The sequence below is a fragment of the Alkaliphilus pronyensis genome (genome assembly GCF_009017275.1).
In the GTDB taxonomy this organism is placed as follows: domain Bacteria; phylum Bacillota; class Clostridia; order Peptostreptococcales; family Natronincolaceae; genus Alkaliphilus_C; species Alkaliphilus_C pronyensis.
Map to the genome: position 1 here is coordinate 1 of NZ_WBZC01000029.1, position 54,119 is coordinate 54,119.

The following is a 54,119-nucleotide window of genomic DNA, read 5'->3' on the forward strand; positions in this document are numbered from 1 at the left end:
AAACTACTATTCATTATAACTATTAATAATAATTATATTTAATGGAAATCCTCGCCCTATTTAGACGAGGCTCCAGTTTCTAACTATTTTTCATGGTTCCTGTTTGCAAAAATTTATAATGCCATGATAAAGCTTCATCTAGCCTATGACTGATATGGCATTTGTTCATTTGCTTATTAAAGTATTCTCTTAGCATATCCTTATAGCTTGAATGTACACAATTATCTATTATAGCTTTAGCCTTTTCTTTAGGAGACAAACCTCTTAAATCTGCAACCCCCTGTTCAGTTATTATTATTTGAACATCGTGCTCTGTATGGTCACAATGAGATACTAAGGGAACTATCGAAGAAATACTACCTGCTTTTGCAGTTGATGGGGTGGTGAAAATTGAAATAAAGGCGTTTCTAGTAAAATCTCCTGATCCGCCGATTCCATTCATCATCTTAGTTCCCATTATATTTGTAGAATTAACATTACCATAAATATCTACCTCTATAGCAGTATTCATACTAATAACACCTAATCTTCTAATAACCTCTGGACTATTACTAATCTCTTGAGGCCTCAGAATGATTTTACTCTTATATTCCTTTATATTATTACAGAATCTTTCCATACCTTTTGGGGAAAGGGTTAATGATGAACCAGATGCAATATTTACTTTGCCACTATCAATTAAGTCTAGTACTGAATCCTGTATTACCTCTGAATAAATAGAAAGATTGCAGAATTTAGATTTCACCAATCCACCTAATACTGCATTTGCCACAGAACCAACCCCTGACTGTAGTGGAAGTAGGTTTTCAGGAAGTCTGCCCTTTTTTACTTCATTTTCTAAAAAGCCTATTAGGTTATCTGCCATCTGCTGACTGGTTTCATCTATTGACGGAAAGCTTTTCACACTATCTGGTATATCACTTAAGACTATTGCCTTAACTTTGTCAGGCTTTACTTTAATAAAGGTGTCTCCAATACGATCTTTTGGTGATATTATTGGTATGGGCTTTCTATTTGGAGGCTTTAGGGGTTGATATATATCATGCATTCCTTGTAGCTCTTTAGGATGCCGTGTATTAACCTCAATAATAACAGCCTCTGCATTTTCAACGAAGGCAGGTGTATTTCCAAGGGATGTTGATGGAATGATATATCCCTCTTCTGTTATAGCTATAGCTTCAATAATTGCTATATCCACTTTCCCTAGAAAGCCATATCTAACAAAGTCTGATACATGACTTAGATGCATATCTATATAATCTATTTCACCACAGTTTATTTTGTCTCTACAATCTTTTTGAGTTTGATAGGGTAGTCTTCTTTTAATGGCACCAGCCCTTGCAAGCTCACCATCTAACTCATCTCCAACAGAAGCGCCAGTAAATAGATTTATTTTTAAGCCAGTTCCTTCCCTCTTAATTCTTTCAGCCAATGCTTTAGGTACTTCTTTAGGATATCCTGCAGGTGTAAATCCACTTGTAGCTATTGTCATACCATCCTTTATGAGGCTGGCAGCCTCCATTGCTGTCATGATTTTATTAAGGTATTCCTTCTTTTGTATTCTTTCTGTCATCATTGTTTCACCCCAAAGTCTTTATAAGTATTATTCTTCTATTCCACAAAACTCTAAAGCAGTTAAAAAGTATACCTCTACAGCTTCCTCTAATTCCTTTACAGAGATTTTTTCATTCTTAGTATGTGAATAGCTTATATCTCCAGGCCCATACACTATAGTTGGTATATTTGCAAAATTAGATAGCAAGGATGCATCAGTCCACCCACGTTTTGTTGACAATGTCGCTTCTTTCCCTAAAAGGGTACTTAAAGCATTTTTTACAGCCTTTGCTATGGGTTCATCAAGCTTTGTTTCAAGGGGCAAGTGATCCAAAGTAAGCATATTGTTGGGCATTCTAACGATTTCTGCTTCAAATTCAGGATCCTTCTGTTTAATTATATCAATAACCTCTTGATACTCACTTATCACCGATTCTACAGTTTCTCCCGTAATATATCTTCTATCTATTTGAATAATACAACTATCTGCAACTGTACTTGGCTGTATTCCACCCTTTATATGTCCAAAATTCATAACAGATGGCCCCATTAAAGGATTTCTTCTCTTCTCAAGCTTTGGATATATTGTATCTTTTATTTCCTTAATCAAAACTGCTGCCTTTTCTATTGCATTAACTCCCAGATGTGGTACTCCACCGTGGGCTGCCCTGCCTTTAATCCTAATTTCCAGCCACTCAAGCCCTCTATGTCCAGCAGAATACTCATAGCTTGAGGGTTCACCTACAACTCCTCCATCAGCCTTTATGCCACTTTTTACAATATCTTCAGTTCCTTCACTTTGCTCTTCTTCACCGATAACACCTGTAAATATTATATCCCCTTTAATTTTTAATGGCGAATCTTTTATTGCCTTCATCATTATAATCATAGAGGCAATAGGGCCCTTCATATCTACAGTACCTCTACCTTGTATATATCCATCAACTATATCTGCCTTATATGGGTCAAAATCCATTTCACCTGGCGGTACAGTATCTAAATGTCCGTTTAATAGTAGGCTTTTGCCTCCACCAGTACCCTTCAGAGTAACTATAACATTAACTCTTCCATCAACTATTGGCTTGACCTCTACAGAAAAACCATTCTCCCTACAGTATTGAGCCAGAAACAGTCCTACCTCCCTTTCCCTTCCTGGGTGATTAACATGACTAGGTATTCTAACAAGCTCCTGTGTTAGTTTTATTAAATCCTCTTTACTATAGTAATTTGCTATGTACCCTTTCCATTCCTTTAAGCTTATCATAGACCTCTCTCCCATCATATACTCAAGCTAAATCCTCAGTAAACTGAGGATTTAGCTTGATTTAAATTGTATATATTATTGTAAATTAATTAACTGTGCAATAATTAAGAACACGGCTCCTGAGGCTATCCAAATACCCATTAATGGAAGTATCCATTTAAACCATTTTTCGTAGGGAACTTTACCTATTGCTAAGTAGCTCATTAAAACTGCTGATGTAGGTATAATTGAGTTTGTGAATCCGTCTCCAAACTGATATGCTAAAACTGCTGTTTGTCTTGTTACTCCTACTAAGTCTGCCAGCGGAGCCATTATTGGCATTGTAGTTGCTGCCTGCCCACTGCCTGAAGGTATAAAGAAGTTTAGTATCACCTGTACCACATACATTAGTAGTGCTGCCATTACACTAGGTAATGACGATATCCCTGTTGCTGTTGCATGTATAATTGTGTCTATTATTTGTCCAGATTCCATTACTACTAGGATTGCTCTAGCTATTCCCACTACAAGAGCACCAAATGCAATTCCCTTTGCTCCATCAACAAAATGACCCGCTGTCTTACTTGGAGAAACACCTCCAACTAAGCTTGCAAATATACCCATCATTAGGAATAGTGAGGTCAATTGCTGTATATACCAACCATGCTCTCTAATTCCGTATATCATTACTGCAAAGCCTAAAGCCATAACAGCATAAACACCATAATGTCTTCCTGTTAATTCAGGTATTGCTGACAAGTCTAATGTAGACTTGCTTTCCTTCTCTAGATCATAAATTACACTGAGTTCTGGATTATTCTTAACTTTTTTAGCATACCTCATTACATACCATGCAGATATAATTAATGTTACTAGAAAAATTACTATCCTAAAGCCCATTGCAGAATAAATAGGTACTTCAGCTATTGATTGGGCAACACCAACGGTGAATGGGTTTGCAAATCCACCTGTAAAGCCTGCTGCTGCTCCTAAAGTAATCATAGCTATACCTACAATAGCATCGTAGCCTAGTGCCCGTGCTAAAGCTATTCCTATTGGAACGAAAACTATTGTTTCCTCCGCCATACCTATTGTTGCTCCACCAAAACCGAAGATTAGCATCATAACTGGTATTATTAGAATACCTTTATCCTTTAAAGCCAGTGCTGTTTTTCCTATCCCCGCATCAATTGCTCCTGTTCCTTGTATCATAGCAAATGCTCCACCTACTATCAAGATGAAGAAAATAATACTGTTGGCAGCCTGCATACCCTGATGAACAGAAGTGAAAAGATGGGGCTCTTCAAAGGAGAAGAACTTAACAGGTGTTTGCTCTACCCTATGGTAGGAAGCAGGGTCTACAACTGTTCTTCCACTGTTTGGATCCTCAACACGTTCGTAGGTTCCAGCTGGTATGATGTAGGTTCCTAGAAATGCAATAATTACAATAGCAAAGATAATTACGTAGGTATGAGGTACCTTAAACCTTTTTTTTGTTACTTCTTTTCCTAAACTCACTTTTACAACCTCCTTTTTTTCTGATACCTAACAAACAACTTGTAAGTTACTCTTTACCACCTCCTACTAATATTTTATGGAATTAAGCTACTTATTTTATTAGCTCCATCTATTACTACAGCTTTAATCTCCTTTAGTCTAGCTTGATCAATGCTCGCTTTAATACCTGCTGCTGCAACGCAGGCAATAACATCTCCCTTTGAGTTTTTAACTGGTGCCCCTACCCCTAATGCACCCTTTAAATTTTCGCCATTGCTTATTGAATATCCCTGCATTCTTATTTTTTCGTACTCCTTTAATAGCTTATCAGGATTAGTTATTGTTTTTTCACTCCTCTTTTCTAGCGGAGTAGAATACACAATTCTTCTTAACTCATCTAAGGGCTTATGAAAAGCCATTATAGTTTTCCCATAGGCACCACAGTTGATTGGATAGAAAGAACCAGGCTTATAGCCCATTCGGACAGAAACATAATCCTCTACCTCATATAGGGTCATTATCTTATTCCCCTCCTTAACAGCATATCCCACCGATAGACTAAGCTTTTCAGCAATTCCGTCAATTATGTTATGGATTTCATCAACGTACTTCATGTTATGGAGATAGGAAGCCCCTATGTGGTAGCTTAAGGGGCCAAGCTTATATTTTTTTGTGATAGGATTTTGGAGCACCATCATTTCCTCCATTAAGGTGGCTAGCATTCTATGGACTGTACTTCTGTTTATATTTAACCCTTTGCTTATTTCTATTGCTGTAAAATGATAGGGCTCGTAGGAAAGAAACTTTAGAATAGCTATTGCTTTTTGTAAGGAGGCTAAACTTCCTTTATCTTGCATATTATCACCCTTCTGCTAATTTTGTTCATAATATGAACTTATGTTTGTTTTATGAACATTTTGTTATATAATATATTCTATAGAAAACATTCAAACCCTTTTTTATTTTTAAAATTTTCTTAATTTTTTGTTTTTTTCAATATATTTTTATTTTAAATACATTATGCCTAACTATTTTGTTAGGACTTATATTAGTTAGTTAATTAATTAATTTAACTGTAGTTTAAAGAAAGCTCAGTTACACTTATTTTGAAGCTTTGCGGCGCTAGCCTCCCCCTTAAGGTGTGGGAGTATTAGTAACGCTACTTAAATAAAAAAGGAGGGGTTATATGTATGATTTAAAAATAATTAATGGAACAGTTTTAGATTTTGAAACAAACAAAGGTAAAAACTGTAGTATAGGTATTAAAGATGGTGTTATAACTTGTATAGGTGATTGCCCTCAATCTGCTAAACAGGAGCTTGATGCAGAGGGTAAAACTGTTTCTCCCGGATTTATTGACATCCATATGCACGAGGAGGTGTTTGATACTTCTAAAGCTAACAGTTCCTATGACATATCCAACAGTATGCTACTAATGGGGGTAACTACTTGTGTTGCTGGAAACTGTGGTAACAATAGGCAAAGCCTAGATGATTTTATTGGTTTTATTGAAAAATACGGTGCTCCTGTCAATTACCTGTCCTTTATAGGTCATAATTTTCTAAGGAACTCTGTTGGTAGTACAGATAGGTATAAAAAATCCTCCCCCTCACAGATAGAGAAGATGCAAAAAACTGTAATCGATAGTGTTAATAAGGGGGCTGTTGGTATCTCCTTTGGCTTAGAATACTCACCTGGGGTTGATATGGAAGAGATATTGACACTATGTAATGCTGTAGAAAAGAAGAACCTGCTACTGTCTGCCCATTATAGAAAAGATGCAAAGTATGCAATCGATTCTATAAATGAGTTAATTGATGTTGCTAAGCTGTCTGGATTCCCAATGGAAATCTCTCATTTAGGTAGCTGCTCTGCCTATGGTCAAATGACAGAAGCATTAAATACTATAGAAAAAAATATTAATGCTGGAGTCGATATCTCTGCAGATTGTTACCCCTATGATGCTTTTAGTACCTTCATTGGATCGGCGGTTTTTGATGATGGTTGTTTTCAGCTATGGAACAAAAGCTACGATAGCATATTATTAACAGAGGAGCCCTACAGAGGTGTTAGATGTAATGAAGAATTGTTTTATAGGGTTAGAAAGGAATATCCTAATATGCTGGTGGTAGCCTTTGTAATGAATGAAGAGGAAGTTGTGGAGGCCATTAAATCTCCTTTTGTAATGGTTGCCAGTGATGGTCTTTTTAGAGATGGTCAAGGTCATCCTAGAGCAGCTGGCTCTTTTCCAAGGGTATTAGGTAGATTTGTTAGAGACAATAATTATTTATCTTTAATTGATGCCGTTAAAAAAATGACTATTATGCCAGCCACAAGACTTGGCTTAAGTAACAAGGGGAGTATTAAAGAGGGCTATGATGCAGATATAGTTATATTTGATCCCAAAACCATTAAAGATACTGCCACTTATGAGAATCCTAAGGATAAGCCATTAGGTATTGATTATGTAATTGTAAATGGAAGGATTGCAGTAGAAAATAATAATATAATTAATGGTACTATTGGTAAATACATAAGGTCTAAGCTATAATACCAATAAAGAGATATTTAGATTTTAAATACTTTAGAAGGAGTTGTTTAAATGATTAATGAGGTGAAAAAAATCGCAGAAAACCTCAAGCCACAGATAGTTCAACTTAGTAATTATATTTATGACAATCCTGAGCTTGGCTATGAGGAGTTTAAAGGTTGTAAAGCTCATGTTGATTTATTGAAGAAACATGACTTTACTGTTGAAGAGGAATATATGAATATAAAAACAGCCTTTAAAGCTGTATATGACAGCAAAAAGCCTGGTCCTGTAATAGCCTACCTTTCTGAATATGATGCTTTACCTGGTATTGGACATGGCTGTGGTCATAATCTTTTGGGTGCTACAAATACAGGGGCAGCAATTGCTCTTAGTATGCTGCTTAAGCAAAAGGCTTTGGCTGGAAAGGTGTTGGTTTATGGTACACCTGCAGAAGAAACCAGTGGTGCAAAAGTAGCTATGGCTGATAATGGCGGATTCGAGGAAGTTGATATTGCCTTAGAGGCGCATCCTGGATCAAATCATTCTAAAAGTGGTAAATCTTTAGCAATGGAGGCAATAGAGTTTACCTTCAAAGGCAAAACCTCACATGCAGCAGCAGCACCAGAAAAGGGTATAAATGCTCTTGATGCAGCTATTCAAACCTTTGTAAACATTAATGCTTTAAGGCAGCATATATTGTCTAGCTCCAGAATTCATGGGGTAATAATTGAAGGCGGAAAAGCAGCAAATATTGTACCTGATTTAGCTATTGCACAGTTTTATGTTAGGGCAACAACTAAAACCTACCTTAATGAGTTGGTGAATAAAGTAAAAAAATGTGCTGAAGCTGGTGCTTTGGCAACAGGTGCTAAGCTTGAGGTTCGCAATTATGAAGCCTCCTATGATAACCTAGTTACAAACGAAAAGCTATCTAACACATTTACCAATAGGCTTAGGGATATGGGTGTAACCGATATAAACGAGGCTAGAGAAAGCTTTGGCTCTTTAGATATTGGAAATGTTAGTCAGTTGGTGCCTACAATCCACCCTTACTTCAAAATATGTCATGAGGATATTCCAGCCCATACAGTGGAGTTTAGAGATGCCACAAAAACTCAAGCAGCATATGACTCTATGGTAGATACAATAGGTGCTCTTGTACTTACTGCCTATGATATTATAACTGATACTAGCCTATTGGATGAGATAAAGGCAGAATTTAAAAATACGGAAAAATGAAAATATAATGAAAGTAGAAAATGGAAAATTGAAAATGGAAAATTGAAAACTATAACACATAATTAAAAATTAAAAGTTAAAAATGAAAAATTAAAAGTTAAAAGTTAAGAGTTAAGAGTTAAGAGTTAAGAGTTAAGAGTTAAGAGATAAGAGATAAGAGATAAGAGATAAGAGATAAGAGTTAAAAACATAAAAGCAATGTTGAATGTTGAGTATTATTAAAAGCAGATGATTAACAGCTTTGCTGTAAAATCATCTGCTTTATTATTACATCATAATACATTACTTATCAACTATTAGCTGCGATTACACTACCTAATGCAATTGAATATAGCTTAGTTTCTGAATCATCTGCTCTTGAAACTAAAACCACTGGAGCCTTTGCACCCATTATTATTCCTGCTGACTTTGATTTAGCCATATAGGTAAGGGCTTTACCGATTCCGTTACCTACTTCAATTGTAGGTACTAGAATAATGTCAGTCTCACCAGCTACTGAGCTTTTATATCCTTTTATTTCTGCGGCTTCCTTTGAAACAGCTAAGTCAAAGGCTATTGGACCTTCAACAATAACTCCTTCTCCAAAGTACCCTTCCATTGCAAGCTGCTTTAGCTCAGCTCCATCAACCGTTGCAGGCATTTTTTCATTAACCTTTTCCTTTGCAGCTAGGCAAGCAACCTTAACCTCTTTATTACCTAATGCCTTAGCTGATTGTATTGCATTCATTAAAATTCCCTTTTTGTCCTCAAGTGTAGGGCTTATGTTCATACCTCCATCTGTTAAGAAAAGTAATTTATGATATTTTTCAGCTTCATACACCATAACATGACTTAACAAACTGTCAGTACGCAAACCTATTTCCTTATCAAGTACAGCTTTTAGTAGAATTGATGTATCTAAAATACCCTTCATTACAAAGTCAGCTTCGCCAATAGATACAAGTCTAACAGCTTCTAGGGCAGCTTCCATCAAGTCCTGCTTGTGAATAACTCTAAACTGAGTTAAATCAATATTATTCTCTTCTGCTAATGTCCTTATTTTTTCTTCATCACCAACTAATATTCCATCAATTATATTGGATTGCTTCGCCTCTGAAACTGCCTTTAATACATCTAAATCTTGGGCAGCTGCAACCACAAGCCTCATCTTTTTCTGGGTTTGTGCTGCCTTTAACAAATCTGATAAACTATTAATCATAACATCACCCCATATTATTTAGTAATAAATTTTAATACTTATTAATTTTTTAGCAGGTCTTATGATAATACTTCTCTATACAAAGCTTTTTTCCTTCATTATTTTACAGTATTATATTGTATTATTTTTACTTTTTTTCTTTTCCTGTAGCTTTTTATAGCATAGTTGTGTAATTTCGTCATTGGGCTTTAACTCCATAGATTTTTTTAGGCATTCATCGGCCTCTTCTAACTTCCCAAGCTCTAAGTAAACCATTGCAAGGTTACACAATATCTCGCTGTTATCGCCCCCCACTCTTATGGCTGATATAAAACATTCCTTAGCTTTTTCAAATTCGTTAATTCCGCTGTAGCTAAGGCCTAGCTCAACCAATGTATCTATTTGGTTTTCTTGTAGCTCTAAAACACCTTCAAAATAGTTAATGGCATCTTTATAATTTTTCAACATTCTGTTTCCTAATCCAAGAAAAAACAGTAAATTCCACCACTCCTTATAGTCATCTAACAATTCTTCTAATATTTCAACTCCTATTTGTGGCTTCCCAGCCAATATAGCTTCATATCCTTCTTCATAAATGGCTAAATCTTTTATTTCCCTCAATAAAATAATCATATTATCCTTTAATATATCCCTATCAGATAATTCTAAGTATATCTCGGCAGTTTTTTTAGCCTTAACAAACTGCTTTTCACTTCTATATAAATATGCTAAATGGTAATAGATAAGAGGTTCGTCAGCACCTTCATTTAATAGGTCCTCTAGCTTTTCTTTTGCCTCTCTTTTAAATATTTTAGCTTGTTTAAGCTTGCTTACCAGCTTTTCATCAGCATATTTAGCCACAGCGGCTGCATAATTCAGTGTACCCTTTATGTTGATAGGATTTATTGTTGCCAAAGCCTTAAAATATATAACGCCATCCAATAATTTACCTTCTTCTAGGTATTTTGATCCTTTATATAGGATGTAATCCTCTATTTTAGAATCAAATCCATACAAAAACCCTTTATATTCATTAAGGTACTTAAAGCTAGAATCAATCCCAATAGTATATATCATACCCCTTACAATTGCCGCAACAGTAATAACTTCATCTGGATTATTCTTTTTTATGTTTTCTGCCAGCTCTTTAGTTAAAATGGGTACATGAAGCCCCTCATTAGGTAAATGATAATTGTCTATATTTAAGCTTGCATCTCCCTTAATCTCAATAAATGAAAGCTCCTCGGATTTTTCTTTTAAAAATTTTTCTATTATAAAGTTCATTATCTATCCCTCATTATTTAAAGTAGTTTATGAAATATTATATCGTCAACATATTTTCCTTTTGATTTATTATAATGATGCTGAAACACACAGCCTGAAACAGTAAAGCCACATGCTAATATTGTATTTATTGATGCTTTATTATCGCTGTATATATAAGCTCTAGCCAGCTTTATGCCAGCACCCTTCAATTCACCTAAGCAATACATTGTAAACTCCTTTGCTATGTGGTTACCCCTTTGTGTTGGCTCTACAGCAATTGTCAAGAATCCACTATGGTTTTTCTCAGCTTCCCCTCTTATACATCTAAAAACTGCCACGACTTTATCTTGTAATTTTCCAACATACATATAGTAATATGGATTTTTCAACCACTTATGTAGTTCCTTCTCATCTTTTATTTCAGCAAAGGATACCTCTGCCCCTTCCTGTAGTAGCCTTTTAAACAGCTCATATACCTGTGGTATATCTAATGATGTCATTCTTTCAAAAACTATACTCAATAGCTCCCCCTCTTTCCTTTATTAAGGCTTAAGCATACTTACTATAATTTCCTCATAAATAGCCTTTTTCTTCTATTGCTTGTGCTTAACACATTAAATAGATAACCCCTATATATCATTACAAATGAAAGCCATAGCTGCCCTAATAGATATAAAATAATACTTCCTGTATTTAAAAATATACCTAATAAAGAGAATCTTGATAGCATTAAGTTAAGAAGATTTCCAGTGAAAAAAAACAGGACTGCAAGTAGTATAATGTTAGGTATAATCCATTCTATCCAATTTTCCTTAATAAACTCCATAGTATATTTAATTGTTTCCCAAGGGTTATAGTATTTTTGATAAATAGCTTCTGGTAGTGAATTTAGAAAAATAAATATCAGAAAGGTGGTCATAAGCCTTATTGCAACAGGTGATATAAAGCTTGAAAGTATCGGTACAACTAATAAATCAAAGCCTAAAGATGCCACCCAAAAAACAAATAGTATACCCCAAACCTTTCTCAAATAGGCAGTAAATCCATCCTTAAAGTCTTGAAATGTAAACTTATTTCTTGTTATTATGCAGTTTAAAAGATATAAATAATTTGATATCAATCCACTGGTGGCAATAATAAGTACAATCCCTGCTAAAATCCAAAAGTATTGAAGAACACTATAAAGTATTATGGTTGCAAGGGAGTAGAATAGCCCCATAAAAATAATCAACCAATTCCTACTTAAGCTTACCACCGTATCCTTAACAATGCTTTTATTGGTATACAACAAATCCCTTAATATTTCCATTATAAACTCACCCCTATTTTATATCCTATCGCCATTAGTCATTTAGATAGACTTCATAATACCTTGAATGGTCAATAGATTTATTTTCAATATCATAATCAAATAACACTGTAGTATTTTTTTCTGTTGGTTCCTTAAACAAGTAAGGATTATCTTCTATTTCAATAACATTATGTTTAAATCTTTCAAAATGAACTCTTTTAATAATCTGCTTTGCTGGAGTATCTATATAGCCTGGTAAAAACTTTTGTAGGTTATCCTCCTGCTTTAGAAACTCATGGCATTTGTTTTTGAAGCCATCGTCTGTTTCTCTATGGAAAAAATCAGGTAATGATGAGGTTCTAGTATTCTTCAAATAATCAAATTTAAGAATCTCTTTAAACACTTGGAGATAATCATTAGCTTCTGCTTCATAGTAATCTAATAGTATTTTATATAGCTGGTTTTTGCCATTGGGCTGATGATGATAACCATTTTTCCACCAGTACCTGCTGAAGCCTTGAAAAAAAGAAAAATCATTTGAATAAAAGTTTTGCAAAATAAATTCTATTGATGCCCTAAACATCCTGGAATTCCAGTAGGTTTCAATAATTTCTTCTATGGCCTTTAACACTGTTATTTCTCCATAGGATAGTGCATTGCTTTGTAAAACTTCATATGGAGGCTTACTGGTATAGACATAGCTATATTTGCTAGCGTTCATTTTTAATCCAGAGCCCTTTAAAAGCTTTAAAAAGCCAATTTGTAGCTTTTCTGGTCGTAATGCAAAAACATCATTAAAGGATTTTCTAAATGAAAAAAAATCATCCATTGGTAGTCCAACTATTAAATCTAGGTGTTGATGTACATTCCTGTAGGAGGCTATTTTTTCAACAACCTCACTTAAGAGGGGAAAATCCATTTTGCGGTCTATAGCCTTTAAGGTTTCAGGATTTGTTGATTGAACACCTATCTCAAACTGAAATAGTCCTACTGGTACTGTTTTTAAAAAATCTAGCATTTCTTCGTCAATCAAGTCAGCAGTAACTTCAAAATGAAAATTAGTTATGCCATTGTTGTTTTCTAAAATAAACTTCATTATTTCAAGGGCATAATCCTTCTTTGCATTGAAGGTTCTATCTACAAATTTCACCTGCTTTACCTGAACCTCTAAAAAATGTTTTAGCTCATTCTTCACTCTATCTATGGGCAAGTAGTCTACCCCCCTAAATGAGGATGATAGGCAGTATTGACAGTTAAAGGGACATCCCCTTGAGCTTTCATAGTAAACTATTTTATCCTTATCAATTTGCTCACCTTCGTAGGGGAAGGGTAGACTGTTGATTTTAGGCCTTATCCTTTCACCCTGTGTTTTTAAAATCCTCCCTCTTACCCTATAGTATAAACCAGGTATTTGTGAATAATCCTCGTTATCCTTTAAAGACTTTAGTAGCTTATTTAAGGTTATTTCTCCTTCACCTATAACTACAATATCTATAGAATCGTTTTTCATCATTAAGTCCTCTGTTTCAAATGAAACCTCTGGACCCCCTAAAATAATAGTTATATTTGGTAAAATTCTTTTTATAGTATCACATAAATCTAGTATCATCTCAATATTCCATATATAGCATGAAAAGCATATTACATCTGGAGATACTCTATATAGCTCAGGTAGAATATACTCTATATGATGATTTATTGTAAATTCAATTATTTCTGTGTCAGGACAAACATCCTCTACAGACTTTTTCAAATATCTTATAGCTAAGTTAGTATGTATAAAACGGGCGTTTAGAGCTGTTAAGAGAACCTTCATTCTACTCCTCTTTCCTTTGTAACTTTTTTAAGCCAAACCATAGTATTTCATCCCAAAAAACAAAGTCCATTTCCTTAGCAAGGTTTTTTGAGGCCGTGTTTTCTGAACGAATATGTAGATATGGAATAGTACCGTTTTTTATGGTTTTATGGACTAAATCTGAAGTGACAATTTTTGCAAGACCCTTCTTTCTATGCTCTGATATGGTATACATTACACCCAATGAGTAATCTTCACGCACCAAAGCCCAAGAAATAGGATTTCCGTTGGAGTCTGTCAGCTTAGATGATGGCCTATTTCTAATGCAGTCTAATAAATAATTTCTTGAATCTTCATCTTTATATGTATAATAATGATTTACTATATCAACGTCTGACTCTTGTAAAGAAGACAATTCTGTAGAGCTATTATATTTTAAATAAAGCCTCTGTGGCAAATAAAATAAGTCACACTCTTCATGCCAATCTAATTCATAGTTTTTAAGATTCTCAATCACAAAGTCAGCAGTTTTTCTATGTATACCGCAAAATCCAACCTCATTTGGTAGCTCAATATTGTCTAGCATAGTTTTTATTAGGTTTTCATCTTTACTATATGGTATCACCCAATAACCATCTTTTAATACAAAGCCCTTGGGGGTTTTTAAGCTATCAACATAAATTTGAATTTCCTTACTGCTTTTCATCCTGCCTATGGTATTAAGGTTTGCATGGATGTTTTCACTAATTAGTGGCTTTATTATAGACCATTCGTCTACTAAATACACAATATTCCCTCCTTTAAAACACATACATATTATAACATAGAATGTTTTGATTTGCAGATTGATTAATTTAGTTTTAAACATTGCTAATAATAAAATGAATAAATGTACAATACTAAAGATTAAGTTTTTGTTATATGTCAATATTTTATGTAAAGTTCATTGCATTAAATAAGAATATTTCTTATAATGTAAATAGTCGTGATTATTACAGGAAGGGTTGTTGCCACATGTTACCATTTACACATAAGATTATTTCAGAGCATTTGTATGAAAATGTAAAAGAAAACCTAGGGATTCAACTAAATAAGACTAGCTTAACATATGGAAGTATTAAACCAGACCTTTCTCCAAGCTTTTTTAAAGTAAAGCACTTTAAGCCCCAGTCCTTTCCTATAGTTATTAAGGAAATATTTAACCTGTCTCAGAAAGGTATTGTATCAAATAAGGAGTTTATGAGGCTTTACTCGCAGCAAATAGGAGAAGCAACCCATTTTATAGCAGATTATTTTTGCGTACCCCATAATGACCGTAAAACGTATCATAAGAATTTTCTTAATCATTTAGCCTATGAAGGTGAGCTTCATAGCCTATTCAAGGGCTTTAATGAAGGGGTTAAGGTAGAACCATCTCAATTTAATATAGAAAACTATTCAATAGAGAAAATTCAGAATGTAGTTGATCGCCTTCATCTAAGCTATCAGCTTAGAGGTGAAGGCCTACAAAATGATATGAAAAGCTCTATATATGCTGCCTCTGCTGTGGCAATGTTTATTGTATATAACGGAATTAAGACCGCTTCATCCAAGAGAGCTGCTTAAAAATTTAACTATTTAAAAAGCATTTAAGTATGTAGCTTAAATGCTTTTTTCCTTCCATTTACCCTTTGAAAACCATATTATTATCACCAGTGCCTCTATAACCACCGATAAGCTTATTGCAATCCATACACCATTAGTGCCAAAATTGTAAATGCCTGTTAGTATATAGGCAATGGGAATTTTAATGCCCCAATTACCCAAAACAGATGCCAGCATAGGGGGGAAAGTATCTCCAGCCCCAGTAAAGGCTGAGCCAAATACAAAAGGAAAAACTACAAATATAACACCCAGGTAGCATATTCTCAGATAGTCAACTCCTACCTTAATAACCTCTATATCATCAACAAAAGCACCCATCAAATACTGAGGAAAAATAAAAAATGGAATAGCAAAAATCAACATATTTAATAATGCCAGCTTCATTCCCTGCTTTACTATTTCTTCTGCTGCCTCTAGGTTTTTTTGTCCTAGGCTTTGCCCCACCAATACAGACATGGCAGTCCCCAGACCTGTTAAAAAAATAAAAACAAAATTAAAGAGCCTACCGCCAATTCCAAAGGCTGCACCTGCTGCAACCCCTTGTGCCAAAACAATTCTATACATAACTAACCCAGTTAATGGTCTTGTAATCATCTGTAGAACTGAGTAAATACCAATTTTCAAAATTCGTAGGCTTGTTGTCAGCTTTAGTTGTACAGTATCTACAATTCCACTTACCTTCCAACTATATATGTTTTTAAGAACCAACAGACTCATTAGTATAAAACCACCTATTTCAGCAATTACCGTTGCAAAAGCCGCACCACCAATTCCTCTATTTAACAATACAATAAAAATATAATCAAATAGAATATTTGTTATATTCATTAATATGAATATTTTTACTGGATTCTTAGTATCACCTGTTGCTTGAATAATTCCCCTTGCTGTAGCATTATAAAAGAAAAATGGAACACCTATTAAGGCCACTTTTATATAAATTTTAGATTGCTCCAACACATTTATATTTGCTTCACCAAAAATCCAAAGTATTTTATCTATTGAGCTATAAACAATTACTGTTGTAATTAAGCCAATTATAACAGAAAGTAATATGCCATTTATTGTTATGGCCTTTATATTCTCTTGATCATTAGCACCAGTAAATCTTGAAACCAAAGCAATTACACCTGTAGCTATTAGGAAGGGTAGTACGTGAATCACTCCAATTACTGATATACTTGTTCCAGCCGCCGCTGCTTCAACACTTCCTAAGCCTGCGATAAACCACATATCGGCTATTACCATTAATGTATGAAGAAACTGACCTGTCATAACCGGCCATGCAAGTGCCCATATTTTTTTAATTTGCTGTTTATTTGATTTATTAACAATATTATTAGCTGTCACAATATCCCTTCCCCTCAATACTTGCCTACTGACTTTCATTTTAAAAGCTAATTACTCACTTAACGTTAAAAAACTTGTTGAACCATGAAGGTTTTTTGCAATGCTTGTAGAATTATAGAATAGTATTATATTATGTTGCTGATAGAAAGGAGACTGCAAATGGAGGAATTTTCTACAATATCGGTAGAGGAAATTTCAAAAGAAGACATGCTGCTCATTATTAAAGCCCTTGAATATACTGGAGAACAAACCAACATCTCTTCCTTCATTGAGCTTAAAAATACAATTGTAAAGCAATTAAGTATTTTAGCAAATGCAACTGAAGCTGAATTCATTGAGTTTCTTCAGAAATAATTTGCAATAAAGTTTAAGACTTTAAACCCTAAAGCCCACTTGTAGCTTTTAAGCCTAGCGCCGGGTATGTTTTATACCCTCGCTGGGTTTTCTTGTGGTAAAAATGCAATAAGTGTTTTATTCTAACTTTTTGTTTTTGTTAGAACATAATCACCTGACTTAGTGTTTAAGTGTACCTGCTTTAGTTTATCATTTTCTTTTATTCCAACAATTTTACACAGATTAAATATTGGGTGCTTTATAACACTCCCTTGCTTTTGATTAAATAGATCTATATTTATGTTAATGTTTAAATATTGATTTCTCTTTATTTCATAGTGTCTAAGCTTGTTAATATATTCCCCCATGCTTTCAATAAATCCATTGTTTTTAAAGCCCCTGTAAGCTTCTATTGTGTCTGTGTTAACTATGCCTAAGAAGCCATAGGACAAGCTTAATGATTCCTTTACATCATCCTTAGGCATAAATTGAAAGCTAATGCTTTTACTGTCTTTTAGTCTAAAAAAATTTATTATAGCTGCAATAAACATATTCTTACTATCCCAATGTTTATTTTTAGGTGAGATATCCTCCATGTCCTTCATTCTATCTAACTCCATAATAAATTCAATTTTTTCCTTCTCATATTTTATAGAGTAGCTATTAGAAGCTATTTCATCATCTAAATCCTCTCTTTTTAGGTTAATTAAGTACTCCTTAAGCTGTTGAGCTAACTTAAATTTATCAATTTCCCTGTTTCCTAATAGTATATAAAAGCATCTAGCTATTAGAAGTCCAGTTAATATAACAACAGGATGTCTATTAACTGTTATGATATGTTTAAATATTTCATCTACTGCTACACTTAAATTTTTGTTAGCAAATAGTAATACTGATACCCGAGAAATACCATAGCCCCGCCTATCGTTATGGTAGGCAGGGCTTTTGCTATAGATTTTGGGGTTAGAAATATAGTCCAGCAAATTTACTGGATTGCCATGTCTATAATACTTAAATAGTTTTAGCTCCTCAATTAATCTAGCTTTATCAATTATTACCCTTGAGTTTTCAATATCATCTATTAAGGACTTTGTTAGTATTATTAATAGTTCTGTAATATCACTATATTGACCGGCTTCTTGCTCTAAATCAATGTCCTCATCCCACTTTAAAGTAAAATCCTTAAAGCCATTTTTGATTTCTGTATTTTCATATAATAGGCCTAAAGCATCCCCATAAGCCATCATTGTATAAGCCTGTTTTATTAACTTCTCCTTAGTCAAAATATATCCCCCCAAGAAGTAAATTCCTTCACTATCTAATGGTAATAAATATTAACCTAAGATACAAGTATTATTGTTTACATTTTTTCTGGAGCCTTTATTCCTAATAGATATAACCCTGTGTATAGCACCTGCTTTACTGCAAATACAACAGCTAATCTAGCTCTTTTAACCTCTTCATCCTCCACTAATATTGGATGATCATGATAAAACCTATTAAATGCCTGAGCTATATCAATTATATGTCTAGTTATGATTGATGGCTCATTTTTTCTTTGTGCATCTAGTATCACCTCTGGAAGCTGTTGTATAAGCTTTATAAGGGCCAATGTGACACCGTCTGTTAAAACCCCTTCATCTATATCAGCTGTAACCTCTATGTCTGACTTCCTTAATACACTGGAGGCTCGAGCATGGGTATATTGTACATATGGACCTGTCTCCCCTTCAAAATTTAAAGCTTTATCCCATGAGAAGGTGTAGTCCTTAATTCTATTATTGGATAGCTCTTGAAATACTATGGCACCAATTCCAACCTGTGCTGCTATTTCCTCTAGGTTATCAATGTTAGGGTTTTTATCATTAATAATCTCTTTAGTCTTATCCACTGCTCTTTTTAGTACATCCTCTAGAAAAACAACTCTTCCTTTTCTAGTTGCAATAGTACCCTCCTCTAAACCTACTAAGCCAAATGACACATGTATACAATCCTCTGCCCAGTCCATCCCCATTAGCTCTATTATTTTTTTCCATTGTTGAAAGTGTAGGTTTTGCTGAGAGCCTACAACATATATATTTTTATAAAAGTCGTAGGTTTCTTTTCTATAGATGGCTGCGGCAATATCTCTTGTTATATATAAGGTAGATCCATCACTTTTCCTTATTAGGGCTGGAGGCATTCCGTACTCTTCAAGATCAACTATATCTGCACCCTTTGACTTCTGTAGTATGTTTAGCTCCTCCATCATTTTAACAGCTTTAGGCATTTTGTCTGAGTAAAAGCTTTCACCTGCCAAGGAATCAAAGGAGATATCTAGCATGTTATATGTTCTGTTGAACTCCTCTAGGCTGACATCCCTAAACCACTGCCACAAGACCTGAGCCTCTTCATCTCCATCCTCTAGCTTTTTAAACCACATTCTAGCCTCATCTTCAAGCTGAGGATTTTTTTCCGCCTCTTCATGGAACTTAACATATAGCTTAAGCAAAGCTGGAATTGGGTTGCTTTTAACTTCTTCTTCCTTACCCCATTTTTTAAAGGCAACAATCAATTTACCAAATTGTGTTCCATAATCCCCTAAGTGGTTAATGGTTATAGTGTTATATCCTAAAAAATCATAAATCTTATATAATGAATTTCCAATAACTGTTGTCCTTATATGGCCTATATGAAAGGGTTTTGCTATATTGGGTGATGAAAACTCAACAATAACATTTTTACCTTCCCCTATTTTACTTCTACCATAATCATTTTTCTTTTCTATAACTTCCCTAATTACCGAGCCTACAAAATAAGCCTGATTTACAAAAAAGTTTAAGTAGCCCCCTGCAACCTCTATCTTTTCAAAGGCTTCTGTTAGCTTAATTCTTCCTGCCAGCTCTTGTGCAATAATATTTGGTGACTTTCTGTAGACCTTAGAAAGCTTAAAGCATGGAAAGGCGAAATCACCCATATCACTGTTTTTAGGAATTTCAATTGTTAGTAAAAGCTCCTCCTTTGAAAGTTCTTTAATCTCTTGGTATAAAATATCTGTTAGCATTTCCTTAAAATCCACACTAATACCTCCTGAAATTTATTGTAAAATATAAAAACCCTCATCTCTAAATAATAAGAGACGAGAGTTATATCCCGTGTTACCACTCTTTTTGGTATTTCTACCCACTCTGTTCCCTTTAACGGAGGAAAACCGTTTTACCCTACTATTTTCAGGAAAATACTCAGAGGTGCGCTTCAATGTATAACAGCACTGGACTCCCACCAACCCCAGCTCGCTTAAGAGGTTATTACACCTACTCTCCTCGTCATTGCTTTACCAATAATTCTATTGGAAAATAATATATCATATATTTTTACTTAAATCAACATTTTTATACAAGCAGTTTATTAGTTAGCCTATTACAAATTATTAGTAAACTTTATTAATCGAATACTTCCTACATTTGTTTTAACGGAAATATTAATTTTACCATTGTTTCTAGTGCCAGTTAGGCTTCCCTTTTTCTCCTTTTTATTATCTAATGCAATGCTATTATCTATGATACCAACTCCTGTTTCTGCATCGATATTAAAGGAAAGCTCTGGGTCTATGGCAACTACTATTGACCCTGTTTTACTAGAAAAATAATAATCCCCCAGCTCTGTTAGCTTGCATGTAACATCTATTGAGCCTGTTGCTGTTTGTATTTCACTATCACCTAATAGCTGTCCACCCTCTATGTCTATACTACCTGTAGAGGTGCTAATATTACCCTTAACTGTGGAGTTATAGCAGTTTATTTTTCCTACATTTCCTTTTATCTCAACATCATCTGCTGTTACATCAATAAGGAAAACATCTCCAACATTGGTTTTAACTGAGATATCCCCTGTATTAAACTCAGTAAAGGTAACATCACCTACGTTATTTATAATTTTTATAGAGGTTACACCCTGTGGTAGACTCAAATCAATATCCACAGCTCTGTTCTTAAACAGGTTTTCTATGTCCTTAGTTAGAACAGCATTAATATCGAGTAAGTTCCCCTCTTCTGATACCGTGACCTCCATACTGTTTAAACCCTTCTCGATATCAGCCTCGTCATTGGATCTTGCTTTAAGTCTTTTAGTCACTTTTACTTCACTATTTTGATTGCTGCTATGGCTAATGTTTATTTTACCTACATAGTTATCAATTTTTACCTCTGTAATGTTGTCGCTAATTTCATTTGCAAAGGAATGGCTTCTTTCGTAGCCCTCGCCTACATAGTTTTCGCCTATATCAACAAGCTTATCAATGTCTTTCTGTAATTGCTCAACTTCACTAGTACAGCCTGTTAATACTAAAGCCATTGTCAATATAACGACAAGCTTCTTGAGCTTATTATTCATTTTACATCCTCCTACATACTTTTTCGTTTCATCTTATTTACGTAGGATAATAAATTATGTCTGAAAAAAAAGGGTTAAAATTAACCCTTTAAAAACCTATCATTGTAAGATTACTTATCTAAATGGAAGTCACTAATAAACTCATAAGTTTGACTAATATCAACACCTCTAACATCTGTCACCTTCTCACCCTCTATTAGTATTTCCACATAGTCATTGCTTGGTAAAGTCGTTAGGGAGTTTACAATTGCAGCTATTGTTACCTCTACATCTGTTTCATCACCCTTCATATTATCTACAAACTCCTTAGAGAGATTTACAATAACAGTATCTCCATCCTTTTCTACCGAAAGAACCTTAGTACCTGTTGGAATAGGGTTTATTAAGTCTTCAATAGGGGCTTGTGCAATTAGCTCCTCCAATACAAAATGCTCGAAGCTTTTGTCCTCTAGTCTCCTATCATTTTCCTTAACGTTAAAGCTATCGGAGAAAATAAATGGTGTATCCTTATGCTTAAGATACAAAACATAGTATAGTTCTTCTGTGTCTTCTTCTGTGCCTTCTTCAGTTTCTTCAATTGCCGGTGCTTCTGTTTGCTCCTCTAAAGTTTCCTCCTTTGAACAGGCTACTACACCTATAACAATAAGTAGTACTAATAATACAGCTAATAGTTTACTCTTCATTAGTATACCTCCTTGATTTATTAGACTTGTTTTTTCTTTAATAGTTCCTATATCTTTACTTATACCCATAATCTTCGGTAAAAACATTTACTCCATGCTTCTTTAAAAGAGCTGTAGTAACTCCACAGCCTTTTTTACACTTCCCAGTAAAGGAGCCATCATATATAATATCTAGTCCACAGGAGGGACTTCTTGCCTTTAAAATAGCCATATCTATATTATATAGCTTTGCTATTTTTAGAGTCTCATGGGCCCCCCTTATAAATGCTTCGGTAACATCCTGCCCTTTATTTGTAATGACCTTACCCCTCCCCATTAAAACATCTAGCCCATCTCTCCCTTGAATTTCCGCAGGGTCTCTTGGAGTTGTCAGACCCCCCAGTTGTTCTGGGCATATCGGTATAATGGTTTTTTCCTTTAAATCTTTAACCAGCCCTACATTATTATTGTTACCGCCTGAATACTTACAGTTTATACCTAATAGACAGGCACTTACAAGAATCCTCATCTTTACACCCTCAATCTACTTAAGCTCAATAACTGTAACACCTGCTCCACCTTCACCATATTGTCCTACCCTATAGCTTTTAATATGTCTATTCTTTTTTAGCATTTGCTTAATGCCAGAGCTTAGAATACCTGTTCCAACTCCATGAATAATGGTAATTGGTGATAATCCAGCAATGTAGCAATCATCAATAAACTTATCTACCTCAAGCATAGCTTCTTCTAGGTTCATTCCACGTACATCAAGTTCATTTTTAATGGTGGCAGCCTTACTTTTAACTATTTTACCTATACCAGTTTGCTTTGTATTCTTTTTATCCTTAATGCGTTCAAGATTAGATACATGCATAGTAACCTTCATAATACCAACCTGTATCACTACTTCTCCATTTTCATCCTCTGGAGTTACTACATGACCCTGTTGATTCAGAGATAAAACATTAACAGTTTCTCCTGCCTTAAGGTTTTTGGGGGTTTTTCTATTTGCTTTAGCTTTAAATACATCTTCTAGGCTTTCACCCATCATATTCATTTTTTTAGATAGCTTCATCTTAGAAGCTTCAATTTGTCGATTCATTTCCTTTTCTTCCATTTCCAGCTTAAGCTCTCGTAGAGACTTAATAATCTCTTCCGCTTCAGCCTTAGCATCCTTTAACAGTCGATGGGCCTCTTTTTTTGCTTCTTTTATAACCTTTTCCCTCTGTTCCTCCAATTGTTTATTCTTATCCTCATATTTTTCAAAAAGCTTTTCTGCATCTAGCTTAAGTCTTTTAGCCTCATGGCGGTCTGCCTCAGTAGCTCTTCTATTGCCTTCTATGGATTGAAGTAAATCTTCAAAATGAATGTTTTCAGTAGAAATAAACTCCTTAGCCGACTCAATTATTTCATCCCTTAACCCCAGCTTTCTTGATATTTCAAAGGCATTTGATTTCCCAGGTATACCAATTAATAGTTTATAGGTTGGTCTTAAGGTTTTAACATCAAACTCTACTGATGCGTTCTCTACAGCTTCATTAGATAAAGCATAATGCTTTAATTCACTATAGTGGGTTGTAGCAATAACACTGGCATTAATTACTCTAAGATGGTTTAGTATTGCCATAGCCAAAGCAGCACCTTCAACGGGATCTGTACCTGCCCCTAACTCATCGAATAGCACCAAAGATTTTGGTGTAACCTCATCCAGTATACTTACGATATTAGTCATATGTGATGAGAAGGTACTTAAGCTTTGCTCTATGCTTTGTTCATCACCTATATCAGCAAATATTTGGTGAAATATCGATATTTCTGTTCCAAAATCTGCTGGAATATGTAATCCACTTTGAGCCATTATTGTTAATAGTCCAACAGTTTTTAAGGTTACTGTTTTTCCACCTGTATTAGGTCCAGTTATTATTAGGGTCTTAAACTTATCTCCAGACCAAATATTTATTGGAACAACCTCATGGCTACTAAGTAAAGGATGTCTACCCTCTTTGATGTTAATTTTACCTTTATCATTGATTATTGGTTCGATTCCCTTTAGTTCTAGTGATAATTTACCCTTTGCAAATACAAAATCCAAGTATTGAAGTAGCTTTTGATTACCTACTATTTCTTGTCCTCTTTCTGCCACTAAAGCTGAGATCTCCATTAGTATTCTTTCAATTTCTCTTCTTTCCTTTAGTTTTAACTCTTTAAGCTCATTATTTAACTCTAATACAGACATTGGCTCTATAAATAGAGTAGCTCCACTGGAGGATTGGTCGTGGATTAAACCAGGAATATTCCCCCTATGCTCCTGTTTAACGGGAACCACATATCTGTCTCCCCTCATTGTAATGATAGGGTCCTGTAGATATTTCTGATTAGTAGATGAAGAGATAATGCTATTTAGCTTATTTCTTATTGAATCATTCTTTGATAAGATAGTCCGTCTAATATGCTTTAGCTCTGTACTTGCATTGTCTGATATTTCCGAGTCGCTTATGATTGCATTGTCTATAATATCCTCTATGTCTTTAAATGTTGCTAATCCATTTACGGTATCTTCTATAATAGGGAACTTTGCTTCTTCTTTATCTTTTTTTATAAATGCCTTCATTCTACGGGCAACTCTTAGAGTATCTTTAACAATCAATAATTGTCCGGGATCGAGATAAGAGCCTATTTCGGCCCTTCTAATCATATGGGCAACATCATGAATACCGTCAATTGGTACATTTCCCCTTTTGATTAGAAGTGCCTGTGCTTCGCTTGTTTCCTGTTGATAGCCTTTGACTTCATTAATCTGTGTGCTGGGTTTTATCTCCTTAGCTAGTTCTTTTCCTAGGGAGGACCTACATTTCTCTGTAAGCCTTTCCACAATCTTTTTAAATTCTAATACCCTTAAACTTCTTTCATTCATTTTCATCACCTCATACATTGCTACATGTCTACTAATATATACATATAATATCCATTGTTATATTTAATAGTTAATTAATTAATGGAATTTTTATCTGCTTCTAAATTGTATCAAAATTCTTAATTAATGTCTATTATTGTAAAATTACATTTCATGCTGTAGCAGTCATATTCGCCTGTTGAGTTGGGAGTTGGAAACGAATTTTCCGCATAATATAAAAAGATGGTCTGTTAAACCATCTTCTTTAGCTATTTTCTTTGAGACCTTTCACGGGCTGTTTTCTGTAAAATTCTCTTTCTTATTCTAATATTTTTAGGTGTAATTTCCACCAGCTCATCGTCAGCAATAAACTCTAAGGATTGCTCTAAGGATAAAACTGTTGGCGTTACTAATCTTAATGAGTCATCATTACCAGCAGAACGAATATTTGTTAACTGCTTCTTTTTACAAACATTAACTACTATATCTTCTAATCGTGAGCTTTCACCCACTATCATACCTTCATATACCTCTGTACCAGGAGTAATAAACATTTGTCCTCTTTCCTGGGCATTGAAAATTCCGTATGCTACTGCTGTTCCATTTTCAAATGCAATCAATGAGCCCCTTGTTCTTACTTTAATGTCACCTCGATAGTTATCATAGCCATCAAAAAGATGATGGAAGGTTCCGTAACCTTTTGTATCTGTTAAAAACTCAGAGCGATAGCCTATTAATCCTCTAGCTGGGATTCTGAACTGAAGCTTTACAATGCCAGTTCCTGTTGGTAACATATCCAGCATTTCACCTTTACGTTGTCCAATTTTATCAATTACTGCACTGGCATTTTCTTCAGGAACCTCAACAAATAAATGCTCGAAAGGCTCTTGAGTTCCTGCCTCGCTTTTTTTCAATATAACCATTGGACGAGAAACAGCAAATTCATATCCCTCTCTTCTCATAGTTTCTATTAGAATTGAAAGATGCAGCTCTCCTCTACCAAGAATTTTAAAGCAGTCGGCACTTATTTCCTCCATTTTCATGGCAACATTTGAAAGCATTTCCCTTTCAAGTCTATCTTTTAAGTGTCTACTTGTAACATAGCTCCCCTCCCTACCTGCAAAGGGACTATCATTAACCATAAAGTTCATAGAGATAGTTGGCTCATCTATTTCAACAAAGGGAACTGGCTCTACTTTATCCACCGAGCAAAGAGTGTCTCCAATACTAATATCTGAAATTCCTGCTATAGCAATTATTTCTCCTACTGTAGCACTTTCTATATCTACTCTACCTAACCCTTGAAAGTTATACAAACTACTTACCTTAACATTTGCAACCTCGCCTTTAGTTTTAGCTAAAACTGCTGCTTGGTTTTTATTAATAGTACCTCTTAGTATTTTACCTATTCCAATTCTTCCAATATATTTGTCATAATCTATGTTTGAGATTAAAAGCTGTAGCCCATTTTCAGGTTCACCCTTTGGACAAGGAATGCTTTTTAAAATAGAATCAAACAAAGGTCTTAGGTCCTTGCCCTCTTCTTCAATGGAAAGCATAGCAAATCCATTCTTAGCAGAAGCATATACAACTGGAAACTCAAGCTGTTCATCATCTGCTTCAAGGGTAATAAAAAGGTCTAGTACTTCATCCTCTACCTCTACTGGCCTACCATCTGGTCTATCTATTTTATTAATAACAACAATTGGCTTTAATCCTTCTTTTAAGGCTTTTTGTAAAACAAATCTTGTTTGGGGCATTGGTCCTTCTTTAGCATCAACTAAAAGTAAAACCCCATCCACCATCTTCATTATTCGTTCTACTTCACCACCAAAGTCTGCATGACCTGGTGTATCTATTATATTAATCTTTACTCCTTCATAGCTTACAGATGTGTTTTTAGAAAGAATAGTAATTCCACGTTCCCGTTCCAGTGCATTAGAATCCATTACTCTTTCTTCAACTACTTCATTGCTTCTAAAGGTTCCACTTTGCTTTAGCATTTGATCAACCAAGGTTGTTTTGCCATGGTCTACGTGGGCAATAATTGCAATATTTCTAATATCTTGTCTCTCCATCTTATTCCTCATCTTCCTTTAAGTTTGATTTTCATCTGTTGTGATTATTTTCTGCCATAAGAGCAATTTTATCACAGTTATCTTTAAATCGTCAATTAACATTTAGAAAGGTTTGTGTTAAGTTATAGAAACGGAGGGACGGTTCTTTTGTTTCGTTATGCTCTATTAACCAAGCTTAAGGAAATGCCAAGTATCCTTGCTATCTGCCTTTGGGTTAATCCTTCAATCTTCTTAATTTTGGCAACTATATTATCTCTTTGGGTTTTTGGAAGAGACTTTATTTGTGCAATCTCATAACCTTGTAATTTTTCACATATTTCTGCTCTTGCTTCTTCATCACTGTAGTGTTTTTTATAAGTGTCGTCAAGAAAGCAATCTTTGTTCTCTGCTTTATTATATTCGATAAACATTCTTTGGGCTTTGGTCATGTCCTCTGAGAAAAAGCTTAGTATATATCTTTTTTCTATAAGCATTTCTGGTAAATCCTTCTGTCCATAATATATCCGATAACTACTCCACTTCCATTCATCAGGAGATTTAACTATTCCCGCTTTTATAGGGTTTTGATGTATATACCTTAATACAGCTAAAAGATGTTCATCCCTCTCAACATTTTCACTTTTGCATCGGTCTTGAAAAAGATGTCCTATGGTTTTATATTTCTGATTATAGTACCACACATAGCTAACCCCTATCCTTTTAATGAATTGAGGTAATTCTTCTTTTCCCTCACCTATAAGTAAATGTACATGATTACCCATAAGACACCAAGCATATAATTGAATATCGCTTTTTTGCTTGAACTTTATAAGTGTTTCAACAAATTTTTGGCAATCTTCATCATCGTGAAATATTTCCTGTCTATTTGCTCCCCGTAGCATTACATGATAAATACCCGTTTCACTCTTTTCTCTTGCTTGTCTTGGCATATGACACCTCTTTTCAATTTTTATTAATTATACCACATTTTGCAAAGAGAAACAAAAGAACCGTCCCTGCGTTTCGCAATAGGTATCTATTTTAAAAATAGTGTCAAAGTTGGAAGGTATTGTTATGTTTTTGTGGAATCATTATTAAGAATAAAAAATTATATTTGTTTTAATTCATCTCAGCGGCGTTACTAACACTCTCGCTATAAAGCGGGAGATAAGTGCCGCCAAGCTAGAAAGTAAGCGGAACTAGAGTCAAGTTGGAGTTAAAACACCATCTGAACTAAGTTTTCTTTATAGTCTTGATTAAGAGATTGTAAAACTGTAAATGACCTATGAACTAATTAATACAATCATTGTGTATTAATCTTAGTTCTAAAAAAGGAGATGGTGTATGAACAGGCATATGGGTTTAAAAAGCAATTTAGTAAGCATGATTATGGTTTTTATTGTGGCTATCTGTATAGTAGTGTTAGTGGGCTGTAATGCTAAAGAGCCAACAATTGTAAAAGATAGTCAAAATACATCCCCACATCCAAATTCTCAGGATTCTGAAGCTTCAAAGAAAGCCAACACAATTGTGTTTCAGAATGTAAACATTATTACGATGACAGATGATAAGGTTCTTGAAAATTACAGTGTAGTCATAAAAGATGACTTAATTGCTGAAATAGGGAAATTTGAAACAGTAACCATTCCTGAAGATGCCAAAATTATAGAAGGAGAAGGGAAATATCTAATGCCAGGCTTAGTAGATATGCATGTGCATCTATTTAGTTATACAGGTGAAGAGAATCTCTACTTAGCAAATGGTGTTACCAGTGTTCAAAATATGTGGGGTCATCCTAGAACCATTATGCAAAGAGACTTTAATAATAGAAGACTTACTGGACCTAGGATTTTTACAACTGGACCACTTATGGATGGTCCCAACCCTATACACCAGGGTAGTTTAGTTTTAGAAACTCCAGAGGAGGCAAGAAAGGCAGTAATCTCAGTGCAAACACAAGGATATGATGCAGTTAAAGTCTATGAAAAATTAACTATAGAAGTCTACGAAGAGATTATGAAAACTGCAGATGAAATAGGGATTAAAGTGGTGGGACATGTTCCACGACAAGTGGGGATAAGGAAAGTACTTGAGTTAGGACAGGATTCCATTGAACATTTAAGTGGCTATAGTGAATCTAACATAGAGAACGAAGCAGAGATGACTGTAGAAAATAATGTTTGGAATACTCCAACGTTAGCTATAATCCATATACTTAAAGAGGAAAACGAGATTGAAGGTTTAGAATATATTAACCCAGAGACAATAGAGATCTGGAGAAATATTAGACTATCCCTAAAATATGATATAGATCTAGAAACAGGTCAGAACTTTGTTCGCATTATTCACGAAAAAGGTGGGAAGCTACTGGCTGGCACCGACGCAAATAATCCATTTGTAGTTCCAGGCTTCTCTTTGCATAGTGAACTAGAGTATTTAGCTGGTGCAGGATTAACACCCTATGAAGTATTGAAAACAGTAACATACAATCCGGCTGAGTTTTTAGGACAATTAGATAAATTAGGAACTGTCGAAGAGGGAAAAAAAGCAGACTTAATTCTTTTATCGAAAAATCCCCTAGTGGATGTTAAAAATACTAGAACATTAGAAGGAACTATGGTTCGTGGAGTATGGTTAACCAATGAAAGTCTCCAAGAAGAACTGAAGAAGCTAAGAGAAAGCTATTAGCCTTTGTTAATGAGTAACTATAGCATATTAAAAGGACCTTTAATTTTCCTCTTACTAAAAAACTGCATAATAGAATAGAAGCACTATGAAATTTAATGATTCAGCAGAAATAATATGAGTAAAAATCAAATATTATTTATTATTATTGGTATTGTTTTCTTAATTGGAAAAGTCGAAACACGAGGACGAAACGAAAGAACCGTCACTGCGTTTCACTTAAGGAGGGAGATAAAAATGAATTATGGTTTACTAATAAAAATCTTCTTCACTGTTTATATCTTGAGTAAATTTGTTAAAAGTTATATAGATTTCAAAAGTACAATAATAAGGAATAGATATGATAAGTTGAAATGCTATGAAGTTATGTTTACGTCAATAACATATTGGTGGGCCGCAACACTAGTAATAATGGGATTTATATTTAAGTTTGATTGGAAAATAATAACTTTTTTAAGTATACTATATCTTTTATCTTGTTTCTATATTGAAAGAATCAAATTTAATTTGGCAATGGCTAATAACAAAGAACAACTAGATACTTTACTTAAGCAAAACCAAATAAATGGATATATTCAGTGTTGTATTAATATTGTTACTGTTATTTTATTAATCTTATTGGTTTTCAATTATAACCATCCACAATTATATGAGCAATATTTATCCATAAATATAATGTTTTTTTTGGGGATGGCTGTATTATTATGTATTATTTATGCTGTAGGTGTAAATGTGTGTATAAAAAAATTAAAATATAAAAAGTATTATGTTTTTTTTGATGAAAAAGAGGGGTTTTGATGTAAAGGTGGCGAATAAGTGTTAATGTCAAAACAGGACTGTCCCCTACTAACACGAGGACGAAACAAAAGAACCGTCCCTGCGTTTCAAGAGATGAGGTGTAACTTATTTGGATATTAAAAGAGGTTTGCTAGGTGCATTTTTAACAATTTTGTTTATAATTATATTTGCAGAAATATTTGGCAAAGATCCAATAACTTATTTCAAATATTCTTCTTTAAGCTTAAAGCTTGTAATTATTTTGTTTATATTTTCCTTGTTATTCATACTCTTTAGGAAAAATATGAATAAATGAGCGAAACGCAGGGACGGTTCTTTTGTTTCGCCCACCCACACCCATGTTTCTACCCACCCAGGGTAATGTCCTGTTGTTGATACCATTCTAGGGCATCATAAAAATGCTGAGATTTAAAGTCTGGCCAGTAGTCCTCCACCACATAAAAGTCAGCATAAACTGCCTGTACTGGCAGTAGTCCACTTAGCCTTCTTCTACCACCCCAACGAATAACTAAATCTATTCTAGATATATCTTTGGATTTTAAACCTCCAAAGTAGTTGCTTTTTAGAGCTTCTTTGCTTTCGATTAGATTACTTATATCCCAGTGCCAACCATAATTAACTAAAAAGTTAATTTTAACTGTACCCTTTCCAAATTGTGTTCTCTTGGTATAGGGCAAAAGCTCGTCTGGGAACAGGGGTGAATCTGAGTTACCTAAAACAAGCAAAGATGCATCCTCCTGTGAAAGCAACTTAACTGCATTAATGCAGGCTTCAGTGAATGCCTTTGTTTGACTAGAAGGTCTTTTTGTATTATCCATTGTAAATCCATAGTAGGTAATTTCCTCTATGCCCTTTTCCTTGCAAAGTTTATATAACTGAAGACCAGGCTCTAACCCCTCATCATAGCCTTGTTCTTTATTAAGTCCTTTATTAACTGCCCATCTTCTATTTCCATCTGGAATTACACCTATATGCTTTGGTACTCTCATATTCTCACTCCTACCAACTATCTATATGTAGAAGTGTTGACAACAAGCTTTTATATCATACGTTGTTTTTGTTTGGATTTTCCAGTAGTGGATTATACATCATAATTGCATGGTTTTCTGTAATATACTCATCCGCCAGCAAATTATTATCTAAATCAAATGCTTTTCTATATATTAAATTATGTCTTAAATATCCTCCCCAGTGTTCATGGGTAATCCAGTGCTTCTTTTCATAGACATGGAACTGTAGATTTGGGCAAGTATTAGACCTCCATTCTGCCATAAGCTTATTATCCGTTAGATAGAGCTTAAGCTGGTAAGGATTATTTGTAGCATTATATATTTGTAGGTCTAAGTAATTATATGCACAGGTTGCTCCACTTCTAAAGGGCTGTGTTCTGTTGGAATCTGGGAAAACATCAAATGAATGTCTATGTCTTTCTACCACCTTTAAGGGAGAATGTAGTGTGCACCAGTAAATAAGATTAGATAGCTGACATAGTCCTCCTCCTATACCAGTTTTAAAACTACCATAGTAAAGAACCATACCTTCTACATAGCCCTTATGCCTTGTTGGCTTACCAATATTTTTCCAATATGAAAAGGTCTCCCCCGGCAAAATCAAAATACCATCTAGTTTTTTTAATGCAATTTCTATGTTTTTAACTTTATTTTGCTGTAGCCACATATCTACATTTTTTAATTTTCTATATAATGGGGTACTATGGGTAAAGATGCAATATGGTAGAGGAGTATTTTCCTTTTTAGTTGCAAATTTCTGTTTACCAAAATACCATTTAATATACCTTTTGATCCTATAATAGACAGTACCAGCCTTCACTCTTAACAATGATCTTGTCTTTGGCTTCATACTATTCTTTCATCCTATTGTGGCTTTCTTGAAAGGAGGAAACCAGCTTTTCTTTTTTCTGTCTAGTCAAAGCCTTTATAGCAGCCTCTCTTTTTTGAGCCTCTACTTTTGATTCGTACTCTTCCCAATATACAAACTTTACTGGTAGTCTTGCTCTGGTATACTTAGATGCTTTTCCACTATTATGGGCTTCCAGTCTATTTTTTAAACTGGTTGTCCAGCCTGCATAATAGCTACCATCTTCACACTCTAAAAGATATGTATAGGGCATATGCCTCACCTCATTTTTGTTAGTCTAGGATTACTGATGTTTTTTTGGAAAAATGGATACTATTTGAAAATTGTACATCTATAGATTCTCAAAGTATAGTTACAGTGTAATCATCTGCTTTGGCTATTAGGAGGCCTGGGTTGTTATTATTATACCTATGCTGATCTTATAATATAGTTAATTTTCCATAACATAACTTAACATAACTTACGAAACAAAAGAACCGTCCCCTCGTTTCATAGGCTTATTCTTGTGGTGTTGAAGGTGTTTTCTATTTGTTCTGCAAGCCAATTATGACAGGTGAAGAAGAATATTTGTCTGTTATGGCTAATTTCTTTTAACAGCTTAAAATTATTCTCTAATCGCTCCTTATCCCAGTTAATGAAAAGTTCGTCAAAGCATACTGGAAGCTTTTCAAAGCCTTTATCTAAATGATCCATTAGGGATAGGCGAAGTGAAAGGTATAGCTGATTTAAAGTACCTTTACTAAAGGATTCTGTTACCTGCTGTGCAGCTAATACACCTGCTTTTTTTACCATAATACATGTTCCTTCATCTGTTTCCTCTACATATATATTTGAATATCTTCCATTTGTTATGATGTTAAAATAATGGCTAGCATTCTTTAAAACGTCAGGTTGATTTTCTTCCCTGAACTCCTCCTCTGCTTTTTTTATTATCTCTGTCAATAAAGCCAATTTATCTCTTTTAATACATGCCATTTCGTAATCTGATTGAATCATTAATAGCTGACTTTCTATATCATCTATAGTAATACTATTTAGTAAATTGTCTATAGCTAATTGCTTTTCTTTTTTTTCATCCCTCAGCTCCTGTAGTTTTTCCTCTAGCTCCTCCATTACAAGCTCTGTCTTTTCCAGTTGAAGGTCTTGAAAAATCCATCCTTCATTGTTTTCTAATTGGTTTAGCTCCTTTTTTTGCTCTTCAATGTTGCTCCACTCCATTAGCTTTTCTTCTATTAACCTTAGCTTTAGTTCTAGCTTATTGTTTAATTGAAATATCTCTACACCCTTTTCTATATCTCCATTCCCCAAAATCTTTAGCTTTTCTTCTATATCTGCTAGTAATTTTAATACCTCTTGAAGTTTTTTGTTAAGTGAGCTTTCCTCTTCTTTTAAGGCTTCTAACTCTTCTATTAGCCCATCATTAACTAATAACTTTTTTTGAACTCCATCTAACTGCTCCTTAAGTGAATATAAGGAATTTTCGTTGGTGTCTGTGATTTCAAGTGTGTTTAAGAAGTTCTGTAAGCCTTCTACTTCTTTATTTAGGGAACCTTCTTTTTCCTTTAAAAGCTTCTGTTTTTCATTCAACTGATATATATCATCCTTGATTTTTATTATACCTGATAAAACCATCTCGTCAATATTAAGGATAACCACTTCTGGTAAGGGTATCCCCCTAAACAGACTAAATAATGCTTCCTTTGCATTTGCTAGTTTTATAGTTGCTTCTTCTAGCTTTTTTTGTAGGGCTTTTATTTGGGCATCATCATTCTTTTGTTTATATAGTTGATTTTTCAATAGTTTACTGGTTACATATCCACCACCACCAAAAACCCCAATAACTACTCCAAGAAATGTAATAATACTTGCATTTAAGCCATAGCCAACCGCAGCAATAATAGTACCAGCTATAGCGGATATTACATAAAAAGATGGTATTTTAAAATTAATGCTCTGATTACTTAAGAATTCATAGCTTTTAGTTGCATCATCTATATCTGCCTTAACCTTACGATAGTCTTCATAGGCAATTTTTGTTTGTGATAAACTTAAGCCTTCTATTGATGCAAGTATTTCATTATTTACTTCTTCATTAAGAAGCTTTTTGCCTTCGTATTTAATTCTCTCGTTAATAATATTTATCTCTGTTTTTAGTTTCTCTACTGAATCCCTCATGTATTGTATTCTTCCAGCATTTTTTACATATTCATTTATCTCGTCTTTACTATGTAAAATCTGTTTTTCATAATCTGTTACATCTGAAACTTTATTGCTTTTTAAATTAATCATCCTTTGCTTGTCTTCAATGAAATCATTAAGTTGATTAACTAACTCATTAAGCTCGTCTCTTTTCTCCAGAGGATTTTTAGGTAAATCATCATATATATCTTTATTAATGAAGCTATTACTTGTCGCCTCTAAGTCCTTTAGCAGTCCCTTTAGGGGAATTAGTTTTTTCACCTTAGCTGTTAGCTGCTTCAGCTTTATTCTTTCCAGTGATTTTTCTTCAATTAAATTATTTATGACCTCAAGCCTTTGCTGATTTTCTCTAATGTCCTGCTGTCTTTTTATTGCTTCTAATCTCTCTTTTTTAAGGGATTTTATTTCTCCCTCTAGCTTTTTTATTAAGAAGCCTCCCCTACCACTTTCTCTATATACACTATTGGCTTCCTCCTGTAACTCCTTTAATACCTCCCGTGTATTTCTGATTAGATGGCTTCCATAATTGGCTAATAGCTTATCCTGTATTTCATCCCATCCTTTGCCTTGCAGCTGGACTAAATCCTCCACCCTTAGGGAATATATTTTTTCATATATTTCCGTGGAAATATGATTTACGTAGGGTAGTGGCTTATTCCTTAGATCAATGGCATTATTACCCTGCAGTAGTTGTCCCCGAGGTGTACTTAATAGTTTTCTTGTAATTTCAATTTCTTCGCCATTATCTAAACGAAGCCTACCTGAAAAATCTATTTTATCAACCTCCCATGGATTATAGGGGTGTTGATCTCTGTTGGCTGGTGTAAATCCATATAGCAGACTTTTAATTAGATGAAAAAGGGTGGTTTTGCCACTTTCATTTTTCCCATAGAATAGTACAAAGCTATTCGGTAGCCCCACCATTGGTGTTTCATTTATAAACCTTCCAAAGGAATTAATATTTAATTCAATTAACCTCATTTTTCTTCACCTACCATTCGATTAAGGGCTTCTTCCTCTAGTCCCTCAACTAGCTCCAATATATATTTTAGCCTTGCATTTTTACCGTCAAGCTTCTTGTTGCAAAGCTTAATTTCCAGTAATTTATCTATTAGCTCTTGATTGTCCTTTATGTTTAATATTAAATCAACTGTTCTGGATAGCACATGATTTCCTTCAAGGCACTCCCTGCTATTCACTAGGGGTAGTAAATTATTGGCTTTAATCTCTAGGGAAAGAAGATTTAAGTGTAGCTTTATATCCTCCTCCAGCTGTTTTATATCTTCATCTATCTCCATTGATTTCTTTAAGAAGCATCTACCCTCTAGCTGTAGTCTTAATATTAACTGATTTGCATCAAATTCTTTGCTATTTAAGAAGGCTTCAATTTTAACAATAATGTAGTCTTTTAATTCTTGATAATTCTTAATACTCTCCATTTCACTAATTTCTAATGTGTTCCATTGGATATTGGAAAACCTCCTGAACTTTACCTCGACATTACCGTAGTCATCTATAGTTACTATGTAACCCCCTTTTTCACCTGTTTCTTTTGGGTTACGACCTTGAAGATTTCCGCAATAATAAATAGACTCATTTGCCACCTGTTGAGCTTGGTGTATGTGTCCCAAGGCCCAGTAGTTATAATGCTTTGATATAAGGTCTTCTGCTGTACAGGGTAAATAGCTGTCGTGCCCATCTACTCCCGATGCTGTTGTCACCATAGCATGGGCAAGTCCAACAACAGGAATTTCAGTATTTTTTGCTGGTAAATCCTTTATTAGATTTCTAGCTTCCTTCTTTGATTTATGTCCTACAGACACAATTTTTGCTACTATTTGGTGGTTATGTTTTACCTCTAATTCCTGTACTGAATCATCATTAAACAAGTGCACATTATCTGGCCAATTAATCAAATTTGCTCTATAATTTTTATCACCTGGGTCATGATTACCTGTTGCATAATAAACCTTAATATTGTTTTCCTTTAACCTTGTAAAGGCATTTATTAAAAAAACTTCAGTTTGAAAGGAAAGCTTATCATTATCAAAAAGATCTCCAGCAATAAGTAGCCCTTGCACCTTTTCATCAATACAGGTATCAATAACCCTGTTAAATGCTTCCCTTAAGGAGTCTCTAAGCTTGTTCCTTAGCTCTGGATCTCTAGAATAAAAGTGTGTGTCTAAGTGTACATCAGCTATATGTATGAATTTAAACATTATTCAACCACCCTCCATAAACTACCATACTGCAACTGCTCCGTCTGTTCTACCCTCTGTGGCCCCCATTAAAGCACCATCTTCATTTTTCCATATGATCTGACCTCGTCCAAAAACTCCATTATCCTTAGCCCAAGCCACCTCATGTCCAAGCTTGTGAAGATTATTATATATGCCTTCATTTAGTGTAGCTTCTATTTCAACATTTTTTTCCTTAGTCCAGCACCATCTTGGGGCATCTAACGCCGATTGAGGATTCATTTTAAAATCTATTGTATTCATAATAACCTGCAGGTGCCCCTGTGGCTGCATGAATCCCCCCATTACTCCAAAGGGTCCAATAGGTTTATTATTTTTTGTTAAAAAACCAGGTATTATTGTGTGATAGGTTCTTTTTCCAGGCTCTAAGCAATTAAAATCTAGGGGATTAATAGAAAAATTATGACCTCTATTTTGTAGGCTAATTCCGGTACCTGGTACAACCACCCCCGAGCCGAAGCCCATATAGTTACTTTGTATATATGATACCATATTACCCTCACCATCAGCTGTGGCTAAATAAACGGTTCCTCCCTTAGATGGTTCCCCTGCTACTGGTAATGCTGCATTTTTGCCAATAAGCCTTCTTCTTTCTTCACCATAGCCTTGTGATAACAGGTCTTCAACCTTTATCTTCATTTTAGTAGGGTCTGTAATATATTTTTGACCATCTGCAAAAGCCAGCTTTATAGCTTCTATTTGCCTGTGATATGTATCTACCGATTCCTTTTCATTGAACTGAAAACCCTTTAGTATATTTAGAGCCATTAAAGCCACTATTCCCTGTCCATTTGGTGGTAGCTCCCAAACATCATAGCCTCTATAATTAACCTTAACAGGGTCTACCCATTCAACTTGAAAGCCCTCAAGGTCTGATTTTTCTAGGTAACCACCAGTCCTTTTAGAAAAGCTATCTATTGCATCCGCCAAATCTCCTAAATAGAAGTCTTTACTGTTGGATTCTGCTATTTTCTCTAGGGTTCTACCGTGCCCTTTGGAGCTCCATATTTCACCAATATAAGGAGCTCTGCCTTTTGGTGCAAACACATTAAACCATTCTTGAAATTCTTCACCCTTTAGGTTGTTTTTATAAACTTGAAGGGCCCTACTCCAATATTTGCCTGTTATAGGTGAAATGGGAAACCCTTCATATGCATATTCTATAGCAGGCTTTAATACTTCTTTTAATGACAGTCTTCCAAATTTTTGTGATAATTCTGCCCAAGCAGCTGGAACACCAGGTACAGTAACAGGTATCCAACCAAATTTAGGTATTTCTGAAACACCTTTATTCTTTAAAATATCAATTGAAATATTCTTTGGAGCTCCTCCACTTGCATTTAGCCCATGTAATTTATCCTTCATCCAAACAATTGCAAAGGCATCTCCTCCTATACCGTTGGAGGTTGGTTCTACAACTGTAAGACAGGCAGCAGTTGCTATAGCTGCATCAACAGCATTTCCACCCCTTTTTATTATTTCTAAGCCAGCCTGAGCTGCCAAGGGTTGTGAGGTTGCCACCATTCCTTTTTTACCATATACTACTGTTCTTTGGGATGGATAGTTGTATTCTAATGGATTAAAATGCATTTCAAACTCCTCCTATTTTGATTCTAATATAAATAGTTCCATAAAGAACATTAGTTTCCTTCTAATAATTTTACAATTTTATGAAATAAATAAGAAATGGTGTTTTATTAAGAATTTAAAAAGGAAAAGACCTTTTAAAATCTTTTCCTATTGGCTATTATGCTGCTTAATCCATAAGCTCTAAAACTCTACTATACTAGTAGTATTTTAACTATTTATTCTTTTTACAACTTTGCTTTTTTGTTTCCCATTGTATATGCTTTTTACATAACTGTTTCTTAAGGTCTAATAACTCTTTCGCCATCTCTTCATCAGCTTTGCTTCTAATCATCTCTTCTTTAATTTTACTAAGCTTTTTATCATACTCCATATTGCTTCTCCTTATACTCTTCATTCATTACTACTTAATTAATACATATACACGACTAATATTGTTATATTTAATTGATATTATATTGATTTAATCCATTGTTATATTAACAGTATGCTCTAATCCATCATTTTTTAGTTTTATCTCTTTTTCTTTTTGAGTTACTCCATCAACCATAACCTCTTTTATACCTCTATTAACTGCATTTGGGTTGTTTACAGCTATGTTATAGGTTGTATCAATGTATTTGTACTGAATGCTATAGTTTTTCCACTCCTTAGGGATACAGGGGTCAATTAATAGCATCTCTCCCTTCTTCTTTATCCCTAGCATATATTCAATGCCTATTCTATACATCCAGCCTGCTACTCCTGTATACCACGTCCAGCCTCCTCTGCCGACATGGGGTGCTACAGCATATACATCAGCTGCCATAACATAGGGCTCTACCTTATAGGTTGCACATTCTAATGGGGTTCTAGTATGATTTATGGGATTAATCATATTAAAGAGCTGCCATGCCCTATCACCATCACCAAGCATTGCATAGGCATTAATCACCCACGCTGCTGCATGGGAATACTGTCCACCATTTTCCCTTACTCCAGGAACATAGCCCTTAATATAGCCTGGGTTTTGATTGCTTTTGTCAAAGGGTGGTGTAAATAGTAGTATCATTCCCTCCTCTTTTTTTACCAGATAGTTTTCTACAGATTTCATAGCCTCTAGGCTTCTTTTCCTGTTTCCTCCCCCAGAGATTATAGACCATGATTGAGCTAATGAATCTATAATACATTCAGTGTTTTTTGAGGAGCCTAAAGGGGAGCCATCGTCATAGAAGGCTCTAATATACCATTCTCCATCCCATGCATTTTCTTCTATGGCATTGGCTATTTTATCAGCTATAGCCAAGTAATCTTTTGCCTTCTCCGAGTCACCAAGTTTTTTCATAAGAGGTACGAACCTTTTAAGGATAGAGTAGATAAACCAACCTAGCCAAACACTTTCTCCTCTTCCTTCATTCCCCACAGTGTTCATACCGTCGTTCCAGTCACCCGAGCCCATTAATGGGATTTTATTTGCTCCAAATTTTAGGGATCTATCTATTGCTCTAATACAATGTTCATACACACTTGCCTTTTCATTTGATTTTTCAGGTATTCCATAACGTTCATCCTCACCCTCCTGTAGGGGTGACTCCTTTAGAAAATGTACCTGCTCCTTGAGAATATCTAAATCATTGGTTTTTTCAATATACTCTGTAGTAACATAGGGTAGCCATAGTAAATCATCTGAAAACCTTGTGCGTATCCCCTTTTCACCTGCACCTGGATGCCACCAATGCTGAACATCACCCTCTAAAAACTGATGCTGGCTATGAAGAATTATTTGCTTTTTCACCAGCTTTGGAAACAGATGGGTTATACTCATTACATCCTGTAGCTGATCACGGAAGCCATATGCTCCTCCAGATTGATAGAAGGCAGACCTTGCCCACAGTCTACAGGCTACAGTCTGATACAGTAACCATTGATTCAGCATTATATCCATAGATAAATCAGGGGTTTTTACCTTAACTGTATCTAAGGAGCTCCACCAAAAGTCCTTTACTGTAATTAAGGCTTCATTAATGTTTTGAAGCACTTTATATTTCTCTATAAGCTGTGTGCATTTTGCTTCATCCTTTTCTTGTCCTATAAAAAATCCCAGCTGCACTTCTTGATTTATGTCTATGCTAACGGTTATTTGAAGAGCTATACATGGATCAAGGCCTGCTCCAATATTGTTGCTTAACCCCTCTCTTTTTAGTCCTTTAGGATGTGCCGCACTTCCATCAGCTCCAATAAACTCTTCTCTGTCACATGTAAAGGAGGCTATGGTGTTAGTTGAGCCAGCGAAAGCAATATTTGTATTGAAATCAGTGTTATATGGATTACTAATTGCTATTGCACCATTATCCATTAATCTGGTTTTAATAAAGCGTTGAGTCAACTCCTCTGCAATACCTAATACAGGTCTAATATAGTAGGTTAGCGTAAGCCTTCTGACTTTATTTGAAGTATTTTTTAATTTGATTAGGTTAAGCTTAACAGCCTCATCCTTTGGTACAAACATGGTTAAGGCTTGATCTATGCCATGGCTTTTATGCTGGAAGCTTGTATAGCCTGTCCCATGGGTAACAATATAGCTTTCCTTTTCTCTTATTGGTAAGGGTGTCATTGACCAATATGATCCGGTGTCATCATCTCTTATATAAACCACCTCTGATGGAGGGTCTGAAATTGGATCATTTGACCAAGGGGTTAATTTATTCTCTCTACTGTTTTCATACCATATAGCTCCAGAGCAGGATTCAGACACTATGAAACCAAACCTTTCATTTGCTATAACATTACTCCAGGGAGCTGGTGTGTTAAGGTTCTCCTTTAAATTCATAATGTATTCTCTGCCATCTTTGCTGAATCCACCATATCCATTAAAGAAATCTAATTCTAAAGCCTCATCCTTACTTTCATAGGGAACATACTTCTCTGGATATTTTTTATCATTTGGTAGATCAGCCCTATAATCTGACATCGACAGCTGTCTACCTATTGAACCTTCACCGCCCTTTAAAACAACCCTAGCAACTGAATATAGTAAATTAACATCCTCCTGAGGCATTATATTTGTATTTCTTATGAATATGCCTCCCCTTTGATCCATAATATGCCTTCCATGACTTGTCATTACTATGTCTAGTAGTAATCCCTGTAGGGCTTGTAGATAATTGCTTTCATCTTGATTTACTATAACAAGGTCTGTAATTACCCCTTTAGTTCTGTAATACTCATGGGCCTTTAGTGCTTCCCTAACCAAATCAACCTCAGAAGCATTATCTACTGTCACTAGAATCACTGGTAAATCCCCAGAGATACCATATGGCCATAGACCGGATTGTCCTTTGCTATTTTCTTCTAGCCTTTTACTATATTTTCTTTTAAGGGGACTTAAATAAAAAAGCTGTGAAGTCATATCCTGATAGGTCATAATATCCGATGGCTTTAAGTTTAAAAAGCCCGCCTCCACTTGACTTCTTGTGTGGGCCAACTGAAAGCCCCTACTAATTGCTGAATTATCCTTGTACTTTCTAATTAGCTCTAAAATTTCATTCTTACCCTCTGCTACTCCAGTTATAAATGACACCTCAACTGTACTTCCCCCTTCTAGCTTTATTGTTTTTCTTAGGCTTAATATAGGGTCTATGGAGATACCCACTGAATTAGTTAGTGGTTGGGTAATGGCTGAAGGATTAGAAATGCTTCTTCCCCTCCCAAGAAAGCTTCCTCTATTTGTCTCATACTGGAACCCTCCAACTGCTTCACAATTATCTGTAATGGTATGGAACATCCACCTCTCTTTATCCTTTAACTCTCTTTTTCTCCTTGATGCCAGCAGTGCAGTATACTGTTTGTTAACCTCAGTTGTAACAAAAAGATTACTAAAGGCAGGATGGGCTAAATCTGCAGCTGGAGAGTTTAATACTGCTTCTTGATAGCTGGTTAACTCTAAAACTGCTGTTTCGTTACCATGATTAGCTATGGTTAATCTCCTTATTTCAACCTGATCCTCTGGAGATACGGTAATTTCCATATTTGCTTCTATAAGGTCATTTCTGCAAACAAACACTGCTTTATCCTCAGAAAATACTACCCTATAGCCATCGGGCTTTTCATAGATCGGCTCATATGTTGCGGACCAAATGGTGTCAGCCTTTATATTTCTTATAAATATAAAGCTACCGTATTTATTTTCTATTGCATCCTCTCTCCATCTTGTAATCTGCATATCGCCACTTTTACTAAAGCCATTACCTCCTGAAGTAACCATAACTGTATACTGTCCATTTGAAAGAATATGGCTTTTGGGTGGAAGCTCTTCTGGTTCTCCAAACACTCTTACTGCTTTTTCATGGCTGTAGTTTTTTCTCTCAACTGGCTGTAGATATTTTGTAAACTCATTGGTTGTAATAGCATATGGTGATTTTTTCTCCTGTAATAATAGCTCTGCTGTTTTTATAATAGGCTGAGAATGAAATCTTTTCTGCATAACCATGTTATTAAAGTAATTATCTAGGGAGACGAAAATCATCCCCTGATGATGGGCCATAAAGCTTTTTACTATTTGCTTTTCACTAGTTTTTAATACAACCGGTGAATAATCTATAGCCTCATATAGTCCATACTCCCCCTCTAACCCTTCATCTATTAAGCTTTTTAAATTAGTCAACACATCATTTGGCTTTAAGGGCAAAGCTAAAAGGGTAGAGTAGGGGGACACCACCGTATAATCTATCAACCCCCGTTTAAGACCTAAATCAGGAATTCCAAAGGCTTGATACTGATAGTTAAATTCCATATCAAAGGCATAGTATCCAGATTCCGAAACACCCCAGGGGACTTTCTTTAAAGCTCCATACTTCTTTTGAGCCCTTATTACAGCTTCATAGGTCTCATCCCATACTGTGTTATTGTATTTCTTCATTATTAAGTAAGGCATAAAGTATTCAAACATAGTTCCTGTCCATGAAACCAAGCCTCTACACCCATTTACAAGGGCAAGTCTTCTCCCCATCCTAAACCAATGTTTTTGGGGTATTTCTCTTCTAGCAATAGCTATATAGCTTGTTGCCCTAACCTCCGATGCCAATAGGTCGTAGTAGGCCTTAGACAGCTTTTCTTCTTCCCCGTTATAACCTATAGAGAATAGGTTTCTTTTAAAATCATATAAATGAGTAAATTCTGTTTCATCAATTATCAATTGTATTTTATCCATTAATAGCTCAACGTTGCTTTTAAATTGACTTATATTGCCTTTTAACTCCTTAAGCTGAGATGCTAGTTTTATTAGTTGTCCTTCACTGTGCTTGTCTTTAGCCTCAATCGTATTTAGTTCCCTTAATAGCTCACTATATAGTATATCTAACTCTTCAATTGATATATTAACATCCAATAGCCTTTGAAGTGTTTCGTTATTAAAGAATATTTCTAGTGTATCTACATGTTCTGCCGACGGTAGAAACTTATGTAGTTCTTCCTTTATAGCTTCTATATGCTTATGTGCTTTTATATCCCATGTAGTATCACCCACGTTAGAGGAAGTAGTTGTATCTATTACTAAGTGCCATTTTGATAGGGTCATTCTACCCTTCAATGCTTCACTTATATAGGCTTCATTTTCTCTGTTGGCTTCGGTTAATTGCAATGTGTCTATAGCCCCCTGAAGAAGACTAATATCAATAATGGGCTTCTCTAAATAATCTGAAAGACCTGCCTTAACTGTTATTAAATATGTTACAAAATTTCCACTATCCACTGTTGACACATAGCTTGGTCTCAGAATGTTTAATGTTCTAGTGTCATACCAGTTATATAAATGTCCCCTCCACTTCTCCATACCAATAATGGTTTTAATTGTATTCTCTATATTTGCCACCATTTTTGTTGTAGTTAAATATCCAATATCTCTAGCAGCTAAGGCTGACATTAAGTAGAAGCCGATATTTGTAGGAGAGGTCCTATGGGCAATACCATTTTCAGGCTCAACTTGATAGTTATCTGGTGGCAGATAGAAGCTTTCCTCATTAACAAAATCCTCGAAGTAGCCCCAAGTTTTTCTAGCTATTCTTCTTAGCTCAGCCTCTTGTTGAGGTTGTAGCCTAGCTTCAGTGTACTTTAATTTTTTGCTTGAATGGTAGGCAACAATGGGAGATGCTATCCACAATATGGCTAATGGAATGACATATATAGCATTAACTGGCTTTATCGATAAAACCATAATAATTAAGGCTATAGATACATATATGGCTGCCTTCATTTGGCTAATGAAGCTATCTATATCTCCCTTTAAGTTTTTTTCAACATCTGCAACCGTTACCCATTGCAAAAGATTTTTTTTAGACACTGTAATTCTATATAGTGTTCTTATTATTGCATCTGTCATTACAGCAGCCTCATAGGGAATAAAAACAAATGTCATGAAAAAGTGATGTAATCTGTAGCTAAGGCCACTACTCATTTTTTTACAGCCGGCTTTAGTATTAATGGTGCTAAATATTTTTTCATTTATATGCTCAATTACCCCTGTTATAAAGGGGACTGAAAGTGTAATTATCACTAATATTAGCCAAACTGCAAATTCTCCAGGTAGTATTAAGGCTCCAGCTATAATTAGTAATAAGACAGCAATAGGTATTAAGCTTCTTCTTAAATTGTCAATAATTTTCCATTTAGCTAGGATTGACAAAGGATTTTCAATGGTATTTCCTTCTCTGTTTTTAACTCTATTACTTAACCAGGGTAAAAGCTGCCAATCCCCCCTCACCCAACGATGTAGCCTTTTTATATATGAGCTATAATTTGAAGGAAAGCCATCTATAAATTCTACATCTGTAGCTAAACCTGTCCTCAAATAGCTGCCCTCCAATAGGTCATGGCTTAAAATAGCATTATCAGGTAGTGCTTTACTAAGAATACTATTAAAAACCTCAATATCATATATGCCCTTTCCTGTAAAAATCCCCTCATTGAATAAATCCTGATAAACATCGGAATAAAGGGTTGCGTAGGAATCTATTCCTCCTTCTCCCCCATAGGTCCTTGTAAAGTTGGATTTACCAACAGCTTCGATGCCGTTACTTATTTTAGGCTGAATTAATCCATAGCCTTCAGTAACAATTCCTTTTTTATCATCTACATAAGCCCTATTTAATGGATGTGTTATCATACCAATAAGTTTTTTAGCAGTATCAATTGGTAAAAAAGTATCTGCATCTAGGGTAATAACATATTTTACTTCTTCTAAAGCTTTTATATCATCAGAAACTATGGAAAAGCTAGTGTTTTTTAGGCCCTTTATAAGCTGGTTAAACTCTAAAAGGGCACCTCTTTTCCTTTCCCAGCCCATCCATCTTCCCTGTGTCTTAGAAAATTGTCTTTTTCTATGAAAGTAAAAAAAGTCGCTGGCTTCTTTACTATATTTATTATTTAATCTTTTAGCCTCATTTAAAGCTGTATCTACTATTTCCTTATCGGTTGGCATTTCCTCATGTATATCATCTTTATAATCTCCAATAATGGCGAAATAAAGATTTTTTTCTTTGTTAGCTAAATAGTAAACCTCTAATGCTTCGAACAGCTCCTTTACCCTTTCCTTATTGGGCAGGAGAGTAGGTATCACAACAATAGATGTGGCTTCACTAGGTATTCCGTCCCTATACTCATATCTTGGAATGAAGCTGGGCTCCACCATCCTTGTAAATATCCAATTAGTAATTACAACAGCTACACTGGTGGCAGGAACTAAAACTAATATAAACGTTAACAAGGCTATTAGAATATCTGTGGTATTTGCAACTGTATAGTATATCGTTAAGGCTACTATAATAGCTGTTATTAAAATTATTGGTGTTATATATGAGGTAAAGCCATAGTATTGTTTTGAGCTCCTCACCTTTGTACCCACTAAAGCCTCAGCAAGTAGTTCTTTTCCCTCATCTAAAAGATAGTAGCCAACATGTGCCCTTTTATCCCTTTTATCATTGGAGCTTTTTTCTGCAAGCTCAATAGCCTCCTTTGCAACTTGAATCTCGGAGACTTTATATTTGTCTGCAAGCTCAATAACCTTTCTTCTATAATAGTATCTTGACTCAAAATCCATTTGAGGGTAATCCTCTGTAGGGTCAGTCCTTAATATCCCCTCAACAATAGATAGCTCCTCAGCCAGCTGATTCCAATCAATGGCAGCAATAGTATTAATACTGGTTATTGAATTACCTATTGAAATTTTTCTTGCAGCTTGAGATCTGTGCTCTTCTTCTATTAGCTCCTTTAAGCTAATATTATACTCTAACAGCTTTTTTTCTATTAAATTAGTTATCTCTACTGAATCTGTCCCTTCATGTCTAAGCTTTCTAATTAAATGCTCTATATATGATGTGTTTATTCTTTGATTGCTTACAATGTTGGCTTTAACTATATTTATTAATTTCTCCTCTTGATGCTTTATTGTATCCTCTGCACTTATCCATTCTTCTTCAGTTCTTTGAATTTTTTCACATATGATACGGATATTCTCCAATAAAGCTATTTTAAGCATTAAGGAGATAGACCAAATTTCCTCGATTGACAGAACTCTTTTTGATTGATAGGAATTGATAAAGTCTTTAATTATATTCTCCTCGATCAGTCCATCGGTATGGGAAACCAGCTCCATAGCAATAACATATACCCTGGGATAGCCCTTTAAAAATCCCTTATCTAGTATATTGTACTTAGCATTTATATCCTGCTGTAATATTAGCTTTATCTCTTTAACCTGTTCTTCAATTTTATAAAAATTATCTAAAAGCCATTCTGATGCTGGTGAAAGCTCTTTTTTAACTTTGCTTTTTTTATTTAGCTCTAAATAAACCGCAGCAATGGTTTTAAAATTATATTCAATTCGTTTTAACAGCCTACTAGATTTTTTTCCCCTTGTAATAGTATGTAGCTTGGCTATTTCTTTTCCATGCTTTTCAAGCTCTTCTTTATTAAGTAAAACATCCTTCATACATATAATTTGATCCTTATTTTTATCAAAGTTAAATCTGGATAACATACTTTATTCACACCTTTCGGAGGGATGAGGGAGTATTCTAAAAAAAATCAAAGACATATTGCCTCTGATTTTTAAACAAAGTCCTTCAATAAAGAGAATTAAAGTTTTTGTTGATTTAATACTATTTTTCTGACTTTAGCAAGTCTTTTACCTTATTACTAAAGAATACCGATAGCTCGTTGGCATACTCCTGTGATAAGCCTTCAGTATATATATTCACCAGAGGCCTTTCATGGTCTGGTAAAACTATGGTCCACCCTCTATCATCCATTATTTTTACACCTTCATACATTTCTATACTTCTATTTTTGTTTTCCTCGATTAAATCTTTAATAACTCTACCCTTATCTGTCCAGTCACATGGAACAGCATCTTTAAGATAATAGTATTCAGGAATTTCCTCAACTAAATAGCTAAGCTTTGAATTAGTAGACACTAATAAGTCAATTATTAGCCCTAAGCTCCATATGGCATTGTAATTTAATATATATTGTAAAGGAAACTCATAATCCTTATCCCAATCATTTAACATCTCATGCATAATGCTTGAGGGGTTAGACTTAGTTCTTATTATATCTACATTATAGGATTGGGCGATTTTTTCAAATATATTCGGTGCAATATATGGCAATACGATTTTGCCATTATCCTCCACCTTTATTTGGATTAAAGTAGTAAGCAGCTTTAACTTTTCCTCCTTAATTTCTCTACCCTTTTCATCTACTAAAATCATTTCTTCTCCATTTTCATTAATGATTACACCAAATTCCACATTTCCTAGCTTTACTTCCTTTGATAAGTAGTTTAAATGATGATTTAATCCTTTTATTTGCAGCGAAGAATCATAAATAACGCTACAGCCCAGTTCATTTAAAAAGCTTTTAGTTAGAATTAATTGTTGAGGTGAGTCGGAAGCTATAGCTATTTTATAGCTGCTCCTTTTTATAGAGTCTTTATTCTTTACTAGACTAAGTCCATGTTTAATAAATAATGATGAAAAGTTAGTAACTGATATTTTTTCCTTTATTCTATTGGCATTACACCTTTCGAACTCCCCACGATTTAAAATGTTTTCCATTTCCCTCTCTTTATTTCTTCCTATACTGGCTCCGTTTTTGTCTGTAAACTCAATATATACTTTGTTTTCATCCCCGCTATCAGCTCTAACATGTATTCCACCAGCAGCTTGATGATATTTAACTGCAAAGCGATTTATGGCCAATACTGAATCTGTTAATTCTACTGCCTGACCACCCGAAGAGATTATGCCAGTAGCTATTGAGTTTTTTATCAATAATGAAGCCTTTGTATTATCATCACTTACTATAATTGTTCCTTCTTTATTTATAGATGCGAAGGAGGAGCCTAATCCCATAGCAAACTCTGGGGTTATATCTATGTTTACATGCCCTGATATATCCCTATAGCCAAAAACAGTTTTAGATGCCTTAGAACCCCAAATTAAGTTTTTATTAACAACTGTATTTACATCAATTTTTTTATTAGGCCATATTTTTATATCGGGCCTTACCATAACTCCGTCGTATAAAGTGGAATCCTCCCCAACAGATGAGTTTTCAAAGATATTAACTCTGTTCTTAATAAAAACTCCATTACATATAACTGATCCAGTAATATGGCTTCCATTACCGACAATTACATTCCTCCATAGTACACTTTTCTTAATGACTGTATCCCTATAGACATTACAATTATCTGCTACTATTGTATAGGGACCAATTTTACCACCATTAATTACTGTGTTTTTACCTATATATACAGGTGGGTTTACTATAGTGTTTTCACCTAACTTAGCCCCTTCATCTAGCCACACCCCTTGTTTTACTTCATTTCCCTGGATGTTTAGCTTTACTTTTCCTTCTAACATGTCAAATTGAGTTTCTTTATAGGAGCTTAAATCACCTATATCGCACCAATAATCCTTCGTAACATAGCCATACATAGCTACTCCATCCTGTAGTAGTTTTGGAAACAAATCCTTGCTAAAATCAAAATTATCGCCTCTTTGGTAGTATTCCATCACCTCTGGCTCAATTATATAAATTCCAGTATTAACTGTGTTACTGAATACTTCACCCCAGCTTGGCTTTTCTAAAAATCGAACTATTCTTCCTTCTTCATTTGTTATTACTACTCCATACTCAATTGGCACCGGTTCATTCTTTAATATTAAAGTCACCTTTGAAGCTTTAGCCCTATGATATTCAAGTGCTTCTTTTATATTTAAGTCGGTTAGAGCATCTCCACTAATAACTAAAAAGGCTTCATTTATAAACTCTTCTGCATTTCTAACGCTTCCACCTGTTCCTAATGGTATATCCTCTAGGTAATACTTAAGACCTACTCCCCATTTTGTACCATCACCAAAGTAGTCAGTTATTATTTCTGGAAGATAAGCCATTGTAACTGCTATATCTTTAATATTATGCTTTTTTAAAAGCTCAACTGTATATTCCATTACGGGTTTATTTAAAATTGGTACCATAGGCTTTGGTAAGCTGCATGTAAGGGGTCTTAATCTTGTACCCTTTCCTCCTGCCATAATAATCGCTTTAATTGTAATCACTCCTAACACAAAATAATACTTAATTTTAACTACTGCTAAATATACGCATTAAAATTATTTTGTGAAAATACCATTATTTATATACATAAAAACTGTAGCACTTATATTTATTACAGGTATTTTGTAAATGATTATAACAATTTACTGTTTTTGGCAGGAAAAGGGCTTTGATTTGTAGAAATGTTTTAATGTAAAAAGTTAATATTTTTAGGATTATATGGGGGGGGTGGTTAGTTGAGCATTCAAAATAGGCTATCATAAGAATAGCTATATGCTTCATGTATTTCAAAATCATCAGCAGTTGCTTCATTAAACATATCTTCATTAACTGATGAATTCTTAAGGGCTTCAAACTCCTCCGCAGTAAGATCTCTACTGTATTCGAATAAAAACTTGTATTCATAAAGAATGGATTTTGTGCTATACGCCTAATTATGAGTTTGTAAAGTTTGACACTATATGTTAATGTTTTTATCAAATTGTCTAAGGAGAGAAAATAAAAAAATGTGTAAGAAAACTAATGTTAGATTTAAGAACACAGTTTGCTATTTATTAATAGGATTGCTAGCTTTAAGTAATTTATATTTTTATAGTAAGTACAGCTTGTATAAGGATAATACGGATTTCGCTAATAATATATCTAACTTAATTCATTTCTCTGTGAATATTGACAATATAGATCCATTAACTAGTGTATGGTCTCATAAGGATGCAGAATACTTGAGGACTTTATTAAATGAAGTTGAAAGAAGAAGTGCAAACAAGTATAGTTTAGAGAACTACATTGCTATTAAATATATCAATGGTAACACTCTATTGGTTCAAACTACTCAAAATGAAAAAGGTTTATTCCGTATAAAGGACATGTTTTTTTTAGATGCTGAATACTATAATAGGCTTTATCATAGATTTTATAAAGTGGAGGATAAATGAAAACTTGAATCTAACTACACCTAAATTAAGTAAATACATGTAAATGAGACGGAATTGTTGTCATCTTGGAGCAGACTATAATGGCATAAAATTATTTGGCGAAATAATAATCTATAAATATGTAGAAGGATATAGATACCCAGTCACCTCTATATGTTAAAAACAATGGATGGATTATATGCTTACAATATATATTTAACCAATAAATTTATTGAAATGGATAAGCATACTAGCAGTTAAAACTATATGAAGATCTAAAAGGGAAGGATCTTTCTAACAAGATATTACTGATGAGTTAATTTGAAAGAATATTTGATTTTATGTTTGTCAAAATCTTTCCAAAAACACTTGCTGGTTACACAAAACCATGGGAGGTAAACAGAATGAGCAAGAAAGTTAAATCAAAACTAGATATTGTTAAATTTCTAATTAAACTCATTTACTTTACTAGTATTATTTTTGTAACTATTTTAACAATATTTGTGACATATCATATTGTAGTGGTAAATTCATTAATAGAAAAATTAGTTAGTGGCCTATTTATAGTAGCAAGCATATGTTTTATGTTATCAATTTATGAGATAAATAAAGTTACTACTTTGATAACTCAAGGAGATTTTTTTAATGACAGCAATACAAGAAGCTTTAGATATTTATCAAATTATTGTATTATAATAAGTTTGCTCACTTTTGGATACCAGCTTCTTTTACAAAAAGAAAAATACACTTTTATAGATTTATCTCAAAGCATTAATATTAATATAACACCACTTATTTTTCTTTTAATTGGGTTGTTTGTACGAGTTCTGAAAAGAGTATTTGAGTATGGTAACAATAAACAATTGTGATTGATCTTACCTTTTTCGTCTTATAGCTTTTCTACTAGAAGCGACAAGAGAGATATAGTTCTCATTTGTCGCTTAGATTATTTAGTTAGAATGGTGGCAATAGAACTAACTCCTTGTCATCATTCTTGTCACCATTTCATCATTTACCGTTTCGTGGTTCTGCTAGAACACGTATTGCAAAATCTTGTATGTGTCTTGTTGTAATTATACTATCTTTGTTTATTTTAAGTTCCTCTTCTGTGAAATCACCACCTGCATATCGTTGTAGAATATTAAGTATTTCATCGTCTCCAGCTTCAACTAGAAAATCACCGAATGCCATAATCCACTCCCACTCCTTCTTTTCTACAAGTGTCTTTGCAACTGTTATTACATCTGCCATATCATGTTTTTCCTCATAGTAGACATAGCCTGTTAAATCTCTAATCGAATATCTTACGCTTATTCCATCAAAGGCTTTGTTTTCAACTTTGTATATAAGTATATCACTTGCACCAATTATACTGTCATTAAATTTGTTAATAAGTTCAATCTGATAAACTCTTAAATCCTTAACGTTAATCACGGCATTAAATTCTGGCGTTTCATAATAATCTTCGAGGATGTACATGATGAGTCTATTATTATGTTCATCATAAATTGCTATATTAGTTGATAAATCTGGGAAATTGCCTCCAATATAATCAACTAAAAATTCATCTCCTAGACTTGTCTTTACTATCTCTTCACCCTCTCTTATATCCATACCTTCCCCTAAATAGTGGAAAAATTCAGCTACTGCATAAAAATAAATCACAGGAATAGCTAAAATAAATAATAATATTAATAATACTATAATTATTTTACTTTTTTTATTCACAACATCACTCTTTTCACCTATTTTTTTCATTCTCTAATTGCTCCCAGATAAAATCTGTAAATGCATCTTTAATAGCTCTTGATTGAGCACTAGTTGGAGATACATTAAATCTTTTATACAAAGGCCATTTAAATATATCTGCTGGCATCATAAAATGTTCCATTGTATAAGGGGCAGTTGAATGGGCGATAGCAGCTTTAGGATCTTTTCTACCTCTTTGATTTAGTCCTCTACTAAGTGAATGACTTACAAAATCCCTGTATCTTGTGTCGCTACCGCCCTTTAAATAGTAATCACTTAATACAGAAGACAATGATTTGTTCCCTAGTTTATTACAAATATTTACAGCATCCGCATCTGCTAATACATCCCTCATAGGAAAATCACTTTTTTTAGGATCTATATTTCCCATTTGTCTTCTTGCCTCTTCATATAAAACTGTATACTCATCAGAGTTATTGGTTTTCAATATAACATCTCTCATTAACTGCTGGAAATCTCCAGCCCAACCTGCCAAGTTGTCAATATGATACTCTGGTATTACTGCTTCTAATCCAACATCACTATAGCCAGTTTTATAAATATGCGCATTTAAAGTAGCTGTCAAGTGAACGAAATCAATATCGTACCCAGTTAATGGATCTGGAACAAGAATATCAGTTTTAAAGTAGGTTGTTAAAGAACCCTTTTCTTTATTAACATATTCTATAAAACCAGAGTCTATTTTACCTGCAACTCCAGTCCACGAACTATCATTATATCTATCACGTCTTATATAGTGTAGGACTAACTCATTTACAGATGTCTTAACACCACTAGCCCGTCTATTTTTAGTTGCCAGGTTTTCTAAACTCTTCACATTATCTACCATTGTAGTAATACTATAATCATCACCCATCCCCTTAGTTTCACCATCAAGGTATTGTGGCTGAAGATGATCTAGGCTCTTCTTATCAAGTCCTCCAATACCAGGATCAAGACTTGCTAACGTTATTCCTAGATCTACAATAGGTTGTGGAGAAATGATACTTTCTTTTACCATCTTAACTGTTGATACTATTGGATTATACATGGCTGTTCTGGCTACGTTAGGTACTACTGTTGTAGTTATAAGCCCTCCATTCAAGTAGGAAAATGTTGGAGCTTTTGTTCTTTCTCTACTTCGGCTGTTTCTTTCTCGATTGGTGTTGGTGTTTGTCTTAGTTGAGCTAGTGGTTCTTCTTGTACTACTTGAGCTCTTGCTTCTTTTGACTGTATTTCCACCTCCTGTCCCTACTTCGTCTTCTGCTCTTTTGGTATTTGATACTGCTTCTGCTGCCTTATGGGCTTTATCTTTAATTGATTTTATTCCTAGCTTATCTCCCATTAGCCACATTTCTGTATACTTCTCTATTCGCTTGATTTGTGAGGTATTTAAATTAGCTTTATCCCACTCGGTTACTGCATGACCTGATGGGTCTACATATTTTACCAGGTCGCAAAAATTTTATCCTTATAAGTATCAAGATGAATGGAGGTAGCCTATGGAAGTTTTTCAAATGCTAGCCTTTATTATGCTTCTAATCTATG

38 protein-coding genes and 1 other annotated feature are annotated in these 54,119 nt (G+C 34.4%); of the genes, 8 read left to right on the forward strand and 30 right to left on the reverse strand.

Translation table 11 applies throughout. The features are described 5' to 3' along the window. Positions 1-79: 79 nt before the first annotated feature. The 4 genes from F8154_RS09050 to F8154_RS09065 form a co-directional block, all read right to left on the reverse strand. Entirely contained in the window at positions 80-1,576 is a 1,497-nt protein-coding gene (locus F8154_RS09050) for an acetyl-CoA hydrolase/transferase family protein (protein ID WP_207706871.1), read from the reverse strand. A 27-nt stretch (positions 1,577-1,603) separates the two neighbouring features. Then, a complete protein-coding gene (locus tag F8154_RS09055; protein ID WP_151861300.1) occupies positions 1,604-2,818 on the reverse strand; it encodes a M20 family metallopeptidase in 1,215 nt (404 codons plus the stop codon). Positions 2,819-2,893: 75 nt separating this feature from the next. Continuing rightward, positions 2,894-4,315: a YfcC family protein gene (locus F8154_RS09060; protein WP_151861301.1), complete on the reverse strand. Its 1,422-nt coding sequence runs from the start codon at positions 4,313-4,315 to the stop codon at positions 2,894-2,896. A gap of 74 nt (positions 4,316-4,389) precedes the next feature. Beyond that, positions 4,390-5,151 carry an IclR family transcriptional regulator gene (locus F8154_RS09065; protein WP_151861302.1) on the reverse strand — a complete coding sequence of 254 codons (762 nt, stop codon included), beginning with the start codon at positions 5,149-5,151 and terminating at the stop codon, positions 4,390-4,392. 329 nt (positions 5,152-5,480) lie between these two features. Between F8154_RS09065 and F8154_RS09070 the strand changes: the two genes are divergently transcribed. Beyond that, the gene (locus tag F8154_RS09070) at positions 5,481-6,845 is read left to right on the forward strand and encodes an N-acyl-D-amino-acid deacylase family protein (RefSeq protein WP_151861303.1); all 1,365 of its coding nucleotides are present in this window, start codon (positions 5,481-5,483) and stop codon (positions 6,843-6,845) included. A 51-nt stretch (positions 6,846-6,896) separates the two neighbouring features. Next, positions 6,897-8,066 (forward strand): M20 family metallopeptidase, encoded by a 1,170-nt coding sequence (locus tag F8154_RS09075; RefSeq protein ID WP_151861304.1) that lies wholly within the window; start codon positions 6,897-6,899, stop codon positions 8,064-8,066. A gap of 289 nt (positions 8,067-8,355) precedes the next feature. On the opposite strand, the gene F8154_RS09080 is transcribed toward F8154_RS09075, so the two are convergent. From F8154_RS09080 to F8154_RS09105, 6 genes are all read right to left on the reverse strand, one after another. Beyond that, positions 8,356-9,264 carry a bifunctional enoyl-CoA hydratase/phosphate acetyltransferase gene (locus F8154_RS09080; protein WP_151861305.1) on the reverse strand — a complete coding sequence of 303 codons (909 nt, stop codon included), beginning with the start codon at positions 9,262-9,264 and terminating at the stop codon, positions 8,356-8,358. 111 nt (positions 9,265-9,375) lie between these two features. After that, entirely contained in the window at positions 9,376-10,527 is a 1,152-nt protein-coding gene (locus F8154_RS09085; protein WP_151861306.1) for a tetratricopeptide repeat protein, read from the reverse strand. A gap of 17 nt (positions 10,528-10,544) precedes the next feature. Continuing rightward, positions 10,545-11,030 (reverse strand): GNAT family N-acetyltransferase, encoded by a 486-nt coding sequence (locus tag F8154_RS09090; protein ID WP_151861307.1) that lies wholly within the window; start codon positions 11,028-11,030, stop codon positions 10,545-10,547. A 41-nt stretch (positions 11,031-11,071) separates the two neighbouring features. Beyond that, on the reverse strand, positions 11,072-11,818 hold the full coding sequence (locus F8154_RS09095; RefSeq protein ID WP_151861308.1) for a hypothetical protein: 747 nt from the start codon (positions 11,816-11,818) through the stop codon (positions 11,072-11,074). A 34-nt stretch (positions 11,819-11,852) separates the two neighbouring features. Next, positions 11,853-13,616, reverse strand: coding sequence for a B12-binding domain-containing radical SAM protein (locus F8154_RS09100; protein ID WP_151861309.1), 1,764 nt, complete (start codon positions 13,614-13,616; stop codon positions 11,853-11,855). 1 nt (position 13,617) lies between these two features. After that, the gene (locus F8154_RS09105) at positions 13,618-14,382 is read right to left on the reverse strand and encodes a GNAT family N-acetyltransferase (protein ID WP_192930225.1); all 765 of its coding nucleotides are present in this window, start codon (positions 14,380-14,382) and stop codon (positions 13,618-13,620) included. A gap of 227 nt (positions 14,383-14,609) precedes the next feature. On the opposite strand from F8154_RS09105, the gene F8154_RS09110 reads away from it, so the two are divergent. Beyond that, positions 14,610-15,200: a zinc dependent phospholipase C family protein gene (locus tag F8154_RS09110; protein WP_151861311.1), complete on the forward strand. Its 591-nt coding sequence runs from the start codon at positions 14,610-14,612 to the stop codon at positions 15,198-15,200. A gap of 36 nt (positions 15,201-15,236) precedes the next feature. Here F8154_RS09110 and F8154_RS09115 read toward each other — a convergent pair whose 3' ends face one another. Next, on the reverse strand, positions 15,237-16,589 hold the full coding sequence (locus F8154_RS09115; RefSeq protein ID WP_192930226.1) for an MATE family efflux transporter: 1,353 nt from the start codon (positions 16,587-16,589) through the stop codon (positions 15,237-15,239). 159 nt (positions 16,590-16,748) lie between these two features. On the opposite strand from F8154_RS09115, the gene F8154_RS09120 reads away from it, so the two are divergent. Next, a complete protein-coding gene (locus tag F8154_RS09120) occupies positions 16,749-16,943 on the forward strand; it encodes a hypothetical protein (protein WP_151861313.1) in 195 nt (64 codons plus the stop codon). 122 nt (positions 16,944-17,065) lie between these two features. Here the strand turns inward: F8154_RS09120 and F8154_RS09125 are convergent, their stop codons facing one another. The 8 genes from F8154_RS09125 to F8154_RS09160 all read right to left on the reverse strand — a co-directional run bounded on the left by F8154_RS09125 (position 17,066) and on the right by F8154_RS09160 (position 27,858). Next, positions 17,066-18,205: an ADP-ribosylglycohydrolase family protein gene (locus F8154_RS09125; protein ID WP_151861314.1), complete on the reverse strand. Its 1,140-nt coding sequence runs from the start codon at positions 18,203-18,205 to the stop codon at positions 17,066-17,068. 77 nt (positions 18,206-18,282) lie between these two features. Continuing rightward, positions 18,283-19,965, reverse strand: a complete 1,683-nt coding sequence (gene argS / locus F8154_RS09130; protein WP_151861336.1) for an arginine--tRNA ligase — start codon at positions 19,963-19,965, stop codon at positions 18,283-18,285. 68 nt (positions 19,966-20,033) lie between these two features. After that, positions 20,034-20,240 (reverse strand) — a binding site (T-box leader). A gap of 81 nt (positions 20,241-20,321) precedes the next feature. After that, a complete protein-coding gene (locus F8154_RS09135; protein ID WP_151861315.1) occupies positions 20,322-21,293 on the reverse strand; it encodes a DUF4097 family beta strand repeat-containing protein in 972 nt (323 codons plus the stop codon). Between the two features lie 110 nt (positions 21,294-21,403). Then, positions 21,404-21,976: a GerMN domain-containing protein gene (locus tag F8154_RS09140; RefSeq protein ID WP_192930227.1), complete on the reverse strand. Its 573-nt coding sequence runs from the start codon at positions 21,974-21,976 to the stop codon at positions 21,404-21,406. 55 nt (positions 21,977-22,031) lie between these two features. Next, the gene (locus tag F8154_RS09145) at positions 22,032-22,484 is read right to left on the reverse strand and encodes a DUF523 domain-containing protein (RefSeq protein WP_151861317.1); all 453 of its coding nucleotides are present in this window, start codon (positions 22,482-22,484) and stop codon (positions 22,032-22,034) included. A gap of 15 nt (positions 22,485-22,499) precedes the next feature. Continuing rightward, entirely contained in the window at positions 22,500-24,872 is a 2,373-nt protein-coding gene (locus F8154_RS09150) for an endonuclease MutS2 (protein WP_151861318.1), read from the reverse strand. Positions 24,873-25,120: 248 nt separating this feature from the next. After that, positions 25,121-26,929 carry a translational GTPase TypA gene (gene typA / locus F8154_RS09155; protein WP_151861319.1) on the reverse strand — a complete coding sequence of 603 codons (1,809 nt, stop codon included), beginning with the start codon at positions 26,927-26,929 and terminating at the stop codon, positions 25,121-25,123. Positions 26,930-27,084: 155 nt separating this feature from the next. Further along, a complete protein-coding gene (locus F8154_RS09160) occupies positions 27,085-27,858 on the reverse strand; it encodes an REP-associated tyrosine transposase (RefSeq protein ID WP_151861320.1) in 774 nt (257 codons plus the stop codon). Positions 27,859-28,252: 394 nt separating this feature from the next. Between F8154_RS09160 and F8154_RS09165 the strand changes: the two genes are divergently transcribed. Next, on the forward strand, positions 28,253-29,596 hold the full coding sequence (locus F8154_RS09165; protein WP_151861321.1) for an amidohydrolase family protein: 1,344 nt from the start codon (positions 28,253-28,255) through the stop codon (positions 29,594-29,596). Between the two features lie 234 nt (positions 29,597-29,830). Further along, entirely contained in the window at positions 29,831-30,391 is a 561-nt protein-coding gene (locus F8154_RS09170) for a hypothetical protein (RefSeq protein ID WP_192930228.1), read from the forward strand. A 344-nt stretch (positions 30,392-30,735) separates the two neighbouring features. Here the strand turns inward: F8154_RS09170 and F8154_RS09175 are convergent, their stop codons facing one another. The 9 genes from F8154_RS09175 to F8154_RS09210 form a co-directional block, all read right to left on the reverse strand. Next, positions 30,736-31,380 (reverse strand): undecaprenyl diphosphate synthase family protein, encoded by a 645-nt coding sequence (locus F8154_RS09175; protein ID WP_151861323.1) that lies wholly within the window; start codon positions 31,378-31,380, stop codon positions 30,736-30,738. A 55-nt stretch (positions 31,381-31,435) separates the two neighbouring features. Beyond that, positions 31,436-32,251, reverse strand: a complete 816-nt coding sequence (locus F8154_RS09180) for a VanW family protein (protein ID WP_151861324.1) — start codon at positions 32,249-32,251, stop codon at positions 31,436-31,438. 1 nt (position 32,252) lies between these two features. Continuing rightward, positions 32,253-32,522, reverse strand: coding sequence for a GIY-YIG nuclease family protein (locus F8154_RS09185; protein WP_151861325.1), 270 nt, complete (start codon positions 32,520-32,522; stop codon positions 32,253-32,255). Between the two features lie 236 nt (positions 32,523-32,758). Continuing rightward, positions 32,759-35,449, reverse strand: a complete 2,691-nt coding sequence (locus F8154_RS09190) for an AAA family ATPase (RefSeq protein ID WP_151861326.1) — start codon at positions 35,447-35,449, stop codon at positions 32,759-32,761. Next, positions 35,446-36,687, reverse strand: coding sequence for a metallophosphoesterase family protein (locus F8154_RS09195; RefSeq protein WP_151861327.1), 1,242 nt, complete (start codon positions 36,685-36,687; stop codon positions 35,446-35,448). Before F8154_RS09195 ends, F8154_RS09190 begins: the two co-directional genes overlap by 4 nt. 21 nt (positions 36,688-36,708) lie before the next feature. Further along, positions 36,709-38,316 (reverse strand): gamma-glutamyltransferase family protein, encoded by a 1,608-nt coding sequence (locus F8154_RS09200; protein ID WP_151861328.1) that lies wholly within the window; start codon positions 38,314-38,316, stop codon positions 36,709-36,711. A gap of 211 nt (positions 38,317-38,527) precedes the next feature. Beyond that, positions 38,528-38,686, reverse strand: coding sequence for a hypothetical protein (locus tag F8154_RS15085; RefSeq protein ID WP_192930229.1), 159 nt, complete (start codon positions 38,684-38,686; stop codon positions 38,528-38,530). Between the two features lie 90 nt (positions 38,687-38,776). Then, on the reverse strand, positions 38,777-47,323 hold the full coding sequence (locus F8154_RS09205; protein WP_151861329.1) for a GH36-type glycosyl hydrolase domain-containing protein: 8,547 nt from the start codon (positions 47,321-47,323) through the stop codon (positions 38,777-38,779). A gap of 121 nt (positions 47,324-47,444) precedes the next feature. After that, positions 47,445-49,886: a sugar phosphate nucleotidyltransferase gene (locus F8154_RS09210; protein ID WP_243141217.1), complete on the reverse strand. Its 2,442-nt coding sequence runs from the start codon at positions 49,884-49,886 to the stop codon at positions 47,445-47,447. Positions 49,887-50,630: 744 nt separating this feature from the next. Between F8154_RS09210 and F8154_RS09215 the strand changes: the two genes are divergently transcribed. Both F8154_RS09215 and F8154_RS09220 read left to right on the forward strand, forming a co-directional pair. Continuing rightward, positions 50,631-50,843, forward strand: coding sequence for a hypothetical protein (locus tag F8154_RS09215; protein ID WP_151861331.1), 213 nt, complete (start codon positions 50,631-50,633; stop codon positions 50,841-50,843). A 383-nt stretch (positions 50,844-51,226) separates the two neighbouring features. Continuing rightward, a complete protein-coding gene (locus tag F8154_RS09220; protein ID WP_192930230.1) occupies positions 51,227-51,691 on the forward strand; it encodes a DUF2975 domain-containing protein in 465 nt (154 codons plus the stop codon). A gap of 139 nt (positions 51,692-51,830) precedes the next feature. Here F8154_RS09220 and F8154_RS09225 read toward each other — a convergent pair whose 3' ends face one another. Both F8154_RS09225 and F8154_RS09230 read right to left on the reverse strand, forming a co-directional pair. Beyond that, positions 51,831-52,580 (reverse strand): hypothetical protein, encoded by a 750-nt coding sequence (locus tag F8154_RS09225; RefSeq protein ID WP_151861333.1) that lies wholly within the window; start codon positions 52,578-52,580, stop codon positions 51,831-51,833. Beyond that, the gene (locus tag F8154_RS09230) at positions 52,564-53,925 is read right to left on the reverse strand and encodes a hypothetical protein (RefSeq protein ID WP_151861334.1); all 1,362 of its coding nucleotides are present in this window, start codon (positions 53,923-53,925) and stop codon (positions 52,564-52,566) included. Before F8154_RS09230 ends, F8154_RS09225 begins: the two co-directional genes overlap by 17 nt. Positions 53,926-54,119: the final 194 nt, after the last annotated feature.

Bases quoted from the DNA above. Each gene is read 5' to 3' on its own strand.
- F8154_RS09135 (WP_151861315.1), bottom strand. From the start codon at position 21,293: ATGAATAATAAGCTCAAGAAGCTTGTCGTTATATTGACAATGGCTTTA.
- F8154_RS09180 (WP_151861324.1), bottom strand. From the start codon at position 32,251: ATGAAGCCAAAGACAAGATCATTGTTAAGAGTGAAGGCTGGTACTGTC.
- F8154_RS09085 (WP_151861306.1), bottom strand. From the start codon at position 10,527: ATGAACTTTATAATAGAAAAATTTTTAAAAGAAAAATCCGAGGAGCTT.
- F8154_RS09230 (WP_151861334.1), bottom strand. From the start codon at position 53,925: ATGTGGCTAATGGGAGATAAGCTAGGAATAAAATCAATTAAAGATAAA.
- F8154_RS09140 (WP_192930227.1), bottom strand. From the start codon at position 21,976: ATGAAGAGTAAACTATTAGCTGTATTATTAGTACTACTTATTGTTATA.
- F8154_RS09110 (WP_151861311.1), top strand. From the start codon at position 14,610: ATGTTACCATTTACACATAAGATTATTTCAGAGCATTTGTATGAAAAT.
- F8154_RS09175 (WP_151861323.1), bottom strand. From the start codon at position 31,380: ATGAGAGTACCAAAGCATATAGGTGTAATTCCAGATGGAAATAGAAGA.
- F8154_RS09080 (WP_151861305.1), bottom strand. From the start codon at position 9,264: ATGATTAATAGTTTATCAGATTTGTTAAAGGCAGCACAAACCCAGAAA.
- F8154_RS09210 (WP_243141217.1), bottom strand. From the start codon at position 49,886: ATGGCAGGAGGAAAGGGTACAAGATTAAGACCCCTTACATGCAGCTTA.
- F8154_RS09190 (WP_151861326.1), bottom strand. From the start codon at position 35,449: ATGAGGTTAATTGAATTAAATATTAATTCCTTTGGAAGGTTTATAAAT.
- F8154_RS09145 (WP_151861317.1), bottom strand. From the start codon at position 22,484: ATGAGGATTCTTGTAAGTGCCTGTCTATTAGGTATAAACTGTAAGTAT.
- F8154_RS09225 (WP_151861333.1), bottom strand. From the start codon at position 52,580: ATGAAAAAAATAGGTGAAAAGAGTGATGTTGTGAATAAAAAAAGTAAA.
- F8154_RS09160 (WP_151861320.1), bottom strand. From the start codon at position 27,858: ATGCCAAGACAAGCAAGAGAAAAGAGTGAAACGGGTATTTATCATGTA.
- F8154_RS09075 (WP_151861304.1), top strand. From the start codon at position 6,897: ATGATTAATGAGGTGAAAAAAATCGCAGAAAACCTCAAGCCACAGATA.
- F8154_RS09050 (WP_207706871.1), bottom strand. From the start codon at position 1,576: ATGATGACAGAAAGAATACAAAAGAAGGAATACCTTAATAAAATCATG.
- F8154_RS09170 (WP_192930228.1), top strand. From the start codon at position 29,831: ATGAATTATGGTTTACTAATAAAAATCTTCTTCACTGTTTATATCTTG.
- F8154_RS09055 (WP_151861300.1), bottom strand. From the start codon at position 2,818: ATGATAAGCTTAAAGGAATGGAAAGGGTACATAGCAAATTACTATAGT.
- typA (WP_151861319.1), bottom strand. From the start codon at position 26,929: ATGGAGAGACAAGATATTAGAAATATTGCAATTATTGCCCACGTAGAC.
- F8154_RS09200 (WP_151861328.1), bottom strand. From the start codon at position 38,316: ATGCATTTTAATCCATTAGAATACAACTATCCATCCCAAAGAACAGTA.
- F8154_RS09150 (WP_151861318.1), bottom strand. From the start codon at position 24,872: ATGAATGAAAGAAGTTTAAGGGTATTAGAATTTAAAAAGATTGTGGAA.
- F8154_RS09185 (WP_151861325.1), bottom strand. From the start codon at position 32,522: ATGCCCTATACATATCTTTTAGAGTGTGAAGATGGTAGCTATTATGCA.
- F8154_RS09095 (WP_151861308.1), bottom strand. From the start codon at position 11,818: ATGGAAATATTAAGGGATTTGTTGTATACCAATAAAAGCATTGTTAAG.
- F8154_RS09195 (WP_151861327.1), bottom strand. From the start codon at position 36,687: ATGTTTAAATTCATACATATAGCTGATGTACACTTAGACACACACTTT.
- argS (WP_151861336.1), bottom strand. From the start codon at position 19,965: ATGCTAACAGATATTTTATACCAAGAGATTAAAGAACTTTCAAAGGAG.
- F8154_RS09205 (WP_151861329.1), bottom strand. From the start codon at position 47,323: ATGTTATCCAGATTTAACTTTGATAAAAATAAGGATCAAATTATATGT.
- F8154_RS09065 (WP_151861302.1), bottom strand. From the start codon at position 5,151: ATGCAAGATAAAGGAAGTTTAGCCTCCTTACAAAAAGCAATAGCTATT.
- F8154_RS09100 (WP_151861309.1), bottom strand. From the start codon at position 13,616: ATGAAGGTTCTCTTAACAGCTCTAAACGCCCGTTTTATACATACTAAC.
- F8154_RS09220 (WP_192930230.1), top strand. From the start codon at position 51,227: ATGAGCAAGAAAGTTAAATCAAAACTAGATATTGTTAAATTTCTAATT.
- F8154_RS09070 (WP_151861303.1), top strand. From the start codon at position 5,481: ATGTATGATTTAAAAATAATTAATGGAACAGTTTTAGATTTTGAAACA.
- F8154_RS09120 (WP_151861313.1), top strand. From the start codon at position 16,749: ATGGAGGAATTTTCTACAATATCGGTAGAGGAAATTTCAAAAGAAGAC.
- F8154_RS09165 (WP_151861321.1), top strand. From the start codon at position 28,253: ATGAACAGGCATATGGGTTTAAAAAGCAATTTAGTAAGCATGATTATG.
- F8154_RS15085 (WP_192930229.1), bottom strand. From the start codon at position 38,686: ATGGAGTATGATAAAAAGCTTAGTAAAATTAAAGAAGAGATGATTAGA.